Annotated in this window: 55 protein-coding genes (1 of these 55 only partly in view); 21 read left to right on the top strand and 34 right to left on the bottom strand. The window is 73.7% G+C overall.

Annotated elements, in window-relative coordinates:
* The 7 genes from AB0N84_RS13775 to AB0N84_RS13745 form a co-directional block, all read right to left on the bottom strand.
* On the bottom strand, nt 1-535 hold the 5' portion of the coding sequence (locus tag AB0N84_RS13775) for a response regulator transcription factor (protein ID WP_182045305.1). It extends 167 nt beyond the left edge of the window; only the first 535 of its 702 coding nucleotides appear in the window; it begins with the start codon at nt 533-535; the stop codon falls past the left edge of the window.
* Complete coding sequence (locus tag AB0N84_RS13770; RefSeq protein ID WP_182045304.1) at nt 532-3,024, bottom strand: ATP-binding protein; 2,493 nt, start codon at nt 3,022-3,024, stop codon at nt 532-534. The genes AB0N84_RS13775 and AB0N84_RS13770 overlap by 4 nt, the downstream gene beginning before the upstream one ends.
* Before the next feature lie 156 nt (nt 3,025-3,180).
* On the bottom strand, nt 3,181-3,786 hold the full coding sequence (gene kdpC, locus AB0N84_RS13765) for a potassium-transporting ATPase subunit KdpC (RefSeq protein ID WP_182045303.1): 606 nt from the start codon (nt 3,784-3,786) through the stop codon (nt 3,181-3,183).
* 3 nt (nt 3,787-3,789) lie between these two features.
* A complete protein-coding gene (kdpB, locus tag AB0N84_RS13760) occupies nt 3,790-5,919 on the bottom strand; it encodes a potassium-transporting ATPase subunit KdpB (RefSeq protein ID WP_289458049.1) in 2,130 nt (709 codons plus the stop codon).
* Nucleotides 5,919-7,607 carry a potassium-transporting ATPase subunit KdpA gene (kdpA, locus tag AB0N84_RS13755; protein ID WP_182045301.1) on the bottom strand — a complete coding sequence of 563 codons (1,689 nt, stop codon included), beginning with the start codon at nt 7,605-7,607 and terminating at the stop codon, nt 5,919-5,921. Before kdpA ends, kdpB begins: the two co-directional genes overlap by 1 nt.
* The gene (locus tag AB0N84_RS13750) at nt 7,607-7,696 is read right to left on the bottom strand and encodes a potassium-transporting ATPase subunit F (protein ID WP_058729515.1); all 90 of its coding nucleotides are present in this window, start codon (nt 7,694-7,696) and stop codon (nt 7,607-7,609) included. Before AB0N84_RS13750 ends, kdpA begins: the two co-directional genes overlap by 1 nt.
* Nucleotides 7,697-7,903: 207 nt before the next feature.
* Complete coding sequence (locus AB0N84_RS13745) at nt 7,904-8,872, bottom strand: WYL domain-containing protein (RefSeq protein ID WP_363547249.1); 969 nt, start codon at nt 8,870-8,872, stop codon at nt 7,904-7,906.
* 62 nt (nt 8,873-8,934) lie between these two features.
* Between AB0N84_RS13745 and AB0N84_RS13740 the strand changes: the two genes are divergently transcribed.
* On the top strand, nt 8,935-9,354 hold the full coding sequence (locus AB0N84_RS13740) for a VOC family protein (protein ID WP_363547246.1): 420 nt from the start codon (nt 8,935-8,937) through the stop codon (nt 9,352-9,354).
* A gap of 9 nt (nt 9,355-9,363) precedes the next feature.
* On the opposite strand, the gene AB0N84_RS13735 is transcribed toward AB0N84_RS13740, so the two are convergent.
* Nucleotides 9,364-9,798: a hypothetical protein gene (locus tag AB0N84_RS13735; protein WP_363547243.1), complete on the bottom strand. Its 435-nt coding sequence runs from the start codon at nt 9,796-9,798 to the stop codon at nt 9,364-9,366.
* Nucleotides 9,799-9,815: 17 nt separating this feature from the next.
* Nucleotides 9,816-10,691 (bottom strand): putative RNA methyltransferase, encoded by an 876-nt coding sequence (locus tag AB0N84_RS13730; RefSeq protein ID WP_363547240.1) that lies wholly within the window; start codon nt 10,689-10,691, stop codon nt 9,816-9,818.
* Between the two features lie 83 nt (nt 10,692-10,774).
* Between AB0N84_RS13730 and AB0N84_RS13725 the strand changes: the two genes are divergently transcribed.
* The 3 genes from AB0N84_RS13725 to AB0N84_RS13715 all read left to right on the top strand — a co-directional run bounded on the left by AB0N84_RS13725 (nt 10,775) and on the right by AB0N84_RS13715 (nt 15,923).
* The gene (locus AB0N84_RS13725) at nt 10,775-11,434 is read left to right on the top strand and encodes a 4-phosphopantetheinyl transferase (RefSeq protein WP_259346008.1); all 660 of its coding nucleotides are present in this window, start codon (nt 10,775-10,777) and stop codon (nt 11,432-11,434) included.
* A 46-nt stretch (nt 11,435-11,480) separates the two neighbouring features.
* Entirely contained in the window at nt 11,481-14,858 is a 3,378-nt protein-coding gene (gene car, locus AB0N84_RS13720) for a carboxylic acid reductase (protein ID WP_363547236.1), read from the top strand.
* Between the two features lie 126 nt (nt 14,859-14,984).
* On the top strand, nt 14,985-15,923 hold the full coding sequence (locus tag AB0N84_RS13715; protein ID WP_363547233.1) for an aldo/keto reductase: 939 nt from the start codon (nt 14,985-14,987) through the stop codon (nt 15,921-15,923).
* A 144-nt stretch (nt 15,924-16,067) separates the two neighbouring features.
* On the opposite strand, the gene AB0N84_RS13710 is transcribed toward AB0N84_RS13715, so the two are convergent.
* From AB0N84_RS13710 to AB0N84_RS13680, 7 genes are all read right to left on the bottom strand, one after another.
* Nucleotides 16,068-16,268 carry a hypothetical protein gene (locus AB0N84_RS13710; protein WP_182045293.1) on the bottom strand — a complete coding sequence of 67 codons (201 nt, stop codon included), beginning with the start codon at nt 16,266-16,268 and terminating at the stop codon, nt 16,068-16,070.
* Between the two features lie 71 nt (nt 16,269-16,339).
* The gene (locus tag AB0N84_RS13705) at nt 16,340-16,582 is read right to left on the bottom strand and encodes a hypothetical protein (RefSeq protein ID WP_363547229.1); all 243 of its coding nucleotides are present in this window, start codon (nt 16,580-16,582) and stop codon (nt 16,340-16,342) included.
* Nucleotides 16,583-16,622: 40 nt separating this feature from the next.
* The gene (locus tag AB0N84_RS13700) at nt 16,623-19,748 is read right to left on the bottom strand and encodes a GH92 family glycosyl hydrolase (protein ID WP_363547226.1); all 3,126 of its coding nucleotides are present in this window, start codon (nt 19,746-19,748) and stop codon (nt 16,623-16,625) included.
* Nucleotides 19,749-19,799: 51 nt separating this feature from the next.
* The gene (locus AB0N84_RS13695) at nt 19,800-21,500 is read right to left on the bottom strand and encodes a serine/threonine-protein kinase (RefSeq protein WP_363547223.1); all 1,701 of its coding nucleotides are present in this window, start codon (nt 21,498-21,500) and stop codon (nt 19,800-19,802) included.
* A gap of 93 nt (nt 21,501-21,593) precedes the next feature.
* Nucleotides 21,594-22,493, bottom strand: coding sequence for a phosphatase PAP2 family protein (locus AB0N84_RS13690; protein WP_363547220.1), 900 nt, complete (start codon nt 22,491-22,493; stop codon nt 21,594-21,596).
* Between the two features lie 45 nt (nt 22,494-22,538).
* A complete protein-coding gene (locus tag AB0N84_RS13685; RefSeq protein ID WP_363547217.1) occupies nt 22,539-24,224 on the bottom strand; it encodes a bifunctional 3'-5' exonuclease/DNA polymerase in 1,686 nt (561 codons plus the stop codon).
* A 43-nt stretch (nt 24,225-24,267) separates the two neighbouring features.
* Entirely contained in the window at nt 24,268-24,558 is a 291-nt protein-coding gene (locus tag AB0N84_RS13680; protein WP_363547214.1) for a hypothetical protein, read from the bottom strand.
* Between the two features lie 101 nt (nt 24,559-24,659).
* Here AB0N84_RS13680 and AB0N84_RS13675 point away from each other — a divergent pair, with 101 nt between their 5' ends.
* Complete coding sequence (locus AB0N84_RS13675) at nt 24,660-24,881, top strand: hypothetical protein (RefSeq protein ID WP_363547211.1); 222 nt, start codon at nt 24,660-24,662, stop codon at nt 24,879-24,881.
* Between the two features lie 4 nt (nt 24,882-24,885).
* On the opposite strand, the gene AB0N84_RS13670 is transcribed toward AB0N84_RS13675, so the two are convergent.
* On the bottom strand, nt 24,886-26,259 hold the full coding sequence (locus AB0N84_RS13670; RefSeq protein WP_363547208.1) for an L-serine ammonia-lyase: 1,374 nt from the start codon (nt 26,257-26,259) through the stop codon (nt 24,886-24,888).
* 88 nt (nt 26,260-26,347) lie between these two features.
* Here AB0N84_RS13670 and AB0N84_RS13665 point away from each other — a divergent pair, with 88 nt between their 5' ends.
* On the top strand, nt 26,348-27,166 hold the full coding sequence (locus AB0N84_RS13665; protein ID WP_363547205.1) for a shikimate 5-dehydrogenase: 819 nt from the start codon (nt 26,348-26,350) through the stop codon (nt 27,164-27,166).
* On the opposite strand, the gene AB0N84_RS13660 is transcribed toward AB0N84_RS13665, so the two are convergent.
* From AB0N84_RS13660 to AB0N84_RS13650, 3 genes are all read right to left on the bottom strand, one after another.
* Nucleotides 27,150-27,602: an SRPBCC family protein gene (locus AB0N84_RS13660; protein WP_363547203.1), complete on the bottom strand. Its 453-nt coding sequence runs from the start codon at nt 27,600-27,602 to the stop codon at nt 27,150-27,152. The genes AB0N84_RS13665 and AB0N84_RS13660 overlap by 17 nt on opposite strands.
* A gap of 3 nt (nt 27,603-27,605) precedes the next feature.
* Nucleotides 27,606-29,051, bottom strand: coding sequence for an NAD(P)/FAD-dependent oxidoreductase (locus AB0N84_RS13655; RefSeq protein ID WP_363547200.1), 1,446 nt, complete (start codon nt 29,049-29,051; stop codon nt 27,606-27,608).
* Between the two features lie 221 nt (nt 29,052-29,272).
* Entirely contained in the window at nt 29,273-29,959 is a 687-nt protein-coding gene (locus AB0N84_RS13650) for a hypothetical protein (RefSeq protein ID WP_069713183.1), read from the bottom strand.
* Between the two features lie 100 nt (nt 29,960-30,059).
* Between AB0N84_RS13650 and AB0N84_RS13645 the strand changes: the two genes are divergently transcribed.
* On the top strand, nt 30,060-30,335 hold the full coding sequence (locus tag AB0N84_RS13645) for a hypothetical protein (RefSeq protein WP_182045283.1): 276 nt from the start codon (nt 30,060-30,062) through the stop codon (nt 30,333-30,335).
* Between the two features lie 64 nt (nt 30,336-30,399).
* On the opposite strand, the gene AB0N84_RS13640 is transcribed toward AB0N84_RS13645, so the two are convergent.
* Nucleotides 30,400-30,927, bottom strand: coding sequence for a GNAT family protein (locus AB0N84_RS13640; RefSeq protein WP_363547196.1), 528 nt, complete (start codon nt 30,925-30,927; stop codon nt 30,400-30,402).
* A 98-nt stretch (nt 30,928-31,025) separates the two neighbouring features.
* Between AB0N84_RS13640 and AB0N84_RS13635 the strand changes: the two genes are divergently transcribed.
* Nucleotides 31,026-31,661, top strand: coding sequence for a helix-turn-helix domain-containing protein (locus tag AB0N84_RS13635; RefSeq protein ID WP_363547193.1), 636 nt, complete (start codon nt 31,026-31,028; stop codon nt 31,659-31,661).
* A 151-nt stretch (nt 31,662-31,812) separates the two neighbouring features.
* Here the strand turns inward: AB0N84_RS13635 and AB0N84_RS13630 are convergent, their stop codons facing one another.
* The 8 genes from AB0N84_RS13630 to AB0N84_RS13595 form a co-directional block, all read right to left on the bottom strand.
* A complete protein-coding gene (locus AB0N84_RS13630; protein ID WP_363547190.1) occupies nt 31,813-32,931 on the bottom strand; it encodes a glycine betaine ABC transporter substrate-binding protein in 1,119 nt (372 codons plus the stop codon).
* Entirely contained in the window at nt 32,928-33,692 is a 765-nt protein-coding gene (locus AB0N84_RS13625; RefSeq protein WP_182045280.1) for an ABC transporter permease, read from the bottom strand. Before AB0N84_RS13625 ends, AB0N84_RS13630 begins: the two co-directional genes overlap by 4 nt.
* The gene (locus tag AB0N84_RS13620; protein ID WP_363547187.1) at nt 33,689-34,993 is read right to left on the bottom strand and encodes an ATP-binding cassette domain-containing protein; all 1,305 of its coding nucleotides are present in this window, start codon (nt 34,991-34,993) and stop codon (nt 33,689-33,691) included. The genes AB0N84_RS13625 and AB0N84_RS13620 overlap by 4 nt, the downstream gene beginning before the upstream one ends.
* Nucleotides 34,980-35,627, bottom strand: a complete 648-nt coding sequence (locus AB0N84_RS13615; protein ID WP_069713178.1) for an ABC transporter permease — start codon at nt 35,625-35,627, stop codon at nt 34,980-34,982. Before AB0N84_RS13615 ends, AB0N84_RS13620 begins: the two co-directional genes overlap by 14 nt.
* A 205-nt stretch (nt 35,628-35,832) precedes the next feature.
* A complete protein-coding gene (locus AB0N84_RS13610; protein WP_363547182.1) occupies nt 35,833-36,522 on the bottom strand; it encodes a DinB family protein in 690 nt (229 codons plus the stop codon).
* On the bottom strand, nt 36,519-37,157 hold the full coding sequence (locus AB0N84_RS13605) for a hypothetical protein (RefSeq protein ID WP_363547179.1): 639 nt from the start codon (nt 37,155-37,157) through the stop codon (nt 36,519-36,521). The genes AB0N84_RS13610 and AB0N84_RS13605 overlap by 4 nt, the downstream gene beginning before the upstream one ends.
* 58 nt (nt 37,158-37,215) lie before the next feature.
* A complete protein-coding gene (locus tag AB0N84_RS13600) occupies nt 37,216-38,094 on the bottom strand; it encodes an aminoglycoside phosphotransferase family protein (protein WP_363547176.1) in 879 nt (292 codons plus the stop codon).
* Nucleotides 38,095-38,224: 130 nt separating this feature from the next.
* Nucleotides 38,225-38,887 (bottom strand): ScbR family autoregulator-binding transcription factor, encoded by a 663-nt coding sequence (locus tag AB0N84_RS13595; protein WP_363547173.1) that lies wholly within the window; start codon nt 38,885-38,887, stop codon nt 38,225-38,227.
* A gap of 115 nt (nt 38,888-39,002) precedes the next feature.
* On the opposite strand from AB0N84_RS13595, the gene AB0N84_RS13590 reads away from it, so the two are divergent.
* Nucleotides 39,003-39,434 (top strand): hypothetical protein, encoded by a 432-nt coding sequence (locus tag AB0N84_RS13590; protein ID WP_363547171.1) that lies wholly within the window; start codon nt 39,003-39,005, stop codon nt 39,432-39,434.
* A gap of 47 nt (nt 39,435-39,481) precedes the next feature.
* Here the strand turns inward: AB0N84_RS13590 and AB0N84_RS13585 are convergent, their stop codons facing one another.
* Nucleotides 39,482-40,639: a SpoIIE family protein phosphatase gene (locus AB0N84_RS13585; protein ID WP_182045275.1), complete on the bottom strand. Its 1,158-nt coding sequence runs from the start codon at nt 40,637-40,639 to the stop codon at nt 39,482-39,484.
* On the bottom strand, nt 40,636-41,412 hold the full coding sequence (locus AB0N84_RS13580; protein ID WP_363547167.1) for a ThuA domain-containing protein: 777 nt from the start codon (nt 41,410-41,412) through the stop codon (nt 40,636-40,638). The genes AB0N84_RS13585 and AB0N84_RS13580 overlap by 4 nt, the downstream gene beginning before the upstream one ends.
* Nucleotides 41,413-41,500: 88 nt before the next feature.
* On the opposite strand from AB0N84_RS13580, the gene AB0N84_RS13575 reads away from it, so the two are divergent.
* The gene (locus AB0N84_RS13575) at nt 41,501-41,953 is read left to right on the top strand and encodes a DUF3817 domain-containing protein (protein WP_182045273.1); all 453 of its coding nucleotides are present in this window, start codon (nt 41,501-41,503) and stop codon (nt 41,951-41,953) included.
* Between the two features lie 225 nt (nt 41,954-42,178).
* Here AB0N84_RS13575 and AB0N84_RS13570 read toward each other — a convergent pair whose 3' ends face one another.
* Both AB0N84_RS13570 and AB0N84_RS13565 read right to left on the bottom strand, forming a co-directional pair.
* Nucleotides 42,179-44,389 carry an NADP-dependent isocitrate dehydrogenase gene (locus tag AB0N84_RS13570; protein ID WP_363547164.1) on the bottom strand — a complete coding sequence of 737 codons (2,211 nt, stop codon included), beginning with the start codon at nt 44,387-44,389 and terminating at the stop codon, nt 42,179-42,181.
* Between the two features lie 145 nt (nt 44,390-44,534).
* On the bottom strand, nt 44,535-45,023 hold the full coding sequence (locus AB0N84_RS13565) for a hypothetical protein (RefSeq protein ID WP_069713170.1): 489 nt from the start codon (nt 45,021-45,023) through the stop codon (nt 44,535-44,537).
* Between the two features lie 162 nt (nt 45,024-45,185).
* Between AB0N84_RS13565 and AB0N84_RS13560 the strand changes: the two genes are divergently transcribed.
* The 6 genes from AB0N84_RS13560 to uraD all read left to right on the top strand — a co-directional run bounded on the left by AB0N84_RS13560 (nt 45,186) and on the right by uraD (nt 51,037).
* Nucleotides 45,186-46,310 carry a M23 family metallopeptidase gene (locus AB0N84_RS13560; RefSeq protein WP_363547161.1) on the top strand — a complete coding sequence of 375 codons (1,125 nt, stop codon included), beginning with the start codon at nt 45,186-45,188 and terminating at the stop codon, nt 46,308-46,310.
* A gap of 139 nt (nt 46,311-46,449) precedes the next feature.
* Nucleotides 46,450-47,748 (top strand): hemolysin family protein, encoded by a 1,299-nt coding sequence (locus AB0N84_RS13555; protein WP_363547158.1) that lies wholly within the window; start codon nt 46,450-46,452, stop codon nt 47,746-47,748.
* Between the two features lie 149 nt (nt 47,749-47,897).
* Nucleotides 47,898-48,803 carry a helix-turn-helix transcriptional regulator gene (locus tag AB0N84_RS13550; protein WP_182045269.1) on the top strand — a complete coding sequence of 302 codons (906 nt, stop codon included), beginning with the start codon at nt 47,898-47,900 and terminating at the stop codon, nt 48,801-48,803.
* A 40-nt stretch (nt 48,804-48,843) separates the two neighbouring features.
* Entirely contained in the window at nt 48,844-49,491 is a 648-nt protein-coding gene (locus AB0N84_RS13545; protein ID WP_363547154.1) for an SAM-dependent methyltransferase, read from the top strand.
* A 213-nt stretch (nt 49,492-49,704) separates the two neighbouring features.
* Nucleotides 49,705-50,187, top strand: a complete 483-nt coding sequence (locus AB0N84_RS13540; RefSeq protein WP_182045267.1) for an FBP domain-containing protein — start codon at nt 49,705-49,707, stop codon at nt 50,185-50,187.
* A 52-nt stretch (nt 50,188-50,239) separates the two neighbouring features.
* A complete protein-coding gene (gene uraD, locus AB0N84_RS13535; protein WP_363547151.1) occupies nt 50,240-51,037 on the top strand; it encodes a 2-oxo-4-hydroxy-4-carboxy-5-ureidoimidazoline decarboxylase in 798 nt (265 codons plus the stop codon).
* Between the two features lie 167 nt (nt 51,038-51,204).
* Here the strand turns inward: uraD and AB0N84_RS13530 are convergent, their stop codons facing one another.
* Entirely contained in the window at nt 51,205-52,191 is a 987-nt protein-coding gene (locus tag AB0N84_RS13530; protein ID WP_363547148.1) for an aldo/keto reductase, read from the bottom strand.
* Between the two features lie 95 nt (nt 52,192-52,286).
* Between AB0N84_RS13530 and AB0N84_RS13525 the strand changes: the two genes are divergently transcribed.
* The 5 genes from AB0N84_RS13525 to AB0N84_RS13505 all read left to right on the top strand — a co-directional run bounded on the left by AB0N84_RS13525 (nt 52,287) and on the right by AB0N84_RS13505 (nt 56,443).
* Nucleotides 52,287-52,520, top strand: coding sequence for a hypothetical protein (locus AB0N84_RS13525; RefSeq protein ID WP_182045265.1), 234 nt, complete (start codon nt 52,287-52,289; stop codon nt 52,518-52,520).
* Between the two features lie 110 nt (nt 52,521-52,630).
* A complete protein-coding gene (locus AB0N84_RS13520) occupies nt 52,631-53,176 on the top strand; it encodes an acyl-CoA thioesterase (protein WP_289458077.1) in 546 nt (181 codons plus the stop codon).
* 68 nt (nt 53,177-53,244) lie between these two features.
* Nucleotides 53,245-54,864: an FAD-binding protein gene (locus AB0N84_RS13515; protein ID WP_363547143.1), complete on the top strand. Its 1,620-nt coding sequence runs from the start codon at nt 53,245-53,247 to the stop codon at nt 54,862-54,864.
* A 27-nt stretch (nt 54,865-54,891) separates the two neighbouring features.
* Entirely contained in the window at nt 54,892-55,476 is a 585-nt protein-coding gene (locus tag AB0N84_RS13510; RefSeq protein ID WP_363547141.1) for a YdeI/OmpD-associated family protein, read from the top strand.
* 85 nt (nt 55,477-55,561) lie between these two features.
* Nucleotides 55,562-56,443: an aldo/keto reductase gene (locus tag AB0N84_RS13505; protein ID WP_363547138.1), complete on the top strand. Its 882-nt coding sequence runs from the start codon at nt 55,562-55,564 to the stop codon at nt 56,441-56,443.
* Nucleotides 56,444-56,607: the final 164 nt, after the last annotated feature.

The following is a 56,607-nucleotide window of genomic DNA, read 5'->3' as shown; positions in this document are numbered from 1 at the left end:
CGCGCGTCATGAGCCGCCCCGGGTTCGTCACGAGGACCTCGAGCAGTCGCCACTCCGTCGGGGTGAGCCGGATCGCGGGCCCGGTCGGCGGCGTGACCTGCTTCGCGACGAGGTCCACCACGAGGTCCCCGATCGTGACGGTCGGGGTCGCGCCGGCGGTGGCCGCCGCGGTCGCCTGCCGTCGCCCGAGGGCCCGGAGCCGGGCGAGCAGCTCGTCCATCTGGAAGGGCTTGGTCACGTAGTCGTCGGCACCGGCGTCGAGCGCGTCGACCTTGTCCGACGAGTCGGTCCGGCCGGAGAGCACGAGCACCGGCACCTGCGACCAGGCGCGGATGCCCTCGAGCACCCCGATCCCGTCGAGCCGGGGCATGCCGAGGTCGAGCAGCACGATGTCGGGCCGCTCCGTGATCACGGCGTCGATGGCGGCCCGGCCGTCCCGCGCGGTCGCGACGTCGTACCCTCGGGCGGACAGCGTGACGGAGAGCGCCCGGACGAGCTGCGCGTCGTCGTCGGCGATGAGGACCTTCGTGCTCACTTGACATCCACTCCCAGGTGTCCGGCGATCGGCAACCGCACGACGACGGTCAGGCCGCCGCCCGGGGTGTCGTCGACCTCGATCGTGCCGCCCATGCCCTCGGTGAACCCGCGCGCCAGGGCGAGTCCCAGGCCGAGGCCGGTGTCGTTGTCGGTGTCCCCGAGTCGCTGGAACGGCTGGAACACATCGCCCCGCCGGTCCTCCGGGATGCCGGGCCCGTGGTCGGCGACGCGGAGCTCCACACCGCCGCCGAAGGCGCTCGCGGCGACGCGGACCCGGGTGCCCTCGGGGGCGTAACGGCTCGCGTTGGCGAGCAGGTTCACCACCACGCGCTGCAGCAGGCCGGGGTCAGCGAGGACGGGCGGCAGGTCCCCGGGCAGGTCGAGGTCCACGTCGTCCGGGCCGAGCTCGAGCTCGTCGAGCGCGGGGGCGACGACCGTCTCGAGCGCGGTCGGCAGCGGGGTCACGGCGAGCACCCCGGCCTGCACGCGGCTGACGTCGAGCAGGTCGGCCAGCAGCACCGCCAGCTGACGGAGGCTCTCGTCGGCGGTGGTGAGCAGCGCCTCCCGGTCGGCGGCCGACAGCTGGATGTCGGCGGCGTGCAGCGTCTGCACGGCGGCCGAGGCGGCCGCGATCGGCCGCCGCACGTCGTGCCCGACGGCCGCGAGGATCGCGCTGCGGACGCGGTCCGCGGCCGCGATGCGCTCCGCGTCGACCGCGGTGCGGGTGAGCCGACGGTGCTCGACGGCGGCGTCGAGCTGCTGCTCGACGACGCGCAGCAACCGGCGCTGGGTCGGGTCGTCGGGCGCGCCCGCGAACTCCAGGACGGCGCCGGACGGGAGGCCCGTGGTGGCGTCCGGCTCCCCCGCGAACGTCCCCGACGTGGCCGGGACCTCGTCGCCCTGCCGGATCCGCACGCCGGTGAACCCGAAGGCCTCGCGCGTGCGGTCGAGCAGCGCCTGCAGGGCGTCGTCGCCGCGCAGGACGCTGCCGGCGATGCCGACGAGGAGCCCCGACTCGGCCGCCGCCCGACGTGCCGTTCGGCTGCGGCGGGCGGACCGGTCGACCACGAAGCTGACGAGGACGGCGCTGATCACGTACATCACGAGGGCCACGAGGTGCCACGGCTGCTGGACGGTGACCATGTAGAGGGGTTGCACGAAGAAGTAGTCGAGGCTCAGCCCGGACAGCACCGCCGTGAAGACCGCCGGCCACATCCCGCCCGTGAGCGCGACGACGAGCACGAGCAGCTGGTACGCGAGCACGTCGACCGTGATGGCGTCCGGGTCGTTGCCGAAGGACAGCAGCCAGGTCAGGAGCGGACCGAGCACGAGCGACACGGCGAACGCCGCCACGATCCGCCCTCGGGACAGGCTGCCGCCGAGCTTCGGCAGCGCGAACCCGCCGCCGGCCCGCTCGTGCGTGACGACGTGGACGTCGATGTCGCCGGACTCGCGGACGACCGTGTTGCCGATCCCGGGCCCGGTCATCGCCGCGGCCAGACGGCTCCGACGACTGACGCCGATGACGATCTGCGTGGCGTCGACCGACCGCGCGAAGCGCACGAGCGTCGACGGCACGTCGTCGCCGACCACCTGGTGGTAGGTGCCGCCGAGCTGCTCGAGCAGGGTGCGCTGCTTGCCGAGGGCCCCGGGGTGCCGTTCGCGCAGCCCGTCGTTCGTCGTGACGTGGACCGCGGCGAGCTCGCCGCCGGCGCTCCGTGCGGCGATGCGGGCACCGCGGCGCAGGAGCGTCTCGCCCTCCGGACCGCCGGTGAGCGCGACGAGGACCCGTTCGCGGGTCTCCCAGCGGTGGTCGATGCCGTGCTCGGCGCGGTAGGCCTTCAGGGCGTCGTCGACCTCGTCGGCGAGCCAGAGCAGGGCGATCTCGCGCAGGGCGGTGAGGTTGCCGAGGCGGAAGTAGTTCGACAGCGCGGCGTCGATGCGGGCGGCCGGGTAGACGAGGCCGTCGGAGAGTCGTTCGCGCAGGGACGCCGGGGACAGGTCGACGACCTCGATCTGGTCGGCGGCGCGCACCACGGCGTCCGGCACGGTCTCCCGCTGCACGGTGCCGGTGATCTCGCGGACGACGTCGCCGAGGGACTGCATGTGCTGGATGTTCACGGTCGAGATGACGCTGATGCCGGCCGCGAGGAGCGCCTCGACGTCCTGCCAGCGCTTCTCGTTCGGGCTGCCGGGCGCGTTCGTGTGGGCGAGTTCGTCGACCAGGGCCACGTCGGGCGCCCGGGCGACCACGGCGTCGAGGTCCATGTCGTCGAGGGCCACCCCGCGGTGCTCGACGACCCGACGGGGGACGACCTCCAGGCCGTCGACGAGCGCGGCCGTGGCGGCACGGTCGTGGGTCTCGACGACGGCGACCACGACGTCGCGGCCCTCGGACCGGAGCCGGTGGCCCTCCTCGAGCATCGTGAACGTCTTGCCGACGCCGGGGGCCGCGCCGAGCAGGACCCGCAGTTTGCCTCGCTTCACGGGCTCATCCTCTCGCTGTTCGCTGCTGGTGCGGTGGTGGGTGGCCGGGGTCGTCCGTGGTGCGGGGCGGCCTCGCACAACCGGAAGCACGTCGCGCCACGCGGTTCCGTGGTTCGAGGTGCTTCCGGTTGTGCGCGCTGCTCCGGCGCCCCGCGCTCAGCGTGCGGCGGCCAGCGCCAGGTTCAGCTCGAGGACGTTCACGACCGGTTCGCCGAGGAACCCGAGCTGGCGCGACTCGGTGTGCTCGTCGACGAGTCTCCGGACCGCCGACTCCGACAGCCCGCGGACCTCGGCGACGCGGGACACCTGCTGCCGCGCGTACTCCGGGCTGATGTCCGGGTCGAGACCGGAACCGGACGCCGTGACCGCGTCCGCGGGGACGTCCGCGGCGGACACCCCGTCGGCCTCCGCCACGGCGGCCCGACGCTCCTCGATGGACTTCACCAGGTCGGGGTTGTTCGGTCCGAGGTTCGAGCCGGACGAGGCGTTCGCGTCGTAGCCCTTCTCGCCGGCGGCACTCGGACGCGACTGGAACCACCGCGCGGACGACGACCCGTCGAACGACTGCCCGATGAGGGACGAGCCCACGACCTTCCCGGAGGAGTCGGTCACCATCGAGCCGTTCGCCTGGTCGTGGAAGGCGGCCTGCCCGACGCCCCACACCGCGAGCGGGTAGGCGACGCCGAGGACGACGGTGGACAGCAGGGTGAGACGGATCGCCACACCGGTGGAACGGAAGAAGGAACGGGAGGAGGAAGCCATGGTTCAGAACCCCGGGATGAGACCGACCACGAGGTCGATCAGCTTGATGCCGATGAAGGGGACGATGACGCCGCCGAGCCCGTAGACGAGCAGGTTGCGTCCGAGGACGGACGACGCCGAGGCCGCCCGGTAGCGCACGCCCCGCAGCGAGAGCGGGATGAGCGCCACGATGACGAGGGCGTTGAAGACGACGGCCGACAGGATGGCCGACGCCGGGCTGTGCAGCCCCATGACGTTGAGCGCCGCGAGGCCGGGGAACGCCAGCTGGAACATCGCCGGGATGATCGCGAAGTACTTCGCGATGTCGTTGGCGATCGAGAACGTGGTGAGCGCCCCGCGGGTGATGAGCAGCTGCTTCCCGATCCGGACGACGTCGATGAGCTTCGTCGGATCGGAGTCGAGGTCGACCATGTTGCCGGCCTCCTTCGCAGCGGTCGTGCCGGTGTTCATCGCCACGCCGACGTCCGCCTGCGCCAGGGCCGGGGCGTCGTTCGTGCCGTCGCCGGTCATCGCGACGAGGTTGCCGCCCTCCTGCTCCCGCTTGATGAGCGCGAGCTTGTCCTCCGGTGTGGCCTCGGCGAGGAAGTCGTCGACCCCGGCCTCGGCGGCGATCGCCTTCGCGGTGCGCGGGTTGTCGCCGGTGATCATCACCGTGCGGATGCCCATGCTCCGGAGCTCGGCGAACCGGGCGGCCATGCCCTCCTTCACGACGTCCTTGAGGTGCACGACGCCGAGCAGCGCGACCGACCCGTCGGGCGAGCGGCGTCCGACGACGAGCGGCGTCCCGCCCTGGTCGGAGACCTCGGCGACGGTGGCGTCGATCGACGCGACGACCGCGGCGTCGGCGGGACCGGCCCAGGCGAGCACGGCCGCTGCTGCGCCCTTGCGGATCTGCGACCCGTCGGCCAGGTCGAGCCCGGACATGCGGGTCTGCGCGGTGAACGGCACCTCGACGGCCCCGGCGGGCAGGCCCGTGGCGGCTCCGGCGGCGAGCGCGAGGTCGACGATCGAGCGGCCCTCGGGCGTGCCGTCCGCGGCGCTGGACAGCGCGGCGGCGGCCGTGAGGTCGGCCTCGGTCACCCCGGGCACCGGCACGAAGCGGGAGGCCCGGCGGTTGCCGTACGTGATCGTGCCGGTCTTGTCGAGGAGCAGCGTCGTGATGTCGCCGGCGGCCTCGACCGCCCGGCCGGACATCGCCAGGACGTTGTGCTGCACGAGGCGGTCCATGCCGGCGATGCCGATCGCGGAGAGCAACGCCCCGATGGTCGTCGGGATGAGGCAGACGAGCAGGGCGATGAGCACCGGCACGCTGACCGTCGCACCGACCAGGCCGGCGATGGGCTGCATGGTCAGGCAGACGATCACGAACACGATCGACAGCGAGGCGAGCAGGATGTTCAGCGCGATCTCGTTCGGCGTCTTCTGCCGGGCCGCACCCTCGACGAGCCGGATCATCCGGTCGATGAAGGTCTCGCCGGGCGTCGACGTGATCCGCACGACGATCCGGTCGGACAGCACGCGGGTCCCGCCGGTGACGGCGCTCCGGTCACCGCCGGACTCGCGGATGACGGGAGCGGACTCACCGGTGACCGCCGACTCGTCGACGCTCGCGATGCCCTCGACGACGTCGCCGTCGCCGGGGATCACCTCGCCCGCCACGACGACCACGACGTCGCCCTTGGCCAGGTCGACCGAGGCGATGTCCTCGGTCTCGTTCGTCAGCGCGGCGGCGTCGGCGGCGTCCCAGCGCAGGACGCGTCGTGCCGAGGTCGTGGAGCGGGTCTTGCGGAGCGTGTCGGCCTGGGCCTTGCCCCGCCCCTCGGCGACCGCCTCGGCCAGGTTCGCGAAGACGACGGTGAGCCAGAGCCACACCGCGATCGCGGCGGTGAACACGGACGGTTCGACGAAGGCGGTGACGGTGGTGAGCGCGGCGCCGACCTCGACGATGAACATGACGGGGTTCCGCCACATCAGGCGCGGGTCGAGCTTGCGCAGGGCGCCCGGCAGACCGGCCGCCAGCTGGCGGGGTCCGAACGCGGACGAGCGGGTGACCGGCCGGGAGGCGCTGCTCGCCTCCGCCTCGGCGGTCGCGGTGGACGGGGTGGTCGGGGTGGACACGGGTTCGGTTCCCATCAGGAGAGGGCCTCCGCGAGCGGGCCCAGGGCGAGCACGGGGAAGTAGGTGAGTGCGGTGACGATCACGGCGACCGCACCGAGCAGGCCGATGAACAGCGGCCGGTGCGTGGGCAGCGTGCCGACGGTCGCCGGCACCTTGTCCTGCGCCGCGAGCGACCCGGCGAGCGCCAGGACGAGCGCGATCGGGACGAAGCGGCCGAGCAGCATCACGACGCCGAGCGCGGAGTTCATCCACGTCGTGTTCGCGGTCAGACCGCCGAACGCCGAGCCGTTGTTGTTCGCGCCCGAGGTGAAGGCGTAGAGCAGCTCGGAGAGCCCGTGGTTGCCCGGGTTGAAGATGCTCGTGCCGAGGACCTGCTCGCGGACGCCCGGGATCACCAGGGACAGTCCCGTGCCGAGCAGCACCAGGGTCGGCGTGACGAGGATGTACAGCGCGGCGAAGGTCATCTCGCGGGCGCGGATCTTCTTGCCGAGGTACTCCGGCGTCCGGCCGACCAGGAGCCCACCGATGAACACCGTGATGACGGCGAGCACGAGCATGCCGTAGAGACCGGACCCGACACCGCCGGGGCTGATCTCGCCGAGCATCATGTTGACGAGCGCCATCATGCCGCCGATCGGCGTGAAGCTGTCGAACATGCCGTTCACCGCACCGGTGGAGGTGGCGGTCGACGTCGTGCCGAACAGGGTCGTGCCGAGGATGCCGAAGCGCACCTCCTTGCCCTCCATCGCGGCACCGGCCGCCTGGGTGGCGCTGCCGCCGCCCGCGAGCTCGGCGATCGACATCACCGAGAGCGACACGAGGAAGATCGCGCCCATCACGGCGAGGATCGCGTACCCCTGGCGGTCGTCCCCGACGAGGCGTCCGAAGGTCCGGGGCAGCGAGAACGGGATGACGAGCATGAGGAAGACCTCGACGAGGTTCGTCCACGCCTGCGGGTTCTCGAACGGGTGCGCCGAGTTGGCGTTGAAGTAGCCGCCACCGTTCGTGCCGAGCTCCTTGATCGCCTCCTGCGACGCGACGAAGCCGTCGGGGATGTGCTGGGTGCCGCCCGCGAGCGTCGTGACGTCCACCCCGCCGCCCCACGACTGCACGACGCCGCCGGCGACCAGCACGATCGCGAAGACGAAGGCGCCCGGGAGCAGGAGCCGACCGGTGCCGCGGACGACGTCGACCCAGACGTTGCCGAGCGTGCCCGACCTCCGGCGTGCGAACCCGCGCACGAGGGCGACGGCGACGGCGAGACCGACCGCGGCGGACAGGAAGTTCTGCACCGCCAGGCCCGCCATCTGCACGGTGTAGCCGACGGTGGCCTCGGGCGAGTACGACTGCCAGTTCGTGTTCGCCACGAAGGACGCCGCGGTGTTGAACGCGAGCGCCGGTCCGACGTTCGGCAGCCCGAGGTCACCGGGCAGCACGACCTGGATGCGCTGCAGCAGGTACACGAGCAGGACCCCGACGGCGCTGAAGAGCAGCACGCCGCGCAGGTACGCGGGCCAGGACTGCTCGGCGTCCGGGTCGACACCGATCACCCGGTACACACCGCGCTCCAGGCGGGCGTGCTTCGTCGGGGTGTACACGCGGGCCATCCAGTCGCCGAGCGGTCGGTACGCGACGACGAGGAGCAGGACGAGCGTGGCGACCTGGGCGATGCCGGCCCAGGTGTCGGCAGCGGAGCCCGCCATCAGAAGCGCTCCGGGTGGACCAGTGCCCACACCAGGTAGACGACCGATGCGATGCCGAGGACGGCGGCGGCGATGGTGACGACGATCACAGTCGCTCCACCCCCTTGGCGATGAGTGCCACCACACCGAACACGGCGAGGACACCGGCGACGACGAAGACGTCGAACACGAGGGACTCCGTAACTTGCTGCGGGCCCGACGCCGGGCGGCGCGGACCGCACCACGTGTGGTGCGGAACCGATGCTGGATCCGACGCCGCGCCTCCAGGCCGCTCCTAACGGGATCCTCACGCCCTTCTAGCGGACGCTTGCGCCGTCCTGACGCCCCGCTGCCGCCCGGAGGCGATCCGCGAGTTCCGCGGCCGCCCGCCGCAGTTCCTCCGGCCCCTCGACCCGGAACGCCACGGTCGACGCGGCGAACGCCCCGGCCAGGCCCGCCCACGACCAGGACCCCCTGGTGACCCGGCACCGTCCGTCGTCGAGCCGCTCGACCACGGCGTCGTCGGGCAGGTACGGGGTCAGCCGTGCGGCGTCCTCCGCCGTGACGACGACGGACCCCGTGCACGGCCACGCATCGTCGCGCTCGGAACCCTTGAAGCGTGCGGACACGAACGCGGCGGGGTCCCCTCCGGGGACGGGACGCGGGACGAAGGCCAGCCGGGTGCGCATCCGCGGTGCCATCCGGTCCACGCGGTGGGTCCGCCAGTCGTCGTGCTCCGGGTCCCACGACAGCAGGTACCACCGGCCGTTCCGGGCGACGACCGCGTGCGGCTCCACCCGGTGCTGGGTGTCCCGCTCGCCGTACCCGAAGCGCAGGACCTCGTGCCGGTGCACCGCCTCGCTGACGGCGACGAGCACGTCCGGGTCCACGCGCGGGCCACCGGGCGCCGTCACCGCGTCGACCACGTCCACGCGGTTCCGTAGGCGCTCGGGCATGACCTGGCGCACGGTCGCGAGCGCCCGCACGGAGGCCTCGGCGATGTCCGCACCGGACGCCGGCGCCACCGCGAGCGCGAGGGCGATCGCGACCGCCTGCTCGTCGTCGAACAGCAGGGGCGGCAGGTCGGACCCCGCTGCCAGGCGGTAGCCGCCGGCCGGACCGCGGACGGACTCGACCCGGTAGCCGAGCTCGCGGAGCCGGTCCACGTCGCGCCGCAGGGTCCGGGGGCTGACGACCAGGCGCTCGGCGAGCTCGTCCCCCGACCACTCGCGGTGCACCTGCAGCAGGGAGAGCAGGGCGAGCATGCGGGAGGACGGGTCGGCCATGTCTCCCATCCTCGTCCGAGAAGCGGCCACGATCTGACCGCAATGCCGGTCACACTCGTCCCATGAGCATCGAGACCACGACCCACATCAACTTCGACGGACAGGCCCGCGAGGCCCTCGACTTCTGGGCGGCAGCCTTCGGCGGCACCGTGCAGGCGACCACCTACGGTCAGATGGGTGCCTCGCAGGACCCCGCCTGGGCCGACCGGATCGTCTTCGGACAGGTCACCACCGAGGCCGGCTTCCGCATCATGGCGTTCGACGTCTGGCCGGACCAGCCGTACGACCAGGGGGCGAACGCGTTCTACGTCTTCGTGCACGGCGACGACGCCGACGAGGTCACCCGGTACTGGGAGGGGCTGTCCGAGGGCGCCGAGGTCCGGCAGCCGCTCGCCCCCTCGCCGTGGGCGCCGCTCGCCGGGCAGCTGCGCGACCGCTTCGGGGTCGTGTGGCAGCTCGACGTCGCGTCCGAGGCCAGCTGACGGCCGTCGTCAGTCGGCGGCCCGGACCGTGAAGGAGCCGGACGCCGCCGCGCAGCTCCCGGAGGTGTCCGAGCAGGGTGCGTCGTCCCAGTCGGCGATGCCGAACACGGCATCGCCGACCGGGAAGTCCCGCGGCAGCGTCACCGACGCCGACCACGACCCGTCGAACGAGTCCGCGCTACGGAAGGCGACCTCGGGCCCGTCCGCCTGCGGGACGGTGGCGACGACGTGCCACCCACCGTCGGGCACCGGGGCGTCGCAGCGGTCCTCGGAGCGGAGCGTCACGGTGTCCCCCGGCTGCACGGTGACCGGTGCGACGGTCAGGAGCGGGACGCACCAGTCGCGTCCCGCGTCGGCGCTCGACGACGACGTGCACGCCGACAGACCGACCCCGATCCCGAGCGCCAGCAGGCCCGCGACCACCCCCACGACCCGGAACCCCATGGGCCGACCCTAGGGAGTCAGCGCACCGGCGTCCAGGTGCTCACCGTCACGGCCGCGGTGACGGTCGTCGGCGCGAAGGTGCGCTCGGGGTCCACGTGGTGGTGGCTCGGGCCCATGTGGACGACGTCGTGGACGTCGTCGGCGGACAGCTCCATCGTCCACGTGCGGTCCTCGGAGGACCGGAGCGCGAACGACGGCGTCAACGAGTCGTGCAGTCGCCGCTCCTTCTCCGGGTCGACCGCGATGGTCGCCTCGGCGAGCTCCGCCAGGTGGCCGGTCCGCGGGGTCACCACCGCCAGCACTCCCTCGGGGTGCAGCACCCGCGCGTACTCGCGCTGGTTGCGGGGCGCGAAGACGTCCAGCACGACGGCGGCCGCGTCGTCGACGACCGGGAGGCGCTCGGTCACGTCCCCGACGACGGCTCCTGCCCGCGCGTGGACGCGTGCCGCCCGTCGGATCGCGACCGCGGACAGGTCCAGCGCGACCCCGAGACGGGCGGCGACGGCGTCTGTCGGGGCCGGGTCGGGCCTCCCGTCCTGCGTGCCGTCCGGCCTGCCGTTCGGTCTGCCGTCCAGGGCGTGTGCGAGGTAGGTGCCCGGGCCGGACCCCACGTCGAGGACGACCCCGGGTGCGGTCGCGTCGGCGACCACCGCCGCGAGCGCCCGCTCGACGGGCGCGTAGTGCCCGCGGCCGAGGAACCGGATGCGCGCGTCGACCATCGCCGGGGTGTCCGCGGTGAGGGCACGGCGCTTCGCGGGCAGGAGCGTCAGGTGACCCTGCTTCGCCTCGTCGAACCGGTGGCCGGTCGCGCAGCCGACCGTGCCCGCGGCGACGCGACCGAGCGGCTCGGCGCAGACGGGGCAGGCGAGCACGGGGAGCAGGTCGTCGCGCACCGACCCAGCGTACGGGCGTCGGCGCGGTGGACCGTCGGCGCCTCGTTCGGGGGACTCGGAGGGAACCGGCGTCTGATTGCATTGTGCAACTTCGACGGCGGTCCCCCTGGTCGGCGCTCCTGCCCGCCTCGGTCGTCGTCGCGACGGCCGCACACGACCTGGACGGCCCCCTCACCGACGAGGAGGACGCCGCCGTCGCCACGGCACTGCCGGCACGCCGCGCGGAGTTCGTCACCGGCCGGGTGCTCGCGCGCCGCGCCCTCGCTGCGATCGGCGTGACGTCCGGGTCCGTCGCCGTCGCCCGGAGTGGCGCGCCGGTGTGGCCCGAGGGCGTCGTCGGCACGATCACGCACTGCTCCGGGCTCCGCGCGTGCGCGGTCGGGCTGCAGGACCAGCACACCGCCGTCGGCATCGACGCGACGCCGGCTGCACCGTTGCCCGCCGGGGTGCTGGCACGCATCGCCGACCCGGCGAGCGCGCCCGTCGCGGCCGGTCTCGCCGCCCTGCGGCGGATCGGGGTTGAGAGTCCGGACAGCGTGCTGCTGGCCGCGTCCGAGGCGGTCGCGAAGGCACGGACGACGGCGCACGGCGGCTGGTTCGGCATCGACGGCGCGGAGATCGACCTGCGGCCGGACGGCTCGTTCGGGGCCGTCGCCCGACGGGGACCCGCGTTCACCGCGGTCGGACGCTGGGAAGTGGACCGGGGGACGGCGCTGGCGGGCACCACGCTCGCCGAGCGCTGACGTGGGGGCGCGGGGGCGCACCCGTGACGAGGAAGGGACGAGGACGATGGACCAGGGACACGACGAGCAGGACGAGGACACGTCGATCGCGGCGGTGTTCGCACGGCACGCGGAGCGCCCGGCGCTCCGGCAGCGGACGGGGACGGCCGTGACCGACACGAGCTACCGCGAGCTCTGGGACCGGGCGGGTGCGCTCGCGGCGGTGCTCGCCGAGACCGTCTCGCCCGGGGACCGGGTGGCGGCACTGGGTGCGGTGAGCGCGGACGGCGTGACGCTCGACCTGGCCTGCTCGATCCTCGGGGCGGTGAGCGTCCCGCTCCAGGCGAGCGCACCGGTCGCGGCGCTCCGCGCGATCGTCGACGAGACCACCCCGGTGTGGCTCGCGGTGTCGGCCGAGCAGGCGGCGACGGCGCGGGCGGTCGTCGAGGCGTCGGACACCGGCGTCCGCACGCTGCTGCTCGACGGCGTGGACACCGGGCACGTCGAGGACGACGCGACCCCCGCGGTCCCGACCCTCGACGAGCTCGTGGCCCGGGGCGCCGACCTGCCTCGTCCGACGACGTGGCGTCCCGCGGCCGGGGAGGACCCGCTCGCGCTGCTGCTCTACACGTCGGGCAGCACCGGGACCCCGAAGGGCGCGATGTACACGCACCGGATGGTGGAGCGGCTCTGGCACGCCCTCCGGCCCGACCACCCCGAGGCCGAGGTCGTCGGGTACGCCTACCTGCCGACGAGCCACCTCACCGGACGGGCCGCACTGCTGGCGACGCTCGGCCGCGGGGGCACGGTCGCCCTCGCCACCTCGACCGACCTGTCGACGCTGTTCGAGGACCTGCGGGTGTTCGCACCGACCGAGCTCGTCCTCGTGCCCCGCGTCGCCGAGATGATCCGGCAGGAGGGCGACCGCGAGGAGCAGCGACGCCTCGCAGCGGACACCGATGCCGCCGCGGGCACCGACGCCGCCGCGGGCACCGACGCCGCCGCCGTCCGTGCCGCCGTGCAGGCGGACCTGCGGGTCCGGGCCCTGGGCGGCCGCGTGCGCCAGGCGGTCTGCGCGAGCGCCCCGCTGACCCCGGAGCTCCGCGCCTGGGTCGAGGGCTGCCTCGGCACCCCCCTGCACGACCTGTACGGCTCGACCGAGGCGGGCAGCATCCTGCGGGACGGCGTCGTCCAGCAGCCGCCGGTCACCGAGCACAAGCTCGTCGACGTGCCGGAGCTCGGCTACCGCGTCACCGACCGTCCCCACCCCCGGGGCGAACTGCTCGTGAAGAGCACGGCCGTGATCCCCGGGTACTTCCACCGTCCGGACGTCACCGCGGCCGTCTTCGACGAGGACGGCTTCTACCGGACCGGCGACGTGATGGCGCAGACCGGCCCGGACACCTACGAGTACCTCGACCGACGCAACAACGTCATCAAGCTCTCGCAGGGCGAGTTCGTCGCGGTCTCCGCGCTCGAGGCGACGTTCGGCGGGACGCCCGGGGTCCGGCAGGTCGCCCTGCACGGGGACAGCCGCCACGCGTTCCTGCTCGCCGTCGTCGTCCCCACGGACCCCGGAGCCTCGGAGCGCGACGTCCTCACCGCCCTGCAGCGCACCGCCCGCGAGCACGGCCTCGCCCCGTACGAGGTGCCCCGCGCCGTGGTCGTCGAGCCGGAGCCGTTCACGGTCGAGAACGGGATGCTCTCGGACGCCCGCAAGCTCCTGCGTCCCCGCCTCACCACCCGCTACGGTGACCGGTTCGCGGCGGTGTACGACGCCGTCGCCGAGCAGCAGAGCGGCACCCTCGTCGCGGCACTGCGCGAGCACGTCGAGGACGAGACGACCGTCGACACGGTGGTCCGGGCCGCCCGCGAATTCCTCGGCGCCGAGGTCTCGACGGAGACCGCCGCGGCCGCCCGGTTCTCCGACCTCGGCGGCGACTCGCTGTCCGCACTGACGTTCTCCGGGATCCTCGAGGACGTCTTCGACGCCGAGGTGCCGGTCGGCGTCATCACCGACCCGACCAACGACCTGGCCGCCGTGGCCGCCTTCGTCGAGCGCTCCGCCGCGGACGACCGGCCCACCGTCACCCGCGTGCACGGTGCCGACCCGACGGTGCTGCGGGCGCAGGACCTGCGCCTCGACCGGCTGCTCGGCACGGTGCCGGACCCGGTGGACCGGGCCGCGGGCGACACCGGAGTCCGGACGGTCGTGCTGACCGGGGCGAACGGCTACCTCGGCCGCTTCACCGTCCTCGACTGGCTCGAGCGGCTCGCCCCCGTCGGCGGCACGCTCGTCTGCGTCGTGCGCGGTGCCGACGACGTCGACGCGCGCCGGCGCCTGGACGCCGCGTTCGCCGCCGACCCGGCCTTCGCCGCCCGCGTCGCCGAGCTGGACGACGCGCTCGAGGTCGTCGCCGGCGACGTCAGCGAGCCGCGGTTCGGCCTCGACGAGGGGCGCTGGCGGGACCTCGCCGCCCGGGTGGACCTCGTCGCGCACGCCGCCGCCCTGGTGAACCACGTGCTGCCGTACGCCGCCCTGTTCGGCCCGAACGTCGTCGGGACCGCCGAGGCGATCCGGCTGTCGATCGCCGCCGGCAGCGTCCCGGTCACGTTCGTGTCGAGCGTCGCGGTCGCCGGCGGAGCCCGTCCGAGCGCCACCGAGGTCGCCGACCCGGACGCACCGGCCGCCCTCGACGAGCGCGCCGACGTCCGCACCACGATCCCGCGGTGGACGCTCGGCGACGAGTACGCGAACGGGTACGGCGCGAGCAAGTGGGCGAGCGAGGTGCTGCTCCACGAGGCGCACGACCACCACGGCGTCCCGGTCGCGGTGTTCCGCTCCGACATGGTGCTGGCGCACCCCCGCTGGCGCGGCCAGGTCAACCTGCCGGACGTCTTCACCCGCCTGGTCTGGAGCGTGCTCGCCACGGGCCTCGCCCCGGCGTCCTTCGTCCGTCGCGACCCGGACGGCGGTGTGCAGCGGTCGCACTACGACGGGTTGCCCGCGGACTTCACGGCCGCGGCCCTCGACGCGATCGGTGCGTCGGTGACGGAGGGGTTCCACACGTACAACGTCGTGAACCCGCACGACGACGGCGTCTCGCTCGACACCTTCGTCGACTGGCTGGTCGAGGACGGCCACGACGTCGAGCGCGTGACCGACCACGGCGAGTGGGTCGAGCGGTTCCGCTCGGCGCTCGAGGCGATGCCCGACGAGGACCGCGCCCGTTCGGTCCTGCCGCTCCTGCACGCGTTCGCCCTCCCCGAGGAGCCGCACGCCGGTTCCGCGATCCCCGCGGACGCGTTCTCCGCCGCGGTCCGGCGGGTCCGTCCGCTCGGGTCGCCGGACGTGCCGTCCCTCGACCACGCGCTGATCACGAAGGTCGCCGACGACCTCGCCTTCCTGGGGCTGCTCCCGCCGGCGCGCGTCAGCGCGCCATGACGAGCGGTCGGACCGCCGGACGGGAGGCACGGTGCCGGCCCGCACCGTGCCTCCCGTCCGCGGACCGTCGCGACCGGCCCCGTCAGGGCCTGTCTGACCGGGACCGCCGCTGGCAGGATCGATCGGGTGAAGACACTGGAGTTGCCACAGACCGACCTCACCGCGTCCGACGTCGTCGTCGGCCTCATGCGGATCAACGACATGAGCGACGAGGACATCCGCGCGCTGTACTCGGCGTCACGGGACGCGGGCGTCACGATGTTCGACCACGCCGCCGTCTACGGCGTCTGGCACGGGTGCGAGCAACGCTTCGGCGAGGCCGTCACCCTGTCGTCGTCCGAGCGGGCAGACATCCAGCTGCAGACCAAGGTCGGCATCCGGCCGACGCCGAACGGCGCGTACTTCGACTTCTCGTACGAGCACATCATCGAGTCCGTGCACGAGTCGCTCGAGGCGCTGCGCACCGACTACGTCGACGTCCTGCTCCTGCACCGCCCCGACGCCCTGGTCGAGCCGGAGGAGGTCGCGAAGGCCTTCGACGAGCTCCACGCCGCCGGCAAGGTGCACCACTTCGGCGTCTCGAACCACACTCCCGGCCAGGTCGAGCTGCTCAAGCAGCACGTCCGGCAGCCCCTCGCGTTCAACCAGGTGCAGCTGAGCATCACGCACGCGAACGTCATCGCGCAGGGCGTCGTGGCGAACATGGGCGCCCTCGACCAGTCGGTCGACCGCGACAACGACATCCTCAACCACGCCCGGATGAACGGCATCACCCTGCAGGCCTGGTCGCCGTTCCAGAAGGGCTTCTTCGACGGCGTCTTCCTCGGCGACCGCGAGCAGTACGCCGAGCTGAACGACGTCCTCGAGGAGGTCGCCGCGGCACACGGGGTCACCCCGACCGGCATCGCGGTGGCGTGGATCACCCGGCACCCGGCGCACTTCCAGGTGGTGCTCGGCACGACGAACCCGCAGCGCGTCCGGGACTCGGCCGCGGGGTCGGACGTCGTGCTCTCGCGCGAGGAGTGGTACCGGATCTTCACGGCCGCGGGGCACACCGTCCCCTGACCGGCCGCCGCAGCCCGGCCGTTGCCGGGCACGCCCCGCACAACCGGAGGCACCTCGCGCCGCGCGATCACGTGGCGCGAGGTGCCTCCGGTTGTGCACCGGCACGTCGCGCTACGAGATGGCTCCGGCTCTGGCTCCGTGCCGCTAGTCGGCCGTCGGTGCGCTCGGCACGTGCACGTCCGTGGGCGACACCCGCGCCGGGTCGGCCGAGGCGCCACCGACGACGTCGAACGAGATGCCGAGCTCGGCGGCGGTCTCCTCGTCGAGTTCGAGCCCGTCCTGGCTGACCTGGTCCTCTGGGATGGCACGACCCTTCGACGGGTCCCACGAGTTCGCGAACGACATGCGGACGAGCATGCCGCCCGCGGCTGGCAGCGAGGTGGCAGTGCGCCCGGGGTGGCAGTGCGCCCGAGGTGTCAGAGGTCCTCGGGGTGCAGCCGGTCGCCGGCCTCGGGCCGACGGAACACCGGACCGCCGCCGGCCTCGTCCTCGTCCTCGTGGGAGACCGGCGAGACGGCGGGGTCGGCGGAGTCCGGCCCGACGTCGGCGCCGCGGTCCTCCTCGACCTCGACCTCCGTCTCGGTCTCCTCCCGGTCCGGCACCGTCCCGTCCACGGGGAGGTCGGCGCCGGGCTGCTGCGGATCGAACGGTGTGCTCATCGACATGACCGGAGCATGCTCCCGGCGGGTGAACGCGGGGTCAACGCTGTCCGTCCGCCGCGATCAGTTCGAGTTGCGTGAGCGGGATCGACGACATCGCGGTGAACGAGAACACGTCCCCCCGCGCCACGGACCGGAACACCCGGGTCTGCCCCGCGTGCTCGAAGACCGCGTCTTGCACGACCGACTCCCGGTCCCCGAGCGTCGTCCGCCACGAGTACGTCCCCGGCTCGGCGACCGTGACCGTCACGAGCGACGCGTCGGCGCCCGGCGTCGGCACCGACAGGGTCTCGCCGGGTGACAGCACGCGCACCGTCCTGCCGGTGTCGTCGGTCAGGGGCGAGGCACCGGCGGGCAGCAGGTCGACGGGGACGTCCCGGTACCCGTGCACCTCGGACGCGGAGACCGGCCGGGTGTCGGACGCCCACCCGGTCGGTTCCTCGGACAGCGTGAACACGATGCGGGACGCGGCGACGACGACCTCGTGCGGGATGCTCACCGACGTCCAGGGCGAGCCGTCGACCGTCACCGACGCGACGTACGCACCCGTGGAACCGTCGGCGACCTCGATGGTGGTGGGCGCGCCTCCCGGCTGCTGCAGCACCGTCCGCCGGACCGACGGCGGCACGAGCACGTACGTGCCGGTCGACGGCGCCAGCGGGTACAGGCCGATCGTCGCGAAGACGTACCAGGCGCTCATCTCGCCGTTGTCCTCGTCGCCCGGGTACCCCTGCCCGAGGTCGGAGCCGACGAACAGCCGTTCGAGGCACTCCCGGACGATCCGGTGTGCGTCGTCGTGCCGTCCCGTGAACATCGGGAAGAACGGGATGTGGTGCGCGGGCTGGTTCGACAGCCCGAGCATGCCCATCCGGACGTCCCGAGCCTCGGTCATCTCGTGGATGGCGAACCCGTACGAGCCGGACCGGTCGGTCGCGCCGGTCTCGGGCGTCGCGAAGAAGGCCTCGAGTGCGGCGTCGAAGCGGGCCGGGCCGCCGTGCAGGTCGACGATCCCGGCACCGTCGTGCGGGGCCGTGAACGCGGTCCCCCACGCGTTCGTCTCGGTGTAGTCGTCGCCCCAGTCGCGCGGGTCGAACGCGGCGCCGCCCCGCCAGGACCCGTCCGGCTCGCGTCCGATGAAGAAGCCGCGCTCGCGGTCGAAGACGTTCCGGTACTGCAGGGAGCGGCGGGCGAACCACTCCGCCTCGGCCTCGTACCGGCTGAGGTCCTCCGGCGTGGTGGCGCGCGAGGCGAGCAGGCCCGCCATCACCGCGATCCCCCAGTCGTTGATCGCCGCGTCGAGGGTCCAGCTCATCCCCTCGGAGGTCGCCGTGTCGACGTGGCCGCGGAAGGCGGCCGGGAGGCTCCCCTTCCGCCCGACACGCTCGTCCCGCGGGGGGACGGTCGCGTTCCGCACCGCGCTGCGGTACGCCTCCGTCAGGTCGAATCCCGGCACGCCCTTCACCGCGAGGTCCGCGAAGACCGTGTCGCTCGTGGTGCCGGTCATCACGTCCTCGGCACCGGGGGCGCTCCACCGGGGCGTCCACCCGCCGTCGTGGAAGTGCTCGACGAACCCCTGCGCGAGGGCGCCCGCCGTGTCCGGGGTGAGGAGCGCGAGCAGCGGCCAGGCGGTCCGGTAGGTGTCCCAGAACCCGTTCGTCGTCGTGAACGGTCCCTCGACGACCTCGGGCCCGGGCTCGTCGCGGATCGGGTCGACGAGCACCGACCCGTACGGGGAGCGGTGCCGCGGGACGCCGTCGCGAGCGGTCTCGCCGGCGCGGTTCGGGTACAGGAAGAGCCGGTACAGCCCGGAGTACAGGCTCGTGAGTTGGTCGGGGGTCGCCCCCTCGACGCTGAACGTGGCGAGCTTCGCCGTCCACTCCCCCTCGGCGTGCGCGAGCACCGCGTCGACGGATCCGGCGGCCGCGGCGTTCGCCCGGGCGTCCTCGACGGAGACGGTCGAGATCCCGACGACCACGTCGGCGGCGCCGGCGGTGCTGATCCAGCCGCCGAGCACGTCGCCGTCGACCGTGGTGTGGTCGGCGGTCGCGCCGCCGACGCGCACGTGCAGGTGGTGCGGCGGGGTGCCCGGGCGGTCGTCCAGCACGCACTCGACGACCGCGGTACCGTGCTCGAGCGACACGGTGACGTCGGCGACACGGCCGTGGTGGTCGAGCACGACGGACCGCGTACCGGTGAACCGGAAGCCGAGCGCGAAGTCGTGCGCCGTCATCGTCGCCGTGACGCCCTGGTCGAGGGCGACCCGGTACCGGTGCGGGCCGTCCTCTTCCTCGTCGTGGTCGAAGCCGAGCGCCCGGGCCACCCGGTCGGTGTCCGGGACGTCGAGCGGCGAGGGCATCACCTGGAAGACCCCGCGGTCCCCCATCCAGGGCGACGGGATGTGGCTCGTGGCGAAGGCCTGCAGCGCGGGACGCACGCGGCCGTCCTCGGTGACGACGCTGTGCTCGTGGTGCGCGTACGGCCACCGGTTGCTCGACGCGTCGGTCATCGGCAGGCCGAACACCCCGCCGTGCGGCAGCCCGACGAGCGGAGCGGTGTTGCCGCGGGAGAACCGGGACGAGGCCTGCGTGCCGCGGGTCGTGCGGACGTGCCCGAGCGGGGTGTCGGGGCCCGGAGGGGCCGGGGCGATCCGGACGTCGTCGAGCCAGCCGCGCAGGGCGGGCCGCGCGTCGGCGGACGGGGGCGGCGTGGCGGCGCCGAGCCGCGCCTCCAGGCGGTCGACGACCCGTCCCGCGAACGGCGTGAGGTCGACCGCACGACGGTTCCACTGGTCCACCCACTGGGTGCGCGCGGCGGACTGCGCGTCCGACGTCAGGGCGGTGCCGTACTGGTCCGTCGCGGTGCCGCCGACGCGCGAGCCGTCCGTGAACACGACGTCGACCACGAAGGCGGTCGCGTCCCAGAAGTGTGCGAGGTCGGCCTCGTCCGGTTCGTCGTGCCCCTCGGGCAGGGTGCGCTCGGGGAACCACACCCACGACAGCTCGTCGCCCGCCGCGACGGTCCGTCCGGCGAGCTCCGGGACGACGGCCACGACCTCGTCCGCACCGTCGGGTCGTTCGACCAGCCAACCCTCGGCCGAGGTCCAGCCGACGCCGTTCCGGGCCGCCACCGCCGTCGTCGGACCACCGCTCCGTCGCAGTTCACGCACCCGGCAAGCCTATTTGGTCCACCGTGTCGACGAAAGACCGACGGAGCCGCGTCAGCCCTTGCCGTGTCCCTTGCCCGGGCCCTCCGTGAGCGACCCCACGGTGGTGTCGACCGTCGTGTCGACCGCCCCGGTGCCGTCGCCCTTGTCCTTGCCCTTGCCGCTGTTGCTCCCCGGCCCGTTGCCGTTGCCGTTGTTCCCGGTCCCGCCCTGCGGTCCCTGCACGGGGTTCGACGCCGGACCGCCCGGCTGCGGGCCGACCGTCGGGTCGTCCACGGGCTGGCTGGGCTGCTGCTCGGGCTCGCTCGACTCCTGCGACGGCTCGCTCGGCTGCTGCTCCGGCTCACTCGGTTCCTGCGACGGCTGGCTGGGCTGCTGCTCCGGCTGACTCGGCTGCTGCTCCGGCTCGCTCGACTCGTCGGACGGGGTCGAGGACTGCCCGGACTCGGTCGGGGCGGGGGTGGTGTCGTCCCCGCGGTCCAGGGCAGCCAGCGCGACGCCGATCCCGGCGAGCACGAGGAGCACGACGACGACCGCGGCGATGATCGGCCCGCGGCGCCGCTTCGACCCGTCGTCGGCGGTGGCCGCGGTCCTTCCGGGCCCACCCGTACCGCCCGCTCCCGCAGCCGCAGCCGCACCGCCCGCAACCGCGCCGCCGGCGGCGGCACCAGCGGCCGCGCCGCGCTGGGTGCCGAGCACCGTCGTCGCGACGTCGTCGTGCCCCGACGGGCGAGGGGTGGGTGTCGTCCGGTCGTACGCCCGCGTGGCGTCGTCCGGACTGCCCGCCGCAGCTGCGGTGGGCATCGCCCGGGTCGCCTCGTCGGCGGATGCGGCGGCCGCGGCGGCTGCACCACCGGCGCCGAGTGCGGCACCGCCGACCGCCGCCGCGCCCGCCGCCGCGGGGGTGAGGGCTCCGGGGGCACCGGGCAGCAGCTGCGTGGCCGGCGCGCTCCCGTCGCGCTCCAGGGCCCGCAGGCGCCGTGCTGCCTCGGCCGCGGTCGGCCGCTCGGCGGGGTCCTGCGCCGTCATGACGTGCAGGAGCGTGCGCCAGGCGGTCGGAAGGTGCTGGTCGATGACCGGACCGCGGGTGAGCCGCGCGGTGGCCGACTCGACGGCGGTGCCGGGGAAGGGCCGCTCGCCGGTCAGGCTCTGCAGGAGCATGAGCCCGAGGGCGTAGACGTCGGCCTGGCCCGTGATCTCGCGCCCGAGGACCTGCTCGGGGGCGATGTACGCGGCGGTGCCGATGACGGTGCCGGTCCCGGTGACCCGAGCGGCGTCCCGGAGCAGGGCGATGCCGAAGTCCGCGAGCTTGACGTGCTCGCCGTCGCTCTCCAGGAGCACGTTCGCCGGCTTGACGTCGCGGTGCACGATGCCCTGCGCGTGCACCGCCGCCAGGCCCTCGGCGACCTGCGCACCGACCCGGGCCGTGGTCGTCGTGTCGAGGGGTCCCTCGCGCAACCGGGTGTCGAGGTCGCTGCCGGGGACGAGCTCCATGACGAGGTACGAGTCGCCGTCGACGTCGTCGAGTGCGGCGTCGTAGAGGGTCACGAGCGAGGGGCTGCGGAGCGCGGCGAGGGTCTGGATCTCGGCCTCGGCGCGGGCGCGCTCCCCGTGGTCGACCGCGCCGATGCGGAAGACCTTGACGGCGACCTCGCGGCCGAGCTGCTCGTCGACGGCGCGGTACACGGACGCCATGCCCCCGTGCCCGAGCGTGCCGGTGACGCGGTACCTGCCGCCGAAGACCCGATCTGCCATGCCGGGCAACCTACCGTGAGGACCTGACCGGGCATGCCGCCGCGGTGTGCCTGCCCGCTCCCCGACGACGTCGGTGCGGGTGCGCTCCCGCGTTCAGCGGACCGTCCCGTCCGACCGGTCCGCTGCACCACGGGTGGACGGCCGCGTGCGCTGCTTGACGGGCTCGGCACCGCGGTGCAGCGCCGTCAGGTACAGCCGGTGTGCGGTGACCACGAGCGCGAGCCACGCCAGCCCGAGGGCCCACGCCGCGAGGACGTCCGTCGTCCAGTGGTGTCCGAGGAACACCCGCGAGACGCCGATCGACAGCACGAAGAGCGTGCCGACGACGATGGTCCACACCCGGGTCACCGTGCGCGACTGCCGCAGGATGAGCAGGTACACGATCGTGCCGACCACCACGGTCGCGTTGAGCGTGTGGCCCGACGGGAACGAGGGCGAGTGCTCGTACGGCGGCACCGCGTCGGACAGCGGGGGCCGGGCGCGACCGATCAGGTCCTTGCCCGCGATCGTCATGAGGAGCGAGCCGCCGCTCGCCGCGACGAGCAGCACCAGGGGCGTCCACGCGCGCCGCTGCACGGTGAAGCCGACGAGGAAGCAGACGGCGACGATCGGCATCCCGATCGTGCCGGCGATGTCGGTCCACCACGTGACCGCCTGGTCCGCGAACGGCGAGCGCAGCGTGAGCATCCAGTCGAGCACGGGCCGGTCGAGCACGGCGACGTCGTCGCCCTCGCGGACGGCGTCGTACACGCCGGAAGCGGCCCAGGTCGCGACGACGGCGATGCCCATCCCGACCAGGAGCGTCAGGACGAGGACCGGCAGGGCGCCGTAGCGGCGGCCGAGCGCAGCCCAGGCCTCGGCGGTGGCGTGACCGGCCCGCGACCGCCACGAGGTCAGGTCGACCTCGCCGAGGTGCCGGTCCCCGGCGACCGCGGACCGCTCGGCCCGGGTCACCTGCTGCGCGGCGGTGTCGTCGTGGTGGTGTGGCTCCATCGACCCACCCTGCCCGGACCCGGCTGCGAGCACGTGCGTGTGCGCTCAGTCCTTCGCGGCCCCGTAGTCCCGCACCGTGGAGACCGACAGCGGGAACACCACGGGGAAGTCCCGGAAGAGCAGCCGCCCGGCGTCCGCCGCCGCCGCCCGGACCTGCTCGGCGACGAACGCGGCGTGCTCGACCGGCGTGTGCACCACGATCTCGTCGTGCACGAAGAACACCAGGTGCGGCCCGCTGGTCACCGGGCCCGGGAACCGCGCCGCGAGCCGGGTCCGCAGCGACCCCATCCACGCGAGCGCCCACTCGGCCGCGGTCCCCTGCACCACGAAGTTCCGCGTGAACCGGCCCCAGCTCCGGGCACGGGACTCGACCGCCCGCTGCTGGGCGGTCGTCCCGTCCACCGACCACGCGCGGTTGCGGGCGGCGAACCAGGCTTCGTCCGGCAACGGCGAGGTCCGACCGAGCAGCGTCGTGACGGGCTCCCCGCGTTCCCCCGCCCGGGCGGCCCGGTCGACCAGGCCGAGCGCGGCCGGGAACGCGCGCGCGAGCCGGGGCACGAGTCGGCCGGCGTCGCCCTGGGTCGCGCCGTACATCGCGCCGAGCATCGCGCCCTTCGCCTGCTGCCGGGTCTCCACCGCGCCCGAGGCCACCACGCCGTCGTACAGGTCGCGCCCGTCGCCCGCCGTCGCCATCGCCCGGTCCCCCGCCATCGCGGCGAGCACCCGCGGCTCGAGCTGTGCGGCGTCCGCGACGACGAAGGCCCAGCCGTCGTCGGCCACCACAGCACCGCGGACCGTCTTCGGCAGCTGCATCGCACCGCCGCCGTCCGCCGCCCACCGACCGGTGACGACCCCGCCGACGACGTACTTCGGGTGGAAGCGGCCGTCCTGCACCCACTCGTCGAGCCAGGCCCAGCCGTTCGCCGTGAGCAGGCGCGACAGGCGCTTGTACTCGAGCAGCGGGGCGATCACCGGGTGCTCGAGCTCCTGCAGCTCCCACTTCCGCGTGCTCGCCACCATCAGCCCCGCGGCCCGGAGCGACCGGAGGACGTCGGTCGGCGAGTCCGGGTTGAGCCCCGGGTCGCCGAGGTGTCCGCGGATCACGACCGCGAGCTCCTCGAGCCGACGCGGGCGCACCCCGGCGGGCACCCGCGGCCCGAGTGCGTCCTCGAGCAGGTGCTCGTGCACGTCCGCCCGCCACGGCAGGCCCGCGTGCAGGATCTCGGCGGCCACGAGTGCGCCGGCGGACTCCGCGGTGGTGAGCAGGCGCAGCGCGCCGGGCGTGGTCGAGGTGGCGACCGCGTCGAGCTGGCGGCGGAGCTCGGCGACCGGGTCGGCCGCGTCGTCGGCGGGCGCGACGGTGAAGAGCGCGTCGTCGAAGAGCGACGCCTGCGTCGCCCGGGTGGGACGGGCCTCCTGGCCGGGGGCGTCCCACGTGTCGGACGGGAGCCGCGCGAGGGCCGTGTCCCGCGCGGCGAGCGCACCGCGCAGGATGCGGCGGCAGAGTCGCAGGTCGGTGCAGCGGGCGACGCGGCCGCCGGCTGCGAGGACGGCGGGGTACCAGCGGGCCGTGTCGTCCCAGACCCAGCGGACGTCCGGTCCGTCGTGCGCGGCGATGAAGGCCGGGAGGCGCGGGTCGTCCAGCCGGGTCGGCTCGCCCGCCGGCTCCCCCGCGTCGGTCAGGGGCGTCGCCGTGACGCCGCCGTCGACGCGGTGGAGGACGAGGTGCACCCGTCGATCTTCCCCCGGACCACCGTCCCCGCCGGACCGCGGGTCAGTCGGCGTGGTGCGGGTCCTGCGCTGCGTCCGTGCGGGGGTCGGTGCCGGCGGCGTCGCCCGGGCGGACCGCCGCGGTGTCGGCGACGTCGATGCGGACGTCGCCGTCCTCGGCGCGCGAGACCTCGACCCGCGGGTCCGCGTCGTGCTCGTCCGAGCCGGACATGCGCCGGAAGGTGTCCTGCCGCCGTTCCTCGAAGGACATGTCGACCCCGTCGTCGAGCTCGTCGTGGTCGGGCTGATCGGGCTGGTCGGGCTGGTCGGGGTGGTCGTGGCCGGTCGCGCTCATGGTGCCGACCGTACGCGCGCGCGGCCCGGAGGACCGTCCGCAGGAGTCGAGGAGCACTCGCCGATTGTGTGCGTGATCTGGACAACCGGCAGGATGTCGGCATGCAGATCGACGCCACAGGAACGATGCCCTGGCGTCCGGTGACCCCGGACGACGTCCCGATGCACGCCGTGGTGCGCTACGAGGACCGCGGCCGGTCGGTCCTCGGCACCGCCGTCGACGTCCTCGACGCGCACGGCCGCCCCTCGCTCATCGTGCTCGACGACGACGGGCAGCGGCACGTCGCGCCGTGCGACGCCACGCTCGAGATGCGGGTCGACTGACCGCTCAGCAGAGCGGGACGTTCACCGCCAGACCGCCCATCGCGGTCTCCTTGTACTTCGTCGACATGTCGGCACCCGTCTGCCGCATCGTCTCGACCACCTGGTCGAGCGAGACGTGGTGCACCCCGTCGCCGCGCATCGCCATCCGCGCCGCGTTGATCGCCTTGTTCGCCGCGATCGCGTTCCGCTCGATGCACGGGATCTGCACGAGCCCGCCGATCGGGTCGCAGGTCAGGCCGAGGTTGTGCTCCATCGCGATCTCGGCGGCGTTCTCCACCTGCTCGGGACTGCCGCCGAGGACCTCGGCGAGCCCGGCGGCGGCCATCGACGCCGCGGACCCGACCTCACCCTGGCAGCCGACCTCGGCGCCGGAGATCGACGCCCGCTCCTTGTAGATCGAACCGACCGCCCCCGCCGTGAGCAGGAACCGGACCACGGCGTCGTCGCGGTCCTCCGGTGCGATCTCGGAGACGTAGGTGAGCGCGTAGGACAGCACCGCCGGGATGATCCCCGCGGCACCGTTCGTCGGCGCGGTCACGACCCGGCCGCCCGTGGCGTTCTCCTCGTTGACCGCCATCGCCGTGAGGTTCACCCACTCCATCGCGAAGAGCGGGTCGTGGTGCGGGTCGTCCCGGGTGAGCTGCTCGTACCAGTTCGCGGCACGCCGACGCACGGCGAGGCCGCCCGGCAGGGTCCCGGTCCGGCGGATGCTCCGGTCGACGCTCTCGCGCATGACGTCGTGTACGTGCAGGAGCCCCGCACGCACGTCCTCCGCGCCGCGGGTCACGGTCTCGTTCGCCAGTGCGATCCCGCTCACGGGCAGGCCCGTCGCGGCGCAGGCGGCGAGGAGCTCGGCGCCGCTCGAGAACGGGTACGGCACGGCGTCGTCGACGGGGATCGCGGTCTCTGCCACGGCTCCCTCGGTGTCGCTCGTGACGAAGCCGCCGCCGATCGAGTAGTAGGTCTCCTCGGCGAGCACGGCTCCGGCGGCGTCGGTGGCGGTCAGCCGCATCGCGTTCGGGTGCCGCGGCAGCATCGTGAGGGGGTGCAGCACGATGTCGGCCTGGCGGAACGGCACCGTCGCGCCACCGGCCAGTCGCAGTGACCCGGTGCGCTCGAGGTCTTCGAGCGCCGCGACCATCTCGTCGGGGTCGACCGTCTCGGGAGCGGACCCCATCAAGCCGGCGAGCACCGCGCCGAGGGTGCCGTGCCCCTGCCCGGTCGAGGCGAGCGAGCCGTACAGGTGGACGTCGATCCCGGCGACCGGCGCGTCGACGACCTCGGCGGCGAAGGCGGCCCCGGCTCGCATCGGCCCGACGGTGTGGGAACTCGACGGGCCGATCCCGACGCTGAACAGATCGAACACGGAGACCGGCACCCCTGCACACTAACCCGTCCGGACGGGCGGCCTCCGAGTCGGTCGGGCATGGACCGCTCCATCGGCGGCCGCGTGGGACACTCGTGCCATGCCCATCCTCAACAAGGACATGCAGGTCTGCATCTCGCTCGCGGCCCGCCCGAGCAACATCGGCACGCGCTTCCACAACTTCCTCTACGACGAGCTCGGGTTGAACTTCGCGTACAAGGCCTTCACGACGACCGACCTGCCCGGCGCGGTCGCCGGCATCCGCGCGCTCGGCATCCGCGGTTGTTCGGTGTCGATGCCCTTCAAGGAGGCGGCCATCCCCCTCGTCGACGTGGTCGAGGACTCCGCCGAGGCGATCCGGTCGGTCAACACCGTGGTGAACGACGACGGCGTGCTCACCGCGTCGAACACCGACTACGAGGCCGTCGCCGCCCTGCTCCGCACGCACGAGGTCGACCCCGCCGCCCGCGTGGTCCTGCGGGGTTCCGGTGGCATGGCGAAGGCGGTCACCGCGGCGTTCCGCGGCGCGGGCTTCGGCCACCTCACGGTCGTCGCGCGGAACACGACCGCCGGCCCCGCCCTCGCCGAGCAGTACGGCTTCGACTGGGTCCCCGTCGAGCAGCAGGCGCCGGAGGCCGACGTGCTCGTGAACGTCACGCCGCTCGGCATGCGCGGGGCCGACGAGGACGCGCTGGCCTTCGAGCAGGACCGCATCGACGCCGCGTCCACGGTCTTCGACGTCGTGGCCTTCCCCGCCGAGACCCCGCTGGTCCGCGCCGGGCGCGCGTCCGGCGCCCGGGTCGTCACCGGCGCCGAGGTCATCGCGCTCCAGGCGGCGCGCCAGTTCGAGCGCTACACGGGCGTCGCCCTGACGGACGACCAGGTGCAGCGCGCGAGCGCGTTCAGCCGCGCGGAGTGACGGCGGCGCGGCCCTCCGCGATCCAGCGCAGCCGGCGGATGCCCTCGTGGTTGCGGATCCAGATGCCCGGCTGGGCGAGGAACCCGGGGACGAGCGACACCGCTCCGCGCACGAACTCCTCGCGCAGGGTCACCCGGCAGCCGCGCGGGTGGGGTTCGACGTCGACCTCGACACGGGCCTCGCCGAACGGCCAGCCCCGCGCCTCGATGACCAGGCGCCGTGGTTCGTCCACCTCGAGCACCGTGGTGGTGTCGTCGATGACGAACGGCCAGATGCCGAACGAGTGGTGCAGCTCGCTGCCGACGGCGGGCCACGAAGGGTCCTGGCCGCGCATGCGCGAGGCGCCGACCACCCAGGTCGGGTAGAGCCAGCCGTCGCGGAGCACGTCGAAGACCTGCTCCGGGGTGCAGTGCATGATGCGGACGTTCTTGGCCACGGTTCAGTCCTCCGGTTCGAGGTCGACGTGCTCGGACAACCCGAAGGTGTGCGTGAGGGCACTGCGGGCGGCGTGCCACCCCGCCATGCCGTGCACCCCCGGGCCGGGTGCCGACGCCTCCGAGCACAGGTACATGCCGCCGCCCATGCGCCAGGGATCGGACGACAGGACGGGCCGCTTGACGAGCTGCCAGAAGCTCGCGGCCCCGGCGGCGATGTCACCGCCGACGTAGTTGGGGTTGTACTCGCCCATCTGCACGGCCGTGCGGCTGGCCGACTGCAGGATCGTGTCGCGGAATCCGGGGGCGAACCGCTCGACCTGCCGGACGATCGCGTCCGTGGGGTCGACGTCGGATCCCGCCGGCACGTGCGCGTACGCCCAGAAGACGTGCTTGCCGCGCGGCGCACGACCCGGGTCGACGACCGTCGGCTCCGATCCGAGCACGTACGGCCGCTCGGCGTGCTGCCCGTTCGCGACCGCACGCTCCGCCGCGGCGATCTCCGCCCGGGTGCCGCCGATGTGGACCGTCCCGGCCCGGCGCAGCTCCGTGTTCGTCCAGGGCACCGGGTCGGACAGTGCGAAGTCGACCTTCGCCGCCGCGTTGCCGAACCGGAAGCGTCGGAGGGCGCCGCGCTTCGGGGTCGGGATCTGCTTCCCCGCGATGCCGAGCATCCCCGGCACGCTCGTGTCGAAGAGCACGGCCTTCGCCGGGGTGAGGTCGGCGAGCGACCGGACCTCGCGACCGGTCTCGATCGTGCCGCCGTGGGCGACGAGGTCCGCGGCGAGCGCATCGACGATCGCCTGGCTGCCGCCGATCGGCACCGGCCACCCGCGGCCGTGCGCGTACGAGCCGAGCGACAGCGCCGCGGCGGCCGTGGACAGCGACGGCATGTGCTGGATGGAGTGTGCGGCGACCCCCGAGACCATCGCCGGTGCCACCTCGTCGCGGAAGCGCAGGTTCCACGCGCCGCTCCCCTGCTCCAGCGCGCGCAGGCCGAAGCGCGCCACGGTCAGCGGGTGCCGCGGCACGTGCATGAGTGCGTCGGTGGCGAAGTCGGCGACCTGGTCGGCGTTGCGGGACAGCGGCGCCATGAGGTTGCGGAACGCGGGACCGTCGACGCCCAGCGCCTCGGCCGTGCGCTCGAGGTCGCGGTAGGCGATGCCGGCGCGGCCGCCGTCGAGGGGGTGGCCGTACTGCACGTCGGGCAGCCGGAGCTCGATGCGGTCCTCCATCCGGAAGCGCCGGAAGAACTCGGACTGCAGCGCCATCGGGTGCACGGCCGAGCAGACGTCGTGGTGGAAGCCCGGCAGCGTGAGCTCCGCGGTGCGGGCGCCGCCGCCGATCGTGTCGTTCCGCTCGACGACCTCGACCGACAGACCGGCCCGCGCGAGCGTCACCGCCGCCGCGAGCCCGTTCGGTCCGGCACCGACGACCACCGCATCAACCATGGCCCGAGCCTAGGGTTCCGTGCTTCCGTGCTCGGTCAGACGACCGTTCCGCCGCGGGACGCCCGACCGCGCTGGCTGCCCGTTCCTTCCCAGAACGCCTGCGATGGCTGGTGGAACCGGGCATGCCTGGTGGAACGGAAGGACCAGGTACGCCCGGAACGACCAGGTACGCCCGGAACGACCAGGGCCACGCGCCGCTCCCGGGCAGGGACCGGCGAGGGTCAGGGGCGCGCGCTGTCCGCGTCCGCGGGGTCGGTGCCGTCCTCGGCCCCGTCCCCCTCGTCCGGCTCGTCCGCGTCCGCCGGCGTGGTCGCGGGCGACCCCGCGCCGGTCGGGTGCTCGGCGAGCAGTGTCGCGAAGTCCTCGTCGAGCATCTGCTGCAGGCGCTCGTCGCGGCCGACCTCGTAGTCGTCGGCGGGACGCTGCGCCCACCCGAGCCGTCCGACCACCGTCGTGCCGATGTCGTCCCAGGCACGGGCCCGGGCGTGCAGGACGATGCCGTCGACGAAGCCCTGGTCGTCGCGACGCCGGTCGAGCATGGTGGCGAGCTGCTCGTAGGTGGCCTCGCGCGTCCGGAGCTTCAGGTCGTCACCCCGCTTGTAGTCGTGCTGGTGGCGCGAGCGGCCCTTCTGCTTGCTCGAGGTCGCACGGATCTCCCGCATGCGGGCGGCGTCGCCGCGCTGCTCCTCGGCCATCCGGTGCAGTTCCTCGCGGGTCGCCTCGGCGATGAGCGCGTGGTCGAAGTACCCCTGGTCGCGGAGTGCGTTCGTGATGATCCGGTTCGCCACCGCGACGGTCACGGCCGCACGGGCGATGAGGAAGCCCTCGTCCACGGCCCGCTTGAGCTCGACCTGGCTCACGGGTCGGTCGCGGACATCGTGCTTGGTGCGTCGTCCGAACAGGGCCATGCTCCGACGATACCGGCGTGCGGCCGTCCGTCCGCAGGCTGACCCCGGATCCCGCCGCGGACGGACGCGGCCCGCTCGCCCGGCCCGTAGCGTCGAGTGCATGACCACCACGCAGACCCTCCCCCGTACCGGCCTCGGCACCGCGAGCCTCGTGCTCGGCATCTGCTCGCTGCTCGCCGGGTGGACCTTCTTCGCACCGGTCGTCGGCCTCTGCCTCGGCATCGCCTCACGGAGCCGCGAGCCGATGGCCCGCAGCCGTGCGGGCTGGGGCATCCTCCTCAACCTCGTCGCGCTGGCCGTGTGGATCCTCGCCCTCGTGCTGGTCGTCGCCTTCGGGGGCCTGGCGGTGTTCGCGAGCTTCGCCCAGACCCACTGAGCTGAGCAGACCCACTGCGCCGCTCAGACCCGCTGCGCCGAGCAGATCCGCTGCGCCGCGCCGGTCAGAGCACCAGGCCGTAGACCGCGACGTCGACCCGGCGGTCACCGAGCGGCAGCGCGCTGCGGAGCGTCCCCTCGTGCGCGAACCCGAGGCGCTCCGCGAGACGCCGGCTGCGCTCGTTGTCCACCCCGGTCCGGATCTCGACCCGGGCACTCCCCCGCTCGCGGGCGACCTCGACGAGCGCGGCGGCCGCCCGGTGCGCGATCCCCCGCCCCTCCGACCCGGCGTCGACCCAGTACCCGAGCGACGCCTGGCCGAGGTACGGGTCGAGCGCGAGCGAGGCGGACCCGACGATCCGTCCCGCGGAGCGGACGACGCACGGCACCGCCCGGTCCATCGCGTACCGGCCGAGCAGCTGCTCGGTGTGCAGCACCAGGGCCTCGCGGGTCACCGGTCCCCACGCCCACGGCTCGGCCGCGCGGAGCCGCTCGAGGTTCGCCGCGACGAGGTCGTGCACGGCGCCGACGGTGCTGAGGTCGCGCAGCGTGAGCGCGTACCCGTCGCCGAGGTCCCGTCCCGAAGCCGCCACGCGTCCGACACTAGGCACCGGCACGCCCGCACGTCCGGTGCACCCCTGCAAGCTTGCGCACCCTGCAGATCCGGGCCTCCGACAGCTACAGTGACGCCATGTCCGACACCGCGTCCGCACCGGCTCCCGCGCTGGGCCTGCGCGACCGCAAGCGCCTCGAGACGCGCCGCCGCATCGCCCGTGCCGCCCGGTCCCTCGTCCTCGAGCAGGACCTCGAGCGCACGACCATCGAGCAGATCGCCGCGCGCGCGGACGTCTCCCCGCGGACGTTCTTCAACTACTTCGCGAGCAAGGAGGACGCCGTCCTCGGGCACACCGAGGTCGACCTCTCGCCCGAGGCGCTGGACGGCCACCTCGCCGCGGTGTCCGGCCGGCCCGTCGTCGAGGCCGTGGTCGACCTGGCGTTCCTGGTGTTCGGCGAGTCCTTCGGCGACGAGCGCGAGCGCACGGACCGCAAGGAGGTCATCGTGCGCTTCCCGCAGCTCGTGCGACGGCAGGTGGCCCGGATGACGACGGTGGCCGAGGCGATGACCGGCGCTGTCCGGACGATCCTGGCGCGCGACCCGGCGTGGGGGCCCGAGGCGGCGACGCCCGAGGCCGCCGAGATGCTCCTGGGCATGTGCATGACCGGGCTGCGCAGCGCTGCCCGCCACGAGGGCTCCGACCCCGACGAGGTGCGCGCCCGACTCGTGGCGACCATCCGCGACACCGCCACCCGCCTCGACGCAGCCTGACGCGGACCGGCCCGGCGCAGACCGGCGCAACCGGCGACCGCGACGCGACCCCGCGGACGACGGGAGGCGCGGCGCCCACCGGCACCGCGCCTCCCGTCCGGACGCGCCGCAGGGACCGACGACCCGGCGTCCCGACGACCCGACCACCCGCTCAGGGCGCCGTGATGAAGCCCTCGTCGACCATCCAGTCGAACGCGACGTCCGCCGGCTCACGCCCCTCGACGTCCACCTGCCGGTTGAGCTCCTGCAGCACCTCGTCGGTCAACGCCGGCGAGATCTGGTCGTACACGTCGCGGAGTTGCGGGTACTCCTCGAGCGTGGCCGAGTCGATCACCGGCGCGACGTTGTACGCCGGGAAGAAGCCACGGTCGTCCTCGAGGACGGTGAGCCCGAGCGACTTGATGCGCCCGTCGGTGGTGAAGACCTCGCCGAAGTTGCACTTGCCGCGGTCCGTGGCCGTGTAGACCGTCCCGGTGTCGAGGATGCTGACGTTGCTCGTCGGCACGCCGTCCTCCCCCGAGCCACCGAGCTCCAGGCCGTACTTCTCGAGCATCGGCTTGAAGCCGTCCGCACGCGAGTTGAACTCCGACTCGACGCAGAACGTGCGCTGGTCGACCGGGAGCTTCGTGATGTCCGACAGCGTCTGCACGTCGTCGAGCTCGGGGACGGCCTCGTCGCGCACGGCGAAGGCGTACGTGTTGTTCATCGGCGCGGGTTCGAGCCAGGTCAGACCGTTGCCGGCGTCCTCGTCCTTCACCGCCTGCCACTGCTCGGTCTTGTCCGGGATCCCCTGGTCGTGCGCCATGAACGTCAGCCAGGCGGTGCCCGTGTACTCGTACGTCACGTCGGCGCTGTGCGAGGTCATCAGCTCGCGGACGGCGACGGAGCCGGGCACGTTGGTCTCGTCGGTCACGTCGAACCCGGCGGCCTTCGCGGCGAGCACGGCGATCTTCCCGAGCACGAGCTGCTCGGTGAAGTTCTTCGACGTGACGGTCAGGTGGGCGTCGTCCGGCAGGTCGTCGATCCGCTGGATCGAGCCGGGTGCGGCGCCCGGTACGAAGGACGCGGCCGGCTGCAGGCCGCAGCCGGTCAGGACGAGGGCGCTCGCCCCCGCCACGGCGGCTGCGGCGAGCGCGCGGCGACGGACGGACGGACGGGAGGCACGGCTCACGCCCGGCACGTCGGTGCGGCCCGCGGGGCGGTGCGGCCGAACGGCGTGCGGCTGGGCGTCGTGCGGCTGGACGGCGTGCGGCTGGTCGTCGTACGTCATCGGAGTCCCTTCGGTCGTGCGACGGTCTCGACCACGCGGCCGATCCAGTCGATGGTCAGGGCGAGGAGCGCGACGAGGAGCGCCCCGGAGACGAGCACCGCGGGCAGGAACAGGTTCACGCCCGTGGTGATGAGCAGCCCGAGGCCACCCGCACCGACGAAGGTCGCCAGGCTGGCGGTGCCGACGAGCAGGACCAGGGCGGTCCGGATGCCCGAGAGCATGACCGGGACGGCGAGCGGCAGCTCGACCTTCAGCAGGACCGCGAACGCGCTCATGCCCATGCCGCGACCGGCCTCGACGAGCCGGTCGTCGACGCTCTGCACGCCGAGCATGGTGTTCCGCAGCACCGGCAGGATCGCGTAGAGCACGAGGGCGACCACGGCCGACCAGCTGTTCAGCCCGAGCCACGCGGCGAGCAGCACGATGAGCCCGACCGCCGGGGCGGCCTGCCCGAAGTTGGCGACCGCGATGACGGCGGTGCTCGCCCGGCGGAACGGCCCGCGGGTGAGCAGGATGCCGAGCGGGATGCCGATGACGAGCACGAGCACGGTTGCCTGCAGCGTGAGCACGAGGTGCTGCCCGGTCAGGTCGAGGATGCTCGACGGGTTGAGCGTGCTGCGCTCGGTGGCGGAGAGGTCGGCTGTGGCCAGCCACACCGCGAACCCGGCGAGGACGACGAGGATCGCGATCGGCTGGACGAGCAGGCCCTTCCAGGGGGTCCGCTCGCCCGTGGCGGGCCCGGCGACGGCGGCGGTGCTCACCGGTCGTCCTCGGCGGCACCGGTGCGGGCCGCGTGCTCGTCGTTCCGCTCCTCGATCGTGACGGGCGACGACGGCAGCGTCTCGATCGGGTTCGTGTTCGTGCCGACCGGGGCGTACGCCTGGTCGGACGCGGCGGCGGCCCGGGACCGGGTGATCGCGTCCATGACGGTCTCGACGGTGATGACGCCGCGGAACGCCTCACCGCGACCGGTGACCAGCGCGGCACCGGCACTCGAGACGAGCATGGTGTCGAGCGCGTCGTTGAGCGTCGCGGCCTCGCCGACCACGGGCAGGTCGGGCTCGACGCCCTCGGGCACCCGGGTCAGGCGCTCGAGCTGGCGGCGGCTCGGCCAGCCGACGGGGCGCTGGCGGCGGTCGACGACGACGGCGTGCTGGTGGCCGCCGGCCTCGTCCATGCGCTGCAGCACGGCGCGGGTCTCCTCGCCGGCCGAGCACGTGACGGCCGAGGCGAGCTCGACGTCACGCACGCGGTTGAGCGTCAGCTGCTTCAGCCCGGCGCCGGAGCCGATGAAGTTCTCGACGAACTCGTTCGCCGGCTCGGCCAGGATCCGCTCCGGAGTGTCGTACTGCACGATGTGCGCACCCTCGGTGAAGATCACGATCCAGTCGCCGAGCTTCACGGCCTCGTCGAAGTCGTGCGTGACGATGACGATGGTCTTGTGCAGCTCCTCCTGGATCCGGAGGAGCTCGTCCTGCAGGCGCTGCCGGGTGATCGGGTCGACGGCACCGAAGGGCTCGTCCATGAGCAGCACGGGCGGGTCGGCGGCGAGCGCGCGGGCCACGCCGACGCGCTGCTGCTGACCGCCGGACAGCTCCCGCGGGAACCGGTCGCGGTAGGTGTCGGGGTCGAGGGACACCAGGTCGAGGAGCTCGTCGACGCGGGCGGCGATCTTCTCCTTCGACCAGCCGAGCATCTTCGGCACGATCGCGATGTTCGCCGCGACGGTCATGTGCGGGAAGAGCCCGCCCGCCTGGATGACGTAGCCCACGCGGCGACGGAGCTCGTCGCCGTCGATGCTCGTGACGTCCTCGTCGCCGACGACGATGCGGCCCTCGGTGGGCTCGATGAGTCGGTTGATCATCTTCAGCGTGGTGGTCTTGCCGCAGCCGGAGGGACCGACGAGCATGACGACCTTGCCGGCCGGGATCTCCAGCGTGATGCCGTCGACGGCGGGCTTCTGCTGCCCCGGGTAGCGCTTGGTGACCTCGTCGAGCAGGATGCTGCGACCGGTGACGTCGCCCTCGGGTGCGGTGGTGGTGGCGGGGTCAGTGCTGGACACGGATACCTCTCGGGGTGGTCAGGCGGCCGAGGCCGATGAGGAGCAGGTCGAGGACGAGGGCGAGCAGGACGACGCCGACCACGCCGATGACGACGGAGTTCAGGGCGTTCGCGCCGCCGAGCCGGGAGAGCCCGGAGAAGATGAAGCCGCCGAGGCCGGGGCCGAGCGCGTAGGCGGCGATCGCGGCGATGCCCATCACCATCTGCGCCGACACCCGGACGCCGCTGAGGATGATCGGCCACGCCATCGGCAGCTCGACCTGCAGCAGGGTGCGCATCCGGCTCATGCCGATCCCCCGCGCCGACTCGACGACGGTCGGCGGGATCTCGGCGAGGCCGACGACGGCGTTCCGCAGGATCGGCAGCGTCGCGAAGAACACGACCGTGACGACCGACGGCACGACGCCGAAGCCGAGCGGCACGATGAGCAGCCCGATGACCGCGAAGGACGGCAGCGTCAGCCCGATGGCCGACACCCCGTTCGCGATCGACGTGAGCTGCGGACTGCGGTAGACGAGCGTGGCGAGCACCACGGCGATGAGCGTGGCGAGCACGGTGCACTGGACGACCAGCGAGAAGTGCTGCCACGACGAGAACCAGATCTGGTCCCATCGCTCCACGACGTACTGGAGCACGGGTGGGCCCCTTCCTGGTGGGCTGGACGCCCCACAGGACGGGGCACGGACCCGACCGACCGTACGCAGGGCGACCCCCGCTTGTACAACGACAAGGACGCCGAAGCTGCGGATCCTGCGATTCCGCCCAGGAGGAAAGCCCAGGTCACGAGGGCAGCGCCCCGCACTGCCTGGGAGAACGGTAACGATGTCGAGCGGCGGTCGACTACCGGTCGTGCTCGGCCAGCCCCGCCCGCTCGGCGATGTCGACCAGGTGCGCGCGCCAGTCGGCCCACTCGGCGGCGGTCTTGTCGGCGAGGTTGCCGTCCCCGTCGCCGGCCAGGCCGTCGAGCATCTCGCGCACGACGTCGGCGTGCCCCGCGTGCCGCGCGGTCTCGTACGCCAGGTGCACGAGGATCCGGTGCAGCGTCACGTCGCGACGGTCCTCGGGCCACCACGGGACGACCCCGCGGGCGTCGAGGTCGAGCGCCTCGATGGTCGCGTCGGCGTGCGCGGCGCTGCGGTGGTGGAACGCGACGACGTCCGCCGTCGTCTCGTCGAGCGAGGCGTACATGTCCTCGCCGTCCCACGACTCGAGCCACGCGGGCGGGTCGGGCAGCGGACGGTCGAACACGAGCCCGAGGTAGCCCGCCTGCACCCCGGCGACGTGCTTGACGAGCCCGAGCACGTTGGTGCCGGTCGGGGTGAGCGGCCACCGGGCCTGCCGCTCCGCCAGGCCGTCGAGCTTGGCGAGCAGCGCGGCCCGGTGCTTCCGCAGGTAGCGGTGCAGCGTGTCCTTCACCATCGCCGCGTCCGTCGTCGGGGCGGAGCCCTCGTCGGACAGCGCCGACAGGCCACTCGCCGCGATCGACGGCGACGGTGCGGCCGGGGTCACCTGCGGGACGGCGTCGGTCACGTCGTCGGGACCGCCGTCCGCCGCGCCTGGACGCGCGCGGCCTCGTGCACGGCGACGCGCTCCGCGGTGAGGAGCAGCGAGGCCACCTCGGTCGCGGTGCGGTCCGTGCCGTCGTTCCAGCTCGTCAGGTCGCGGACGCGGGCCATCCGGATGTCCGGCGCCGGGCACCAGGCGACTGCCTGCCCCTCGTCGGCCGCGAGGGCGTGCCAGACCAGGTCGAGCGCCCGCTGCACCTGCTGCGAGTGCACGACCTGCGGACCGCCGGCGGCCGAGACCACGGCGCCGACCAGGCACGCTGCCACGAGCGGACGGCCCTGGGCGTCCATCGTCGCGGCGCTCGCGGCCTTCCGCACGCGACCGTGCTCGTCGAGGTAGGCGAACCAGGAGTGCTGGATCCACCCGCGCTCGACCACGCCGCGCGCGTCGGTCAGGAGCCGCTGGAGGTCGTCGAGCTCGTGCAGGTGCGCGACCAGTCGACGGTCGCGGGCGAAGGCCCGACGGGCGGCGAGGCGGTCGAGCAGGCCGCGGACGCCGGCACGCCCGGGAGCGTTGGGACCCCGGCGGTCGGACCGGGTGGACGGGGCGGGGGTGGCGTCGGTGTCGACGTCGTGCGGGGCGTGGAACTCGAGGGTCATCAGGCCCCTCCGATCTCCGGTGCACGGTCAGGTGAGGGAACGATAAGCCCCGGTGCCCTCAGTCGTCCAGCACCGCGTCGATCGCGGCGGCCGCGGTCGTCCGGAACGCGTCGTCGTCGGTGACGGCGAGCGCCGACGCGAGCGACACCGCCCAGCCGCGGGCGCGTGTCCAGGTGGCCGCGTCGGCGGGGACGAGCGCGGCGAACGCGCGCCGTCCCGCACGGTCGAAGGTCAGCCACCGCGTCGCGAGGTCGACCGCCGGGTCACCCGAGGTCACGTCCCCGAAGTCGACCACGGCGGACAGGTGCTCGTCGCCGAGCGGCTGCCGCTGGACGAGCAGGTTGAAGGGGTGCAGGTCGCCGTGCACCCAGACGGGAGGCCCGGTGTGCGTCGGCGCGCCGGCCGCGGTCCGCCAGAGCGCCGCCAGCTCGGCCGCCCGGGGCACGTCGGCCGTCGCCAGTCGCGTCAGCACCGCGTCCGTGCGGGTCGCCAGCGGGACCGCGCGGACCGGGTTCACGGGGGCGTCGGCGGGGGCGGGCACGTGCAGCCGGTCGAGGAACGCCGCGAGCGTCCGCGCCACCGCCTCCCCCTGCGGGCGCTCCCCGGCGGGACGGCCCGGCAGCCAGGGCACGACGCTCCAGGTCCACGGGTACCCGAGCGCCGGTCGGCCGGTGCGGACCGGCTCGGGGACCGCCACCACCCCGCCGACCCGGGCGGCGATGTCCGGCAGCCAGCGCTGTTCGTGGGCGACGAGCCGTGCGGCCGCCGCGCGCCGGGGCAGCCGCACGGCCAGGTCGTCGCCGGCACGGACCACCACGTTGTCCCAGCCGCTCGCGACGACCCGCAGTGGTCGGTCGGCCAGGTCTGGGTGCTGGTCGCGGAGCAGGGCGGCGACGAGGGCCACGTCGACGCGGTGCTCGGCTGCCGGGGTCGCCACGGGCCCAGGGTAGCGGGGTCGCCGGTCCGGGCCGGGCGGTCCCGCGAACTGGGGCTGCTCGCGGAAACGTACTCCGCGGTATCCTCGTGGCACAGCGACGTGGGTGTCCCTGGGGGGACCCGCGTCGCCCTCAGTCGACCGGGTCCCCGGCACCGTCCGCACACGCGGCCGGTCCCGGTGGGTCCGGCACGATGATCGCCACCAGCCGGGGCACCTCAGCGCGTGTCCGTTCCGTCCCGATCGCGCTGAGCAGGACCGTCCAGAGCTCCCGCAGGCGCTCGTACAGGTCGGCGCGGTCGTGCAGCACGTCCGAGATCATCTGGACGCCCGCGACCGCGGGGTTCACCACGCGTCCGACGAGCTCGGGGTCCCACGACGGGTCGACCTCACCCGCGTCCACTGCGCGGCGGATCAGGTCGGCGGTGTGCCCCACCCAGTGGTCGTACGGGTGCTCCCGCGGGATCGCCCGCGCGTTCGGGTCGGCGGTCAGGCGCAGACCGGCGCGCACGACGACCTCGCTGGTCATCTGCGCGGCGACGCCCTGCGACATCCACATGAGCGACTCGAGCGGCGACGCCACCCGGGCGGCAGCCGCCGCGGCGTACCGGCGCGAGACCTCGTCCTGCGCCGCGATCACCGCGCTCGCCGTGTCGGCCTTCGACCGGAAGTGGAAGTAGAGCGCGCCCTTGGTCATCCCGGCCCGCTCGGCGACCCCGTCCATCGACGCCCCGGCGTAGCCGCGCTCGTCGAACTCCGCGGCGGCGGCCTCGATGAGGGCCGCCCGCGTCGCCACCGCCCGATCCTGCCTGCCCCGGCCGTCCTGCGCCATGCCGTCGATCGTAACCAGCGGAGCCGGTCGGAAGGAGGCCCTCAGGGGACCCCCCGCGCGCTGTCGTACCGTGACCGGCATGGACGGATGGCGGAACCCGCGACGCTGGGCCCGGACGGGACGGTGGCTGCTGCTGCCGATCGCGGTGCTCGACTGGGTGGCGCTGACCCCGCAGCCCGTGGTGGTCGTCGCCTTCCTGCTCGCGGTGCTCGGGTTCGCCGGACTCGCCGCGGCCCTGGTCGTCCGGATGCTGCACGGCCCGCGCGGGGCGATGGCCGGGCTCGGCGTGGTGCTGCTGCTCGGCGGTCTCGTCGTGCTCGGGACCGACCCGTTCCCCGGCACGGTCCCGTTCCTCGACCCCTGGTGGCCGTCGGCGGTCACGCAACCGCAGGTGGTCGGCAGCGCGTACTGGAAGACCGCGGGGCTCGGCGTCGAGCTCGCCGGTGTGGCGCTCCTGGCGACCCTGCTCGTGGCGGCGGCCACCGGACGACCGGCACCGCGCGCCCGCTAGCCCGCTGCGTCCGTCAGTCCACAGCGCCCGTCAGTCCGCAGCGCCCGTCAGTCCGCAGCGGGCCGGGTGAGCACGACGACGGTGACGTCCGCGGTCGTCCGGTCGGTGGGGACCAGTGCCCGGACGTGGTCGACCAGGTCGTCGGGGTGCGCCGCGGCGACGGTCGCGAGGCCGTGCGCGTCCCCGACGCCGTCGAGCCCGAGGGTGCCGTCCGTGACGAACACGACGCGGTCGCCGGGCGCGAGGTCGAGGGAGGACACGCTCCGCTGGACCCCGCCGGACCGCAGGCCGAACGGCAGGTCCGTGGACCGCAGCGGGGTGACGGTGCCGCCGGACAGGTGCAGCGCCTCCCCGTGGCCGGCGTCCACCCACTCGGCGTGACCCGACGTCGGGTCGAACCGCAGGTGCAGGAGCGAGCCGACGGCGCCGGCGGTCGACAGGTCGGGGGTGAGCTGGGCCTCCAGGCCGGCGACCGCGTCGCGGAGCGGCAGGTCCGTCCGGGCGACCACGGCCGCGCGGACCGAGGCGGCGAGGAGCGCCGAGGCGCGACCGGCTGCGGTCACCGTGCCGACGGTGACGTGCACCGAGCCGTCGGCGGCGGTGCGCCAGTCGGCGAGGTCGCCGCCGTCCTCGTCCGCCACGACGAGTCCCGTGACCGACGCACCGGGGACGGTGACCGGGTCCGGCACGAGCCCGGCGAGCACCCGCTGGACGCGGCCGCGCTCGATCGAGTACCCGAGCTCCCGCTCCGCCCAGCGGGCGAGGTCGCCGAGGAGCGCGAGGTCCTCGTCGGAGAAGACCCGCGGCTCGGCGTCCATCACGCAGAGGGTGCCCACGCGCGTGCCGTCCGGCATGGTCAGCGGGGCGCCCGCGTAGAACCGGATGCCGTACTCGGTCACCGCTCGCGACTGCGCGAACCGCATGTCGAGCGCGGCGTCCGGGATCACCATCGGCTCGGGGCTCAGCACGGTCGTCGCGCAGAACTGCTCGCTCGCGGGGACGCTCGTGCCCTGCTGGAACCCGAACGTCGACTGTGTGGTGACGAGGTCGTGGTGGACGAGGTTGAGGAAGGTGAGCGGGACGCCGAAGGCCTCGTGGGTCATGCGGGTGATGCGGTCGAAGCGCTCCTCCGGGCCGGAGCCCAGGACCTCGAGCGCCTCGATCACCGCGGTGCGCCTGTCCGCACCGGCGAGATGGTTGGTCACGCCTCCTGTGTACCCGACCCACCGCTGAGGAACCAGTCCCGCGGGTGGGGGTCGGCCGTCAGCTGCCGGCGCTCGGACGTGGGAGCGGCCCAGGCTGCGGCGTTCGCGAGCACCCGCTGGACGTCCGCGTGGTGGTACACCGGGTACTCCTGGTCGCCGGGCGAGAAGTAGAACACCCGGCCGAGACCCCGGCGGTAGGCGACCCCGGAGCGGAAGACCTCGCCGCCGGCGAACGTCGACAGGAAGACCTCCTCGTCCGGGCGCGGGATGTCGAAGTACTCGCCGTACATCTCCTGCCGGTCGATGACGATCGGGTGCGGGACGCCCGCGGCGATCGGGTGCTCGGGTGCGATCGTCCAGACGAGCTCCCGCTCGCCGTCGTTGCGCCACTTCAGGGAGCAGGTGGTGCCCATCAGCCGGGTGAACGGCTTCGAGTAGTGCCCGGAGTGCAGGACGACGAGCCCCATGCCGGCGTGGACGGCCTCGACCACGCGGGTGACCACCTCGTCGGACACGTCCTGGTGCGCCACGTGGCCCCACCAGAACAGCACGTCGGTCGTGGCGAGCCGCTCGGCGGTCAGGCCGTGCTCGGGCTCCTGCAGCGTGGCCGTGGACACGGACGCCCCGGGGTGGTGCTCGCGGAGGGCGGCGGCGATCACGGTGTGCATGCCGTCGGGGTAGTGCCCGAGCACGGTCGCGTCGCCGCGGCTCTCGTGCACGTTCTCGTTCCAGACGACGATGTTCAGGGGACGGCTCTCGGTCGGCGCTGACATGACGACGACGCTACCCGGTGTCAGGTCGAATCGATACGACCGGCCGTGTGTCGGGAGTCTCCCCGGCAGGGTGCGCGACCATGTCGGCATGACTCCCCGATCCCTGTTCCGCGCCGCCGCCGTGGCCGAACTCGTGACCTGGACGCTGCTCATCGCCGGGATGGTGCTGAAGTACGCGCTCGACGCCGGCGACTGGGGCGTGCGCATCGGCGGGAGCATCCACGGCTTCGTGTTCCTGGCCTACCTCGTGGTGACGACGGTCGTCGCGGTGAACCAGCGCTGGTCCGTCGGGGCGCTCGTGCTCGGCTGGGCGAGTGCCGTCGTGCCGTACGCCACGGTGCCGTTCGAGGTCGCGGTCGCCCGGCGCGGCATGCTCGAGGGGCCCTGGCGACGGACCGCCGACGAGCGGTCCGGGGTCTGGGACCGCCTGCTCTTCTTCGTGGTGCGTCGGCCCGGGGTGTCGGCGGCAATCGGGGTCGTGGCGGTCGCGCTGGTGTTCTCGGCGCTGCTGGTCGTCGGTCCGCCGGTCCCGAAGGGCTGACGCGGCAGGCCTCGCACGCGCGGCGCGCGGCCTCCGACCGCCGAGGTTCCACGACTTGCCGCTCAGGTTCGTCGAGGTTCCGCTCGAGCGCTGGATCTGCCTCGAGAGTGCAGAATTCGGGAACCTCGAGTGCGCGGCGGCGGCGGGGCAGGGCGGCGGCACGACGACGGACGGGAGGCGCGGTGCCAGCCGGCACCGCGCCTCCCGTCCGTCGTCGGTGCGCGTCTACAGGGTGGCGAGCGCCTCGTTGAACGTGGCGGACGGCCGCATCACGGCGTTCGTCTTGGCGCTGTCGGGGCGGTAGTAGCCGCCGATGTCGGCGGGCTTCCCCTGCACGGCGACGAGCTCCTGGACGATCGTCTCGCCCTGCTCGTCCAGCGTCGACGCCAGGCTGCGGAAGGCCGTTGCGAGCTCGGCATCCTCGGTCTGCCGGGCGAGCTCGTCGGCCCAGTACTTCGCCAGCCAGAAGTGACTGCCGCGGTTGTCGATCGAGCCGAGCTTGCGACCCGGGGACTTGTCCTCGTCGAGGAACGTGCCCGTGGCGCGGTCGAGCGTGTCCGCGAGGACCTTCGCCCGCGCGTTCCCGGTCACGCCGGCGAGGTGCTCGAAGGACACCGCGAGCGCGAGGAACTCACCGAGGGAGTCCCAGCGCAGGTAGTCCTGCTCGACGAGCTGCTGCACGTGCTTCGGGGCCGAACCGCCGGCACCGGTCTCGAACAGGCCGCCGCCGCCGAGCAGCGGGACGACGGAGAGCATCTTCGCCGAGGTGCCGAGCTCCATGATCGGGAACAGGTCGGTGAGGTAGTCGCGGAGCACGTTGCCCGTGACCGAGATGGTGTCCTCGCCGCGGCGGATGCGCTCGAGCGAGAAGCGCATGGCGTCCTCGGGCGCCATGACCTCGATCTGCAGGCCGTCGGTGTCGTGGTCGCCGAGGTACGTGCGGACGAGCCCGATGAGGTTCGCGTCGTGGGCACGGGTCTCGTCGAGCCAGAACACGGCGGGCGAGCCGGTGGCACGGGCACGGGTGACGGCGAGCTTCACCCAGTCGCGGATCGCGACGTCCTTGGTCTGGCAGGCCCGCCAGATGTCGCCCTGCTCGACGTCGTGCTCGATGACGGTCTCGCCCGAGCTCGTGACGACGCGGACCTTCCCGTCACCCGGGAGCTCGAACGTCTTGTCGTGCGAGCCGTACTCCTCGGCCTTCTGTGCCATGAGTCCGACGTTGGGCACCGAGCCCATGGTCGACGGGTCGAAGGCGCCGTTGGCGCGGCAGTCCTCGATGACGGCCTGGTAGATGCCGGCGTAGCTCGAGTCCGGGATGACCGCGAGGGTGTCGTGCTCCTCGCCGTCCGGGCCCCACATGTGGCCGGAGGTGCGGATCATCGCGGGCATCGAGGCGTCGACGATGACGTCGCTCGGCACGTGCAGGTTCGTGATGCCCTTGTCCGAGTCGACCATGGCGAGCTCGGGGCCGGCGTCGATGCCGTCGGCGAACGCCTGCTTGATCTCGGCACCGTTCGGCACACTGTCGAGCCCGGCGAGGATCGAGCCGAGGCCGTCGTTCGGGTTCAGGCCGGCGGCGGCGAGGTCGGCGCCGAAGCGCTCGAAGACGCTCGGGAAGAACGCGCGGATGACGTGGCCGAAGATGATCGGGTCGGAGACCTTCATCATCGTGGCCTTGAGGTGCACCGAGAACAGCACGCCCTGCTCCTGTGCGGCGGCGATCTGGTCGCGGAGGAACGCCTCGAGCGCACGGACGTGCAGCACGGTGCCGTCGACGACCTCGCCCGCGAGGACGGGGACCGCCTGCTTGAGCACGGTGGTCTCGCCGTCGGCCGCCACGAACTCGATCGTCAGGGTGTCGTCGGCCGGCGCGATCCACGACTGCTCGTTCGAGCGGAAGTCGTCCTTGCCCATCGTCACGACGTTCGTCCCCGAGTCGTGGCTCCAGGCACCCATGCGGTGCGGGTGCTTCTTCGCGTAGTTCTTCACGGAGAGCGGTGCGCGGCGGTCCGAGTTGCCCTCGCGGAGCACCGGGTTCACGGCGCTGCCCTTGGTGCGGTCGTAGCGGGCGCGGACGTCGCGCTCCTCGTCCGTGGTGGGCTCGTCGGGGTAGGCGGGCAGGTCGTAGCCCTGCGCCTGGAGCTCCTTGATCGCGGCCTTGAGCTGCGGGATCGACGCCGAGATGTTCGGCAGCTTGATGATGTTCGCCTCGGGCTGCTTCGCGAGCTCGCCGAGTTCGGCCAGGGCGTCGTCCAGGCGCTGCTCGTCACTGAGCCGCTCCGGGAACTGCGCGATGATCCGGCCGGAGAGCGAGATGTCGCGGGTCTCGACGTCGACCCCCGCGGTGCGTGCGAACGCCTCGACGACCGGCAGGAACGAGTGGGTGGCGAGGAACGGTGCCTCGTCCGTGAGGGTGTAGATGATCTTGGCCATGCTGGCGGGTACTCCCTTGTTCGACCGTCGGTACGTCCACGCTACTCGCGGCGCGGGATGTCTCGACATCAAGATACATGGGCCCTCCGGCGACGGCCAGGCTGCCGGCGACGCGTCGGACGGTGACGCGTCGGACGGTGACACCTCAGACGGTGATGCGGAACACGCGCACGCCGGCGGCACGGAGTCCCGCCGTGCCGAGCCGCGTGCGCATGCTCCGGAACGGACGCTTGAACCCGGACGTGGCGGACGCGATCCCGATCTGGTGCAGGACCTCGGACGTGAGCGTGCGCTCGACCTTCGGCGCGAGGCGGGTCACACCGGACACCGTGACGACGATCCGGACGGCGTGCGGCGCGAGCAGGGGCGCGATGAGCTCGGCCGTCTCCTGCGCGCGGTGGAACGCCGGGTCCTCGCCCGGGCGACGGATGGCGATGACCGCGAGGTCCGCGTCCGCGTGGTCGGCGACCTCGTGCACGTCGTCGACCCCGACGACCCGCATCCGCGACGCGTCGACGCCGGCCCGCACGGCGGACGTCCGGAGCACCGGCAACAGGTCCTGCGTCCCGGCGAGCACGACCTCGGCGGTCGCGAGGTCGATGGGTTCGTGCCGTTCCCGCGGCGTTCGGGCCATGGCGCAGGTCCTTCCGGTCGCTGGACCCAGACACTACCGATCCGTCGCCCAGCGGGTCCGCAGGCAGGGTGACGCGTCAGCGGACTGTCAGCCGTTGTGTAACGAGGAGATCACGGAAAGGCCTGTACAAAGCGACAGACTCGTGCAGAATGGTCTGCGGCCATGACGACGACACACGACACCGACCAGCAGCCGCCGGAGACCCCGGTCGTGCACCTGTCCCGTCGCGCTGCCCTCGAGGCCGAGCGCGCAGCAGCCAGGAAGCCCGCCCGACGCCCCCGCGCTCCCCGCCCCCGCGCTCCCCGCTCCCCGCGCAGCACGGCGGTCCTGCCCGCCACCGCCGCGGCGGTCGCTCCGGACACCGCAGCGACCACCGCAGCCGAGCCGGCACCGGCACCAGCCGAGGCAGCAGCAGCGCCGCAGGTGCTCCCCACGGAGAGCCGGCCCGGTCGACGAGCGACCACGGCGCGCGTGGCCACCGAGCACGTCGATGCCCGCATCACGAAGGTCGTCCGCCGCCGCCCCGCCGCGATCACGACCGCCACCACCGTCCGCGCGCCCCGCACGTCCCGCTCGAACCGCGCGAGCCGCATCACCCTGACGAGCGCCGCCGCCGCCCTGGCCATGTTCGCCGCGTCCGCGATGCCCGCGCACGCCAGCGCCGGCACGTCGACCGCGACCTCCACCCTCGCGCCGCAGGTCCGCACCCAGGACTACGCCGTCACCCAGGCGGTCACGGCGAGCGCCCTCGACCGTGACGACTTCACCGTCAACGAGGCCCAGAAGGTCGTCGTCGCGGCCACCGGCGGCTCGGCCGACGGCGTGGGGGCCGACGGCTCCGTCTCCGCCGGCGGCGAGGTCCGCTCGCCGTTCCCGGGTCCGGTCCGGATGAGCTCCGGCTTCGGCTACCGCGCGGCCCCGTGCGGCGCGTGCTCCTCGCTCCACCAGGGACTCGACTTCAACCCCGGCATGGGCGCTCCCATCGGCGCCGTGGCGGCGGGGACCGTCCGGGTCTCGGGCACGTACTTCTCCTACGGCAACACCGTGATCATCGACCACGTGATCGACGGACGCCGGGTCTCGACCCTGTACGGCCACATGATCCCCGGGTCGTCGCCCCTCCGGGCCGGCGACACCGTGGCGGCCGGGCAGTTCATCGGCAGCGTCGGCTCCTCGGGCGTCTCGACGGGTGCACACCTGCACCTCGAGGTCCTGATGGACGGCGTGACGCCCATCGACCCCGAGGCCTGGCTCGAAGCGCGGATCGGTCGCTCGCTCACCACCTGACCCGGTCGGACGCTCGCCGGATGCCCAGCGCCCGCGCAGCACCGACGCGGCTGCGTCCCAGCCAACCTGTGCACAATCACAGCATGGACGATCACCACAGACCGCCCGCCCGTCGTCGACCCTCGGTGGTGTCCCGCTGATGGACGCCGACACCTGGATCGCCTTCGGGCTCGTCATCCTCTTCGTGCTCGTCGGTGGCGTGTTCGCCGCCGCCGAGATCGCCCTCGTGTCGCTCCGCGAGTCGCAGCTCCAGCAGCTCGAACGCCGTGGCAGCCGCGGGGCCCGGGTCGCTGCCCTCGGTCGTGACCCGAACCGCTTCCTGTCCGCCGTGCAGATCGGTGTGACGGTCGCCGGGTTCTTCTCCGCCGCCTACGGTGCGTCCTCGATCGCGCCGGACGTCGCGCCGCTGCTGTCGGGTCTCGGACTCGACCAGGGTGCCGCCGAGGCCGTGGCCCTCGTGCTCATGACCCTCGTCATCGCGTACCTGTCGCTCGTCTTCGGTGAACTCGTGCCGAAGCGCCTCGCGCTGCAGCGCGCCGAGGGCTTCTCGATGGCGGTCGCCCCGACACTGGACCGCTTCGCGATCGTGATGCGCCCGGTGATCTGGGTGCTGTCGGCGACCACGAACGCCGTGGTCCGGCTGCTCGGCGGCGACCCGAACGCCCGCAGCGAGTCGATGAGCACCGAGGAGCTCCGCGGCCTGGTCGAGGACCACGACGCCATCGACGCGCAGGGCCGCCGCATCGCCCGGAGCGCGCTCGACGCCGGCGACCGGATCCTCCGCGAGTCGATGCGGCCCTGGTACGACGTGTCCACGATCGACGCGTCGGTGTCCATCGCCGAGGCCACGGACCACGCGATCGAGGAGGGGCACACCCGCTACCTCGTCACCGAGGGCTCGCGCGACGACGTCGCCGGCTTCGTGCACCTGCGGGACCTGCTCCGTCCGGCCGACCCGGCCGCGCCCGTGTCGACCCTCGTGCGCCCCGTCCTCGCGATGCCCGAGACGAAGTCCCTGTCGAGCGCGATCGCCGACATGCGGACCGACGGCCACCAGATCGCCCTCGTCGTCGACGAGTACGGCGGCAGCGCCGGCATGGTCACGCTCGAGGCCCTGCTCGAGGACCTGGTCGGCCGCATCCGGGACGAGTACGACCCGCCGGCCGCCGAGTCGGACGGGATCGACGGTGCCACCGTGCTCGAGGACCTGGCCGCGGACGGCGGCCCGCAGCTGCCGGACGGCGACTACGAGACCGTGGGTGGCCTCGTGCAGGTCCACCTCGACCGGGTTCCGGAGGTCGGCGACGTCGTCGACGTCGGCGAGCACCGGCTCGAGGTCACCGAGATGGACGGCCACCGCGTCGCGCGCGTCCGGGTGACGCCCGCTGCTGCGGCGGCTCCGGCCGGACCGGCGCGCGTGGCCCCGCCGGCCGTGTAGCCGGGTCACCGCCGGACGGGAGGCGCGGTGCGGGCGGGCACCGTGCCTCCCGTCCGCGTTCCGGTCACCTCCCACCGCGACGGCCGCGCCGTCCACGGGTACCGCTGGTGCCTGTCGCCGCCCGGGTCCGGCCACGTACGCTCGTGCCCATGGGTATCGACGTGCGCAACGAGATCCGTGACTTCCTGTCCTCGCGGCGGGCGCGGCTCACCCCGGACGAGGTCGGCATGCCGTCCTTCGGCGGAGGGGTGCGTCGCGTGCCGGGCCTGCGTCGGCACGAGGTCGCGATGCTCGCCGGCGTGAGCGTCGACTACTACACGCGACTCGAGCGCGGCTCGCTGAAGGGCGTCTCGGACAGCGTGCTCGAGGGCCTGGCCGGCGCCCTGCAGCTCGACGAGGACGAACGCGTGCACCTGTTCGACCTCGCCCGGCTGGCGAACGCCGGGGTCAAGGTCATGCACCGGAACGTCCCGACCCGGGTGCGTCCGGGCGTGCAGCGCCTGCTCGACGCGATCACCGGCGCCCCCGCGTGGGTGCGCAACGAACGCGGCGACGTCGTCGCGACGAACGAACTGGGCCGCGCGCTGTACGCGCCGATGTTCGCGGGCCCCGGCCGACCGGTGAACACCGCACGGTTCACCTTCCTCGACCCAGCGGCCCGCGACTTCTTCCCGGACTGGGCGGCCACGGCGCGCGAGGCCGTCGCCGTGCTGCGGGCCGCCGCGGTGGCGAACCCCTGCGAGCCGGGCCTGGTCACGCTCGTCGGCGAGTTGTCGACGCGGAGCGAGGAGTTCCGGTCCTGGTGGGCAGCGCACGACGTGCGGATGCACCGACGGGGCGGCAAGCGGATCGCACACCCGATAGTCGGCGAACTGCAGCTCGACTTCGAGGCGCTCGAGCTCGTCGCGGACCCCGGTCTGACGATGTTCACGTACTCGGCGGAGCCGGGCAGCGAGTCCGAGCGGTCGCTGGCGCTGCTGGGGACCTGGGCCGCGACGGAACGGTCCGAGCGGCTCGCCGCCGTGCGCGCGGGCGACGCCGAGCAGGCCGACTGAGCGTCGGGTCCCGCGCAGGCAGCGTTCGTAGGGTGAGCGCGTGACGAGCACCGCGGACACCGACGCCGAGGCGGCCGCGCTGCGACGGCACCGCCGCCCGGAGCCGACGTTCGTCCGCGCGGTCGCGAAGGCCCTCGGTGACGCCCGCACCGTGCGCGAGGTCCGAGGGGGCCCGGTCTCGTACGTGCCCGCGGACCGCGAGCTCGTCGCCGACGGGGGTGCCGATGCCACGCTGCTGACCTTCCCGGCCGAGGACACGCTCGCCGCACTCGCGCTGCCCACCGGTGGCCGTGTCGTGGTGCTCGCGCGCGACCCGGACCGCCTCCGTGCCGGGTGGCTCGCCGAGTACGCGCCCGACGTGGTCGCCGCCGAGGCCGCCACGCTGCCGACGATCGACCGGCTGGTGACGCTCGTCGGGCCGTCCGTCGACGTCGTGCGCCTGCCGGTGCCGTTCACGTGCGTGGACGGCTTCGGTGAGGGCTACTACGCGCGGCCGGAACGGCTCCTCGACGCCGACGTCCGGGCCGCCGACCCCGCGTGGAGCCTGGTCGACGACCTGACCGCTCGCCGATCGATCGCCGCCCTGCGGAACGCGCTCACGTCGGGCGAGTGGGACGCGCGCCACGGTGCGCTCCGTCGGCAGCCCGCGCTCGACGGGTCGGTCGTCCTGCTGCGGCCTGGCGCTTGACCGGGCTGCCGGAACGACACGCCCGGCTTGACACGCCGTCGTACGCTGGACACGTGAGTCAGCAGGAGGTGGTCGGCGCCCGGAGCGCCGGCATCAGGGCGTGACGCCCCCGGCTGTGCCGTCCGGCACGGCCGCCGTCGTCGAACCCTGACCACCCACCCCTCGGCCCGCGCGGCGCACTCGCGCCCGGGCCCCGTCGAGAGCGACCACACCGTGCTGCCCATCAGCGAGAAGACCATCCGTTCCTCCTTCGTCAACGCCTCCCGCAAGGAGGTCACCGACCTCACCCTGCCCGCCGACCTCGACTCCCTCGACTGGGAGGCGCTCGACTTCCTCGGCTGGCGCGACCCGAAGACCCCCCGGCGTTCGTACGCGGTCGTGCCCACGCTCGAGGGCGACCTCGTCGGCGTGCTGTTCCGGCAGGCCGAGGCGTCGCCGCGGTCACGGGCGCAGTGCTCGTGGTGCCAGGACGTCACGCTGCCGAACGACGTCGTGTTCTCCGCCGCGAAGCGCTCGGGCAAGGCCGGTCGGAACGGGAACACCGTCGGGACACTGGTCTGCCAGGACTTCGAGTGCTCCCGGAACGTCCGGCGCCCGGTGCCGCCGGCGTACGAGGGGTTCGACGTCGAGGCCGCCCGCCTGCGCCGGATCGAGGACCTGCAGCTGCGCGCGGCGTCCTTCGTCACCGAGCTGTGACGCCCGGGCACCCGAAACGCCCGCGTAACGCGGTCTGCCTAGGGTGAGGCGCGTGGACCTCAGCGACTTCGACTCCGCCCCCGCCGCCGACGCCCGGACGACCGCCCTGGGGTGGGCAGCGGTCCCCGCGTGGGCCGACGCCCTCGTGGCCGGACGCCCGTACCGGTCGGTCCCGACGCTCGTCGCGGCGGCGACCGAGGCGGCGGCAGCGTGGACCGCGACGGACCTCGACACCGCGCTCGCCGAGCACCCCCGCATCGGCGAGCGCACCACCGAGCCGACGTCCGCCCGTGAGCAGGGGGCGATGGCCACGGCGCAGGACGACGTCGCGGCGGCGATCGCACGCGGGAACGCCGCGTACGAGGAGCGGTTCGGCCGGGTCTTCCTCGTGCGTGCTGCCGGTCGGACGCCGGAGGAGCTCCTCGCCGAACTCGAACGGCGGCTCGCCGGGGACCCGGAACCCGAGGTCGCCGAGGCCACCGCCGCCCTCGCCGACATCGCCGTGCACCGCATCCGGGCGACCTTCGGCATCCCGCACCTCACCACGCACGTGCTCGACGCCCGGACCGGCACCCCGGCCGCAGGTGTCGCGCTGACGCTGCGGACGGCCGAGGGCGAGGTCCTGGCGACCGGCGAGACCGACGCGGACGGCCGCGCCGGGCTCGGTCCGGACGTGCTGCCGCGGGGTGACCTGGAGCTGCGGTTCGACACGGGCGCCCACCACCGTGCGACCGGTGTCCCGTCGTTCCACCCGTACGTCGTCGTGGCGTTCACGGTGACCGGGACCGACCACCTGCACGTGCCGCTGCTCCTCAGCCCCTTCGCCTACAGCACCTACCGCGGGAGCTGACCAGGCGGTCGGCCGGCGGCCGAGCCTCGCCCAGGCGGACACGTTCGCGGTCCAGGTGCCGCGAACATGTCCGCGGAGCCGAGTCTCGCGGGAGCGGCCGGCGGCGGGGACGGACGGGAGGCCCGTGGCGGGGTCGCCACGGGCCTCCCGTCCGCCTCCTGGTCGCGTCAGCGACCGATGGACGACATGTCGGGGTAGCGGTCGCCGGTCGGGACGGGCAGTGCCGACAGGCGCGCGAGCTGGTCTGCGGAGAGCGAGACGTCGGCTGCGCCGACGTTCTCCTCGAGCCGCGAGACCCGCTTCGTCCCGGGGATCGGGACGACGTCGTCGCCCTGCGCGAGCAGCCAGGCGAGCGCGACCTGCCCCGGCTTCGCGCCGACCTCGTCCGCGATCTCCTTGACGGCGTCGACGATCCGCATGTTCTCCGCGAAGGCCTCCTGCTGGAAGCGGGGGTTCTGCTTCCGGAAGTCGTCGTCGTCCAGGTCGGACGGCTTCGTGATGGCCCCGGTGAGGAAGCCGCGGCCGAGCGGGGAGTAGGGCACCAGGCCGATCCCGAGCTCGCGGAGGGTGTCGAGCACGTCGCCCTCGGGGTCGCGCGTCCACAGCGAGTACTCGCTCTGCAGCGCGGTGATGGGGTGCACGGCGTGGGCCTTGCGGATGGTGGCCGCCGACGCCTCGGACAGGCCGATGTGCCGGATCTTGCCCTCCTGCACGAAGCCGGCGAGCTGGCCGACGACGTCCTCGATCGGGACGTCCGGGTCGACGCGGTGCTGGTAGTAGAGGTCGATGTGGTCCGTGCCGAGGCGGCGGAGCGATCCCTCGAGGGCCTCGCGGACGGACTCCGGGGCGCTCGAGATGCCGCGCTGCTGGGTCGGCGTCTCCTCGCCGGCCTCGTGCCGGTAGAGGCCGAACTTCGTGGCGACGACGACCTGGTCGCGGCGGTCGCCCAGGGCACGGCGGAGGAGGTCCTCGTTCGTGTACGGGCCGTAGGCCTCGGCGGTGTCGAAGAGGGTGACGCCGAGGTCGATCGCGCGGTGGATCGTGCGGATCGACTCGTCGTCGTCGGAGCCGGCGCCCGAGTAGAAGGCGCTCATGCCCATGGTGCCGAGGCCGATCGGACCGACCTCGAGGTCTGCGAGCTTGCGTGTCTGCATGGTGCCGGTCTACTCCCGGCGACTCCTCGCCAGGGGGGTACCACCACGGCTACGCTGTCAGGACGGACAGGGGGTCCGTGCGGAAGGGGAACGCCGTGATCGTCTTCGTGATCGTCATCGCCGTCGTGGTGGTCATCGCCGCCCTGCTCGTGGTGCTCGAGGTGCAGAACGTCCGACGCCGCCGGGCGCTGTCGCACCTTGAGCCCGTCGACCCGCGCGTCGGCGAGCGCGCGATGACCGAGGCATCGGCCGCCCACGCGGTCACCGAGGGGACGGCCAAGGCCGCACACCCGGGGATCACCGGCGGCGCCGGCGGACCGCTGGGCTGACCGCGGCCGGTTGGAGGGTCGGGTGCACCGTGTTGCACTCGGCACCGTGACGCTCGTCCGCTTCCTCCAACGGGCTCGACGGCGGGGCCGGCTCCTGGTGGGATCGGCACGTGAACCTGTACCTCCGGCTGTTCCTGCTCGCCGTGCGTGTCCGACTGGCCGGCGCGCGACCAGGACGGCGACCCTCGCTGTGGGGCGAGGCGCGCACGCCGTTCCGCGTCGTGCCGACGGACCTCGACACCCTGCGCCACGTCAACAACGGCAAGTACCTGGCGATGCTCGACCTGGGGCGGTACGACCTGCTCTTCCGGTCCGGCTTCTGGCAGGAGGCAGCGCGACGGGGCTGGTACGCGGTCGTCGCCGCGCAGACCATCACGTACAAGCGGTCCCTGACGCTCGGTCAGCGGTTCACGCTGCACACGCGGGTGCTCGGCGTCGACGAGCGTGCGGTGTACATGGAGCAGACGTTCGTGCGCCACGGCGCCGTCGTCGCCCGGGCGGTCGTGCAGGCGCGGTTCCTCCGCCGGACCGGCGGCGCGGTCACGCCGGACGAGCTCGTCGCCGCGACGGGCGGCACCACGCGGGACCTCACCCTGCCCGCGTGGGTGCACGCATGGGCCGACGCCGTGCGGATCAGCAGCAGCGAGGTGCGCTGACCGGTCGGCCACGCCGTGTCCTCCGCGCGGACGATGGCCGGCGCGCGGCGGAGGCGTAGACAGGTCGCGTGCAGCAGGAGCGACCACGCGACGACGGACCGCGCGACGACGACCGAGACGAGCGCGACGACCGGAGCCGGCGGGCGACGCGCCGGACGGTGCTCGCCGGCGGGATCGGCCTCGGCGTCGCCGGGGTGCTCGCCGCCTGTTCCCGGCCCGGTCCCGCTCCGTCCGGCAGCCCGAGGCCGTCCGGGCCCGGATCGGCCGCACCCTCCACCGGCACCGGTACCCCGTCGCCCTCGCCGACCCCAGGCGGCCCGGACTCCTGGGACGCCCTCGCCGCCGTCGTCACCGGCACCCTGCTCCGGTCGGGGTCGTCCGGCTGGGACGCCGCCCGCGTGCTGCAGAACCCCCGCTACGACGATGCCGACCCGCAGGCCGTGCTGCGCGTCGCGGGCGTCGGTGACGTGCAGGCAGCCCTGGCGTTCGCCCGGAACACCCGCACACCGGTCGCGCTGCGCTCCGGCGGGCACTCCTACACCGGGTGGTCGGCGGGCGGTGCACCGGGCACCGACGTCCCCCGGTCGCTGGTGATCAGCACGCAGGACCTCGACGACGTCCGCGTCGACGGCGACACCGCGACGATCGGCCCGGGCGCCCGGCTGGCGGACGTCTACGCGACCCTGGCCCGTGCCGGACGGGCGATCGGCTCCGGCTCGTGCCCGACGGTCGGCATCGGCGGACTCACGCTCGGCGGCGGTGTCGGCGTGCTCGTCCGGTCCACCGGCCTCACCTGCGACCAGCTGACCGGCGTCACGCTCGTCACCCCGGACGGCCGGGTGCACGAGGTGTCGGCGACGGCGGAGCCCGACCTGTTCTGGGCCTGCCGCGGCGGCGGCGGCGGGACGGTCGGCGTCGTCACCTCGATGACCTTCCGGACGCAGCCCGCGCCACCGGTGCTGCTGTTCAGCATCGTGTTCCCGTGGTCCGCCGCGGCCGCGGTGGTGCGGGCCTGGCAGGACTGGGCGCCGGTCGCGGACCGCCGGCTCTGGTCGACCCTGAAACTGCTGAACGGGACGCGGCACAGCGCACCGACGGTCACCGTCACCGGCGTCTGGACGGGGCCGGAGCGCGGCGCCGACGCATCCGTCGACGCGTTCGTCGCAGCGACCGGTGCGACGCCGACGTCCCACACCGCCGACGAGCTGACGTACGGCGCTGCCGTGGTCCGCCTCGCCGGGACACCCCAGCGGGTGTCCGAGGCGGCCACCTCGTCGATCGGGACGCGGAAGCTCACCGGGGCGGAGATCGCGGTCCTCGTCCGCCAGGCGGCCGCCGCGGGGGACGTCGCGGGCAACCGGGAGGGCGGCGTCGCCCTCGACGCCCTCGGCGGTGCCGTCGCCGACGTCGGACGCACCGACTCGGCCTTCCCCTGGCGGAACGCACTGATGACCGCGCAGTACACCGCGGTGTTCGCCGACGGCGCGGACCCCGCCCCCTTCGACGCCTACGTCCGCGGGTTCCGGCAGGCCATGGAGCCGGCCTGGGGGACGGGTGCCTACGCCAACTACTGCGACGCGGCGATCACCGACCCGGCGGCGTACTTCGACGTGAACACCTCGCGCCTGCACCGCATCGCCGAGCAGGCAGATCCCGACGGACTGCTCGACCAGCCCCACTGGGTCTGAGCCGGACCGCCGTCCTACGATGACGGCATGGACGACGAGGACCTCGTGCTGCCGGACGCCGCCGCGTGGCGCAGGTGGCTCGACGCGCACGAGGACGACCCGGACGGCGTCTGGCTCGTCCTCGCGAAGAAGGGCACCACGGAGCCGACGACGCTGACGTACGACCAGGCCCTCGACGAGGCACTGTGCTCCGGGTGGATCGACGGCCAGAAGCGCGGTCGCGACACCGCGACGTTCCGCCAGCGGTTCACCCCGCGCCGCCGGGCGTCGCTCTGGTCCGAGCGGAACGTCGGCCTCGTCGCGGCACTCGAGGACGCCGGGCGCATGCGGGACCGTGGCCGTGCCGAGGTCGACCGCGCGCGGGCCGACGGTCGGTGGGACCGCGCGTACGCCGGTGCCGCGTCCGTCGTCGTGCCCGACGACCTCCGGGCCGCCCTCGACGCGTCGCCGGCCGCCGCCGCCCTGTTCGCCGACCTCGACGGCACGAACCGGTACGCCGTGCTGCACCGGGTGGTGACCGCTCCGAGCGACACCGCCCGGGCGAACCGGATCGCGAAGCTCGTCGCCGGCCTGGCCGTCGGCGACACCCCGTACCCCCGCCCGACGCGGTAGGGCCGTCGCCGGTTGCCGCTGGTCGGCGGCGACCAGGGGGACACCGACCCAGGAACGGGACACGGCACGGGCGTAGACCGGGTCCATGACCACTGGTACCGACACCACGAACCGTCCTGCCGCCGCATCGGGCACGTTCCGCATCGGCGGCGACCTCGAGGTCCACCGCCTCGGCTACGGCACCATGCAGCTCACCGGCCCGGGCGTCTGGGGGCCGCCGAAGGACCACGACGAGGCCGTCCGCGTGCTCAAGCGCGCCGTCGAGCTCGGCGTCGACTTCTTCGACACCGCCGACTCCTACGGCCCGTACGTCGCCGAGGAACTCCTCCGCGAGGCGCTGCACCCCTACGGCGACGACATCGTCATCGCCACCAAGGCCGGCCTCACCCGTACCGGCCCGAACGAGTGGCCGCCGGTCGGCCGCCCGGAGTACCTCCGCCAGGAGGCCGAGATGAGCCTCCGCCGCCTCGGCCTCGAGCGCATCGACCTGTTCCAGCTGCACCGCATCGACCCGAAGGTCCCGCTCGAGGACCAGATCGGCGAGCTGAAGAAGCTGCAGGACGAGGGCAAGATCCGCCACATCGGTCTGTCCGAGGTGTCCGTCGACGACGTGAAGGCCGCGCAGCAGCACGCCGAGATCGTCACCGTCCAGAACCTCTACAACCTGACCGACCGTTCGGCCGAGGAGCTCCTCGACTGGTCCGAGGAGCAGGGCATCGGCTTCATCCCCTGGTTCCCCCTCGCCACGGGTGGGCTGACCGGCACGGACTCGCCGCTCACCGAGCTCGCGGAGGAGAAGGACGCCACGCCGGCGCAGGTCGCGCTCGCGTGGCTGCTCAAGCGCTCGCCCGTGATGCTGCCGATCCCGGGGACCTCGAGCGTCGACCACCTCGAGGACAACCTGCAGGGCGCGACCATCGAACTGACGGACGCGGAGTTCGAGGAGCTGTCGAAGCTGGGCGAGTAGTCCCCACCACTCGACGGACGGGAGGCGCTACGCCTGGGTGATCTGGCGGATGACGCTCACGCCGCAGGTCTTCACCCCCGCCGACCACCCCTGGGCGTGCTCGGCCTGCTCCGCGGTGAGCCGGGTCACGGCCCCGCAGTTGACGCACTCGTTCCGGTAGGAGC

It is taken from the genome of Curtobacterium sp. NPDC089185, assembly GCF_040685235.1.
In the GTDB taxonomy this organism is placed as follows: Bacteria; Actinomycetota; Actinomycetes; order Actinomycetales; family Microbacteriaceae; genus Curtobacterium; species Curtobacterium citri.
This window is presented reverse-complemented; position numbering and strand designations above follow the sequence as displayed.

Coding starts and splice junctions, on each gene's coding strand:
- kdpC (WP_182045303.1), bottom strand. CDS start 3,786: ATGGCTTCCTCCTCCCGTTCCTTCTTCCGTTCCACCGGTGTGGCGATC.
- kdpB (WP_289458049.1), bottom strand. CDS start 5,919: ATGGGAACCGAACCCGTGTCCACCCCGACCACCCCGTCCACCGCGACC.
- kdpA (WP_182045301.1), bottom strand. CDS start 7,607: ATGGCGGGCTCCGCTGCCGACACCTGGGCCGGCATCGCCCAGGTCGCC.
- AB0N84_RS13745 (WP_363547249.1), bottom strand. CDS start 8,872: ATGGCCGACCCGTCCTCCCGCATGCTCGCCCTGCTCTCCCTGCTGCAG.
- AB0N84_RS13740 (WP_363547246.1), top strand. CDS start 8,935: ATGAGCATCGAGACCACGACCCACATCAACTTCGACGGACAGGCCCGC.
- AB0N84_RS13735 (WP_363547243.1), bottom strand. CDS start 9,798: ATGGGGTTCCGGGTCGTGGGGGTGGTCGCGGGCCTGCTGGCGCTCGGG.
- car (WP_363547236.1), top strand. CDS start 11,481: ATGGACCAGGGACACGACGAGCAGGACGAGGACACGTCGATCGCGGCG.
- AB0N84_RS13710 (WP_182045293.1), bottom strand. CDS start 16,268: ATGTCGTTCGCGAACTCGTGGGACCCGTCGAAGGGTCGTGCCATCCCA.
- AB0N84_RS13705 (WP_363547229.1), bottom strand. CDS start 16,582: ATGAGCACACCGTTCGATCCGCAGCAGCCCGGCGCCGACCTCCCCGTG.
- AB0N84_RS13695 (WP_363547223.1), bottom strand. CDS start 21,500: ATGGCAGATCGGGTCTTCGGCGGCAGGTACCGCGTCACCGGCACGCTC.
- AB0N84_RS13690 (WP_363547220.1), bottom strand. CDS start 22,493: ATGGAGCCACACCACCACGACGACACCGCCGCGCAGCAGGTGACCCGG.
- AB0N84_RS13680 (WP_363547214.1), bottom strand. CDS start 24,558: ATGAGCGCGACCGGCCACGACCACCCCGACCAGCCCGACCAGCCCGAT.
- AB0N84_RS13675 (WP_363547211.1), top strand. CDS start 24,660: ATGCAGATCGACGCCACAGGAACGATGCCCTGGCGTCCGGTGACCCCG.
- AB0N84_RS13665 (WP_363547205.1), top strand. CDS start 26,348: ATGCCCATCCTCAACAAGGACATGCAGGTCTGCATCTCGCTCGCGGCC.
- AB0N84_RS13655 (WP_363547200.1), bottom strand. CDS start 29,051: ATGGTTGATGCGGTGGTCGTCGGTGCCGGACCGAACGGGCTCGCGGCG.
- AB0N84_RS13650 (WP_069713183.1), bottom strand. CDS start 29,959: ATGGCCCTGTTCGGACGACGCACCAAGCACGATGTCCGCGACCGACCC.
- AB0N84_RS13645 (WP_182045283.1), top strand. CDS start 30,060: ATGACCACCACGCAGACCCTCCCCCGTACCGGCCTCGGCACCGCGAGC.
- AB0N84_RS13635 (WP_363547193.1), top strand. CDS start 31,026: ATGTCCGACACCGCGTCCGCACCGGCTCCCGCGCTGGGCCTGCGCGAC.
- AB0N84_RS13630 (WP_363547190.1), bottom strand. CDS start 32,931: ATGACGTACGACGACCAGCCGCACGCCGTCCAGCCGCACGACGCCCAG.
- AB0N84_RS13605 (WP_363547179.1), bottom strand. CDS start 37,157: ATGACCCTCGAGTTCCACGCCCCGCACGACGTCGACACCGACGCCACC.
- AB0N84_RS13590 (WP_363547171.1), top strand. CDS start 39,003: ATGGACGGATGGCGGAACCCGCGACGCTGGGCCCGGACGGGACGGTGG.
- AB0N84_RS13580 (WP_363547167.1), bottom strand. CDS start 41,412: ATGTCAGCGCCGACCGAGAGCCGTCCCCTGAACATCGTCGTCTGGAAC.
- AB0N84_RS13575 (WP_182045273.1), top strand. CDS start 41,501: ATGACTCCCCGATCCCTGTTCCGCGCCGCCGCCGTGGCCGAACTCGTG.
- AB0N84_RS13570 (WP_363547164.1), bottom strand. CDS start 44,389: ATGGCCAAGATCATCTACACCCTCACGGACGAGGCACCGTTCCTCGCC.
- AB0N84_RS13565 (WP_069713170.1), bottom strand. CDS start 45,023: ATGGCCCGAACGCCGCGGGAACGGCACGAACCCATCGACCTCGCGACC.
- AB0N84_RS13560 (WP_363547161.1), top strand. CDS start 45,186: ATGACGACGACACACGACACCGACCAGCAGCCGCCGGAGACCCCGGTC.
- AB0N84_RS13555 (WP_363547158.1), top strand. CDS start 46,450: ATGGACGCCGACACCTGGATCGCCTTCGGGCTCGTCATCCTCTTCGTG.
- AB0N84_RS13550 (WP_182045269.1), top strand. CDS start 47,898: ATGGGTATCGACGTGCGCAACGAGATCCGTGACTTCCTGTCCTCGCGG.
- AB0N84_RS13530 (WP_363547148.1), bottom strand. CDS start 52,191: ATGCAGACACGCAAGCTCGCAGACCTCGAGGTCGGTCCGATCGGCCTC.
- AB0N84_RS13510 (WP_363547141.1), top strand. CDS start 54,892: ATGGACGACGAGGACCTCGTGCTGCCGGACGCCGCCGCGTGGCGCAGG.
- AB0N84_RS13505 (WP_363547138.1), top strand. CDS start 55,562: ATGACCACTGGTACCGACACCACGAACCGTCCTGCCGCCGCATCGGGC.